The 56,267-nt window shown below is 73.8% G+C and carries 47 protein-coding genes and 2 pseudogenes (1 of these 49 running past the window's edge); 27 read left to right on the top strand and 22 right to left on the bottom strand.

All coding sequences use genetic code 11. From position 1 onward, the window contains the following. The 3 genes and pseudogenes from ACFPCY_RS32120 to ACFPCY_RS32130 all read left to right on the top strand — a co-directional run. Positions 1–197 (top strand): annotated as a pseudogene (locus tag ACFPCY_RS32120) (MerR family transcriptional regulator); the annotation flags it as partial. A 151-nt stretch (positions 198–348) separates the two neighbouring features. Continuing rightward, positions 349–957, top strand: coding sequence for an acyl-CoA-like ligand-binding transcription factor (locus tag ACFPCY_RS32125; protein WP_378261477.1), 609 nt, complete (start codon positions 349–351; stop codon positions 955–957). A gap of 103 nt (positions 958–1,060) precedes the next feature. Next, on the top strand, positions 1,061–2,470 hold the full coding sequence (locus tag ACFPCY_RS32130) for an alpha/beta hydrolase domain-containing protein (protein ID WP_378261479.1): 1,410 nt from the start codon (positions 1,061–1,063) through the stop codon (positions 2,468–2,470). 50 nt (positions 2,471–2,520) lie between these two features. Here ACFPCY_RS32130 and bioB read toward each other — a convergent pair whose 3' ends face one another. Together bioB and ACFPCY_RS32140 are read right to left on the bottom strand one after the other, a co-directional pair. Beyond that, a complete protein-coding gene (bioB, locus tag ACFPCY_RS32135; RefSeq protein WP_378261481.1) occupies positions 2,521–3,687 on the bottom strand; it encodes a biotin synthase BioB in 1,167 nt (388 codons plus the stop codon). 206 nt (positions 3,688–3,893) lie between these two features. After that, a complete protein-coding gene (locus tag ACFPCY_RS32140) occupies positions 3,894–4,436 on the bottom strand; it encodes a hypothetical protein (protein ID WP_378261483.1) in 543 nt (180 codons plus the stop codon). 212 nt (positions 4,437–4,648) lie between these two features. Here ACFPCY_RS32140 and ACFPCY_RS32145 point away from each other — a divergent pair, with 212 nt between their 5' ends. Continuing rightward, positions 4,649–5,233, top strand: coding sequence for a TetR/AcrR family transcriptional regulator (locus tag ACFPCY_RS32145; RefSeq protein WP_378261485.1), 585 nt, complete (start codon positions 4,649–4,651; stop codon positions 5,231–5,233). 62 nt (positions 5,234–5,295) lie between these two features. On the opposite strand, the gene ACFPCY_RS32150 is transcribed toward ACFPCY_RS32145, so the two are convergent. After that, positions 5,296–6,738 carry an MFS transporter gene (locus ACFPCY_RS32150; RefSeq protein ID WP_378261487.1) on the bottom strand — a complete coding sequence of 481 codons (1,443 nt, stop codon included), beginning with the start codon at positions 6,736–6,738 and terminating at the stop codon, positions 5,296–5,298. Positions 6,739–6,826: 88 nt separating this feature from the next. Between ACFPCY_RS32150 and ACFPCY_RS32155 the strand changes: the two genes are divergently transcribed. Beyond that, the gene (locus ACFPCY_RS32155; RefSeq protein ID WP_378261489.1) at positions 6,827–7,402 is read left to right on the top strand and encodes a TetR/AcrR family transcriptional regulator; all 576 of its coding nucleotides are present in this window, start codon (positions 6,827–6,829) and stop codon (positions 7,400–7,402) included. A 129-nt stretch (positions 7,403–7,531) separates the two neighbouring features. Here the strand turns inward: ACFPCY_RS32155 and ACFPCY_RS32160 are convergent, their stop codons facing one another. Further along, entirely contained in the window at positions 7,532–8,200 is a 669-nt protein-coding gene (locus ACFPCY_RS32160) for a winged helix-turn-helix transcriptional regulator (protein ID WP_378261491.1), read from the bottom strand. A 120-nt stretch (positions 8,201–8,320) separates the two neighbouring features. On the opposite strand from ACFPCY_RS32160, the gene ACFPCY_RS32165 reads away from it, so the two are divergent. Next, complete coding sequence (locus ACFPCY_RS32165) at positions 8,321–9,112, top strand: SAM-dependent methyltransferase (protein WP_378261493.1); 792 nt, start codon at positions 8,321–8,323, stop codon at positions 9,110–9,112. Between the two features lie 82 nt (positions 9,113–9,194). Beyond that, on the top strand, positions 9,195–10,559 hold the full coding sequence (locus tag ACFPCY_RS32170; RefSeq protein WP_378261495.1) for a leucine-rich repeat domain-containing protein: 1,365 nt from the start codon (positions 9,195–9,197) through the stop codon (positions 10,557–10,559). 100 nt (positions 10,560–10,659) lie between these two features. Here ACFPCY_RS32170 and ACFPCY_RS32175 read toward each other — a convergent pair whose 3' ends face one another. From ACFPCY_RS32175 to ACFPCY_RS32185, 3 genes are read right to left on the bottom strand one after another with little or no spacing between them, the layout of a single operon-like run. Next, positions 10,660–11,970 (bottom strand): FAD-binding oxidoreductase, encoded by a 1,311-nt coding sequence (locus ACFPCY_RS32175; protein WP_378261497.1) that lies wholly within the window; start codon positions 11,968–11,970, stop codon positions 10,660–10,662. 28 nt (positions 11,971–11,998) lie between these two features. After that, positions 11,999–12,427, bottom strand: coding sequence for a DUF4267 domain-containing protein (locus tag ACFPCY_RS32180; RefSeq protein ID WP_378261499.1), 429 nt, complete (start codon positions 12,425–12,427; stop codon positions 11,999–12,001). Positions 12,428–12,465: 38 nt separating this feature from the next. Then, on the bottom strand, positions 12,466–13,140 hold the full coding sequence (locus tag ACFPCY_RS32185; RefSeq protein ID WP_378261501.1) for a hemerythrin domain-containing protein: 675 nt from the start codon (positions 13,138–13,140) through the stop codon (positions 12,466–12,468). 73 nt (positions 13,141–13,213) lie between these two features. Here ACFPCY_RS32185 and ACFPCY_RS32190 point away from each other — a divergent pair, with 73 nt between their 5' ends. The 3 genes from ACFPCY_RS32190 (at position 13,214) to ACFPCY_RS32200 (ending at position 18,195) form a co-directional block, all read left to right on the top strand. Beyond that, positions 13,214–16,573 carry a BTAD domain-containing putative transcriptional regulator gene (locus ACFPCY_RS32190; protein WP_378261503.1) on the top strand — a complete coding sequence of 1,120 codons (3,360 nt, stop codon included), beginning with the start codon at positions 13,214–13,216 and terminating at the stop codon, positions 16,571–16,573. Positions 16,574–16,729: 156 nt separating this feature from the next. Then, a complete protein-coding gene (locus ACFPCY_RS32195; protein ID WP_378261505.1) occupies positions 16,730–17,506 on the top strand; it encodes a 2OG-Fe dioxygenase family protein in 777 nt (258 codons plus the stop codon). Positions 17,507–17,589: 83 nt separating this feature from the next. Further along, entirely contained in the window at positions 17,590–18,195 is a 606-nt protein-coding gene (locus ACFPCY_RS32200) for a hypothetical protein (RefSeq protein WP_378261507.1), read from the top strand. A gap of 142 nt (positions 18,196–18,337) precedes the next feature. Here ACFPCY_RS32200 and ACFPCY_RS32205 read toward each other — a convergent pair whose 3' ends face one another. The 4 genes from ACFPCY_RS32205 to ACFPCY_RS32220 all read right to left on the bottom strand — a co-directional run bounded on the left by ACFPCY_RS32205 (position 18,338) and on the right by ACFPCY_RS32220 (position 22,070). Next, positions 18,338–19,138 carry a hypothetical protein gene (locus ACFPCY_RS32205; RefSeq protein ID WP_378261509.1) on the bottom strand — a complete coding sequence of 267 codons (801 nt, stop codon included), beginning with the start codon at positions 19,136–19,138 and terminating at the stop codon, positions 18,338–18,340. 11 nt (positions 19,139–19,149) lie between these two features. Next, positions 19,150–19,821 carry an outer membrane protein assembly factor BamB family protein gene (locus tag ACFPCY_RS32210; RefSeq protein WP_378261511.1) on the bottom strand — a complete coding sequence of 224 codons (672 nt, stop codon included), beginning with the start codon at positions 19,819–19,821 and terminating at the stop codon, positions 19,150–19,152. Between the two features lie 42 nt (positions 19,822–19,863). Next, positions 19,864–20,646 (bottom strand): GntR family transcriptional regulator, encoded by a 783-nt coding sequence (locus tag ACFPCY_RS32215; RefSeq protein ID WP_378261513.1) that lies wholly within the window; start codon positions 20,644–20,646, stop codon positions 19,864–19,866. Between the two features lie 176 nt (positions 20,647–20,822). Then, positions 20,823–22,070 carry a DUF6801 domain-containing protein gene (locus ACFPCY_RS32220; RefSeq protein WP_378261515.1) on the bottom strand — a complete coding sequence of 416 codons (1,248 nt, stop codon included), beginning with the start codon at positions 22,068–22,070 and terminating at the stop codon, positions 20,823–20,825. A 315-nt stretch (positions 22,071–22,385) separates the two neighbouring features. On the opposite strand from ACFPCY_RS32220, the gene ACFPCY_RS32225 reads away from it, so the two are divergent. After that, a complete protein-coding gene (locus ACFPCY_RS32225; RefSeq protein WP_378261517.1) occupies positions 22,386–23,114 on the top strand; it encodes a GAF and ANTAR domain-containing protein in 729 nt (242 codons plus the stop codon). A 110-nt stretch (positions 23,115–23,224) separates the two neighbouring features. On the opposite strand, the gene ACFPCY_RS32230 is transcribed toward ACFPCY_RS32225, so the two are convergent. Together ACFPCY_RS32230 and ACFPCY_RS32235 are read right to left on the bottom strand one after the other, a co-directional pair. Continuing rightward, positions 23,225–24,013 carry a GAF and ANTAR domain-containing protein gene (locus ACFPCY_RS32230; RefSeq protein ID WP_378261519.1) on the bottom strand — a complete coding sequence of 263 codons (789 nt, stop codon included), beginning with the start codon at positions 24,011–24,013 and terminating at the stop codon, positions 23,225–23,227. A gap of 192 nt (positions 24,014–24,205) precedes the next feature. Further along, positions 24,206–24,928, bottom strand: a complete 723-nt coding sequence (locus ACFPCY_RS32235) for a GAF and ANTAR domain-containing protein (protein ID WP_378261521.1) — start codon at positions 24,926–24,928, stop codon at positions 24,206–24,208. 271 nt (positions 24,929–25,199) lie between these two features. On the opposite strand from ACFPCY_RS32235, the gene ACFPCY_RS32240 reads away from it, so the two are divergent. Genes ACFPCY_RS32240 through ACFPCY_RS32250 form a run of 3 tightly spaced genes read left to right on the top strand, consistent with a single transcriptional unit; the run spans position 25,200 to position 27,706 of the window. Further along, a complete protein-coding gene (locus tag ACFPCY_RS32240) occupies positions 25,200–26,030 on the top strand; it encodes an ATP-binding protein (protein ID WP_378261523.1) in 831 nt (276 codons plus the stop codon). Then, positions 26,023–27,405 carry an RAD55 family ATPase gene (locus ACFPCY_RS32245; RefSeq protein ID WP_378261525.1) on the top strand — a complete coding sequence of 461 codons (1,383 nt, stop codon included), beginning with the start codon at positions 26,023–26,025 and terminating at the stop codon, positions 27,403–27,405. The genes ACFPCY_RS32240 and ACFPCY_RS32245 overlap by 8 nt, the downstream gene beginning before the upstream one ends. A gap of 31 nt (positions 27,406–27,436) precedes the next feature. Continuing rightward, the gene (locus ACFPCY_RS32250; protein WP_378261527.1) at positions 27,437–27,706 is read left to right on the top strand and encodes an STAS domain-containing protein; all 270 of its coding nucleotides are present in this window, start codon (positions 27,437–27,439) and stop codon (positions 27,704–27,706) included. A gap of 14 nt (positions 27,707–27,720) precedes the next feature. On the opposite strand, the gene ACFPCY_RS32255 is transcribed toward ACFPCY_RS32250, so the two are convergent. Both ACFPCY_RS32255 and ACFPCY_RS32260 read right to left on the bottom strand, forming a co-directional pair. Further along, positions 27,721–28,224 carry a hypothetical protein gene (locus tag ACFPCY_RS32255; protein ID WP_378261529.1) on the bottom strand — a complete coding sequence of 168 codons (504 nt, stop codon included), beginning with the start codon at positions 28,222–28,224 and terminating at the stop codon, positions 27,721–27,723. Between the two features lie 256 nt (positions 28,225–28,480). Further along, positions 28,481–29,101, bottom strand: coding sequence for a hypothetical protein (locus ACFPCY_RS32260; RefSeq protein WP_378261531.1), 621 nt, complete (start codon positions 29,099–29,101; stop codon positions 28,481–28,483). A 98-nt stretch (positions 29,102–29,199) separates the two neighbouring features. On the opposite strand from ACFPCY_RS32260, the gene ACFPCY_RS32265 reads away from it, so the two are divergent. Continuing rightward, positions 29,200–31,389: an MMPL family transporter gene (locus tag ACFPCY_RS32265; RefSeq protein WP_378261533.1), complete on the top strand. Its 2,190-nt coding sequence runs from the start codon at positions 29,200–29,202 to the stop codon at positions 31,387–31,389. On the opposite strand, the gene ACFPCY_RS32270 is transcribed toward ACFPCY_RS32265, so the two are convergent. From ACFPCY_RS32270 to ACFPCY_RS32280, 3 genes are all read right to left on the bottom strand, one after another. Then, a complete protein-coding gene (locus ACFPCY_RS32270; RefSeq protein WP_378261535.1) occupies positions 31,313–39,133 on the bottom strand; it encodes an SDR family NAD(P)-dependent oxidoreductase in 7,821 nt (2,606 codons plus the stop codon). The two genes, ACFPCY_RS32265 and ACFPCY_RS32270, sit on opposite strands and share 77 nt — an antisense overlap. Before the next feature lie 484 nt (positions 39,134–39,617). Continuing rightward, complete coding sequence (locus ACFPCY_RS32275; RefSeq protein WP_378261537.1) at positions 39,618–40,640, bottom strand: AraC-like ligand-binding domain-containing protein; 1,023 nt, start codon at positions 40,638–40,640, stop codon at positions 39,618–39,620. A gap of 26 nt (positions 40,641–40,666) precedes the next feature. Next, positions 40,667–40,795, bottom strand: a complete 129-nt coding sequence (locus ACFPCY_RS32280) for a hypothetical protein (RefSeq protein ID WP_378261539.1) — start codon at positions 40,793–40,795, stop codon at positions 40,667–40,669. 259 nt (positions 40,796–41,054) lie between these two features. On the opposite strand from ACFPCY_RS32280, the gene ACFPCY_RS32285 reads away from it, so the two are divergent. The 4 genes from ACFPCY_RS32285 (at position 41,055) to ACFPCY_RS32300 (ending at position 45,448) form a co-directional block, all read left to right on the top strand. Continuing rightward, positions 41,055–41,858, top strand: coding sequence for a hypothetical protein (locus ACFPCY_RS32285; protein ID WP_378261541.1), 804 nt, complete (start codon positions 41,055–41,057; stop codon positions 41,856–41,858). 387 nt (positions 41,859–42,245) lie between these two features. Continuing rightward, positions 42,246–43,637, top strand: a complete 1,392-nt coding sequence (locus tag ACFPCY_RS32290) for an NAD(P)/FAD-dependent oxidoreductase (protein ID WP_378261543.1) — start codon at positions 42,246–42,248, stop codon at positions 43,635–43,637. Between the two features lie 333 nt (positions 43,638–43,970). Beyond that, positions 43,971–44,567: a papain-like cysteine protease family protein gene (locus tag ACFPCY_RS32295; RefSeq protein WP_378261545.1), complete on the top strand. Its 597-nt coding sequence runs from the start codon at positions 43,971–43,973 to the stop codon at positions 44,565–44,567. After that, a complete protein-coding gene (locus ACFPCY_RS32300) occupies positions 44,564–45,448 on the top strand; it encodes a hypothetical protein (protein WP_378261547.1) in 885 nt (294 codons plus the stop codon). The genes ACFPCY_RS32295 and ACFPCY_RS32300 overlap by 4 nt, the downstream gene beginning before the upstream one ends. On the opposite strand, the gene ACFPCY_RS32305 is transcribed toward ACFPCY_RS32300, so the two are convergent. After that, positions 45,387–46,532 carry a LysR family transcriptional regulator gene (locus tag ACFPCY_RS32305; RefSeq protein WP_378261550.1) on the bottom strand — a complete coding sequence of 382 codons (1,146 nt, stop codon included), beginning with the start codon at positions 46,530–46,532 and terminating at the stop codon, positions 45,387–45,389. The two genes, ACFPCY_RS32300 and ACFPCY_RS32305, sit on opposite strands and share 62 nt — an antisense overlap. A gap of 329 nt (positions 46,533–46,861) precedes the next feature. Next, positions 46,862–47,302: a VOC family protein gene (locus ACFPCY_RS32310; protein ID WP_378261552.1), complete on the bottom strand. Its 441-nt coding sequence runs from the start codon at positions 47,300–47,302 to the stop codon at positions 46,862–46,864. A gap of 160 nt (positions 47,303–47,462) precedes the next feature. Here ACFPCY_RS32310 and ACFPCY_RS32315 point away from each other — a divergent pair, with 160 nt between their 5' ends. The 5 genes and pseudogenes from ACFPCY_RS32315 to ACFPCY_RS32335 all read left to right on the top strand — a co-directional run bounded on the left by ACFPCY_RS32315 (position 47,463) and on the right by ACFPCY_RS32335 (position 52,322). Continuing rightward, entirely contained in the window at positions 47,463–48,050 is a 588-nt protein-coding gene (locus ACFPCY_RS32315) for a M15 family metallopeptidase (protein ID WP_378261554.1), read from the top strand. Between the two features lie 38 nt (positions 48,051–48,088). After that, on the top strand, positions 48,089–49,219 hold the full coding sequence (alr, locus tag ACFPCY_RS32320; RefSeq protein WP_378261556.1) for an alanine racemase: 1,131 nt from the start codon (positions 48,089–48,091) through the stop codon (positions 49,217–49,219). Then, entirely contained in the window at positions 49,216–50,199 is a 984-nt protein-coding gene (locus tag ACFPCY_RS32325) for a D-alanine--D-alanine ligase family protein (protein ID WP_378261558.1), read from the top strand. The genes alr and ACFPCY_RS32325 overlap by 4 nt, the downstream gene beginning before the upstream one ends. A gap of 241 nt (positions 50,200–50,440) precedes the next feature. Further along, positions 50,441–51,100: pseudogene (locus ACFPCY_RS32330) on the top strand (response regulator transcription factor); the annotation flags it as partial. A 100-nt stretch (positions 51,101–51,200) separates the two neighbouring features. Beyond that, positions 51,201–52,322 (top strand): sensor histidine kinase, encoded by a 1,122-nt coding sequence (locus ACFPCY_RS32335; RefSeq protein ID WP_378261561.1) that lies wholly within the window; start codon positions 51,201–51,203, stop codon positions 52,320–52,322. Here the strand turns inward: ACFPCY_RS32335 and ACFPCY_RS32340 are convergent. Beyond that, positions 52,306–52,641, bottom strand: a complete 336-nt coding sequence (locus ACFPCY_RS32340; RefSeq protein ID WP_378261563.1) for an STAS domain-containing protein — start codon at positions 52,639–52,641, stop codon at positions 52,306–52,308. The genes ACFPCY_RS32335 and ACFPCY_RS32340 overlap by 17 nt on opposite strands. 357 nt (positions 52,642–52,998) lie before the next feature. After that, positions 52,999–54,252 (bottom strand): serine hydrolase domain-containing protein, encoded by a 1,254-nt coding sequence (locus ACFPCY_RS32345; protein WP_378261565.1) that lies wholly within the window; start codon positions 54,250–54,252, stop codon positions 52,999–53,001. A gap of 113 nt (positions 54,253–54,365) precedes the next feature. On the opposite strand from ACFPCY_RS32345, the gene ACFPCY_RS32350 reads away from it, so the two are divergent. The 3 genes from ACFPCY_RS32350 to ACFPCY_RS32360 all read left to right on the top strand — a co-directional run. Beyond that, entirely contained in the window at positions 54,366–55,520 is a 1,155-nt protein-coding gene (locus ACFPCY_RS32350; protein WP_378261567.1) for a sensor histidine kinase, read from the top strand. Further along, positions 55,508–56,149 carry a LuxR C-terminal-related transcriptional regulator gene (locus tag ACFPCY_RS32355; protein ID WP_378261569.1) on the top strand — a complete coding sequence of 214 codons (642 nt, stop codon included), beginning with the start codon at positions 55,508–55,510 and terminating at the stop codon, positions 56,147–56,149. The genes ACFPCY_RS32350 and ACFPCY_RS32355 overlap by 13 nt, the downstream gene beginning before the upstream one ends. 72 nt (positions 56,150–56,221) lie before the next feature. Next, positions 56,222–56,267: the beginning of a sensor histidine kinase gene (locus tag ACFPCY_RS32360; RefSeq protein ID WP_378261571.1), read on the top strand. The gene runs 1,379 nt beyond the window's last position; the window shows 46 of its 1,425 coding nt (coding positions 1–46); the start codon lies at positions 56,222–56,224; the stop codon falls past the right edge of the window.

Here is a 56,267-nt window from a genome sequence, read left to right on the forward strand (position 1 = left end):
AGCGCTCGGCCGGCGGCCACCGCCGCTACTCCCGCTACCAGCTGCGCCTGGCCCAACGCGTCCGCGACCTGGTCGACCAGGGCACCGCCCTGGACGCCGCCTGCCGCATCATCATCCTGGAAGACCAACTCGCCGAAGCCCACAAGATCAACCTCCAACTCCAGCGACGCCTCGACCAGAACGACTCGCGCGCCTGAACGGGTCACTCTCCACCGGCCAAGGCCGCCGGGACCCTCCCCCGCGGCCCAGCCACCCGGTGGCGGCGCGGGCGCCTTACGGTCCGGCGCAGCCAAAATTGCGTGGCACGAAATAATGCGTGGCACGCACCTTCTCTGTACAGTGGCGCGCATGGAGACCTCGGCGGCCGGGCCCGGCCTGCGGGAGCGCAAGAAGCTGGAGACCCGGCTGGCCCTGGCCCGAGCCGCGATGCGGCTGGCCGTCGAGCAGGGCATCGAGAACGTGCGGGTGGAGGACATCGCGTCCGCGGTGAACGTCTCGCCCCGGACGTTCAACAACTACTTCTCCAGCAAGGAGGAGGCGATCGTCTCGCTCGGCGTGGAACGCGACCAGCGCATCGCCGACGCGCTGCGCGACCGTCCGCCCGCCGAGCCGCTCGGACGCGCCCTGGTCGAGGTGTTCGCCGAGCAGTACGGCAAGGGCGGCTTCGACGGCGATCCCGAGATGCGGGACCGGATCCGGCTGATGCTGTCCTCCCCGGCGCTGCGCGGCGTCTACCTCCAGCGGCTGGCCGCCGGTGAGCAGCAGCTCGCCGAGGCGATCGCGGCGCGGTTGGGCACCGACGTCACGACGGACGCCTATCCGCGCGTCCTGGCCGCCGCGGTGAGCGGGGCCGTCCGCGCCGCCGTCACGCACTGGGTCGTGTCGGGTTCGGTCGGCAGCATTCCCGAGCTGATCAGGCGCTCGGTCGCCCAGATCGTCGAGGGGGTCGCACAGTGATCGGGTCCGGTCTCCCCGCGGCGGCCTCCTCCCCGCCGCGGACGTTCCCGCGCGCAGCCTGCCCGCTCCCGATCGCCGGCCGCCGACCCGTCAGGAGGACGGCATGACCAAGCGAACGGTGACCGCGCTCCTCGCCGCCGTGCTGGGCCTCGCCGCTGCGCCGGCCGCCGGATGTCAGGCCGCGAAGCCGGCGTCGGCGGCGAGCCGTCCCTCGGTGAGCGGGCCCCTGACCGGCGGCCGGATGACGACCGCGGCTCCGATCCCCCTGCCCGGATACACCGAGCGCGAGTACGTCATGCGCGGGACCGCCGCGTCCTACGTCTACACCGGGACGCCGCAGCCGGACGGACGCTGGAACGTCGGCGTCGCCGGGCACGCCTCCTACGCCACGCGGCTGGTGGTCCGCCGTCCCGCCGATCCCCGCCGGTTCAACGGGACGGTCGTGGTCGAGTGGCTGGACCTGCCGCCCGGCCAGGGCGGGATCGACCTTGATCCGGACTTCCTGACCGAGCGGGCCGAGCTGCTGCGGTCGGGATACGCGTGGGTGGGGGTCTCCGCGCAGCAGCAGGGCGTCCAGACCCTCAAGTCCCGGGACCCGGGCCGCTACGGCGCGCTGAGCCACCCCGGCGACGACTACTCCTACGACATCTACGCCCAGGTCGCGGCCGTCCTGCGCCATCCGGGCGGTACTGACCCGCTCCGCGGCCTGCGTCCCCGAAGGCTGATCGCCGACGGCTACTCGGGATCGTCCCGCCGCCTCACCACCTTCTACGACGCGATCCAGCCGCTCGCACGGCCCTACGACGCGTTCCTCATCCACGGCCGGGGCGCCACGTCCGCACCGCTGGCCCAGGGCCGGCCCTCTCCGGCCACGGTCGCCGTCCGGATCGACGCGTCCGCTCCCGTCCTGACGGTGCAGACCGAGACCGAGCTCGTCCCCGCGCCGCCCGACTTCCCCAAGCTGGACTACCTCCCCGCCGCCCAGCCCGACAGCCGGAACTTCCGGCTTTGGGAAGTCCCGGGAACCTCGCACGTCGACAAGGACCTCGCCACCCAGCTCGCCCGGGAAACGACAGGCCGCGAACCCACCGCCTGCGCGAAACCGCCCAACGACGGCCAAGGCCGCTACGTCATGGACGCGGCCCTGGCCCACCTCGACCTGTGGGTCCGCACCGGCACCCCGGCGCCGACCGCTCCGCGCATCGAGCAGAAGGACGCCCAGCCCGTCCGCGACTCCGACGGCAACGTCCGAGGCGGCCTCCGCACACCGGCGCTCCAGGCCCCGACCGCAACCCTCACCGGGGACGGGAACAGCGGCGCCAACCCCCAATGCGAGCTGGAAGGCGTCACCACCCCGTGGCCCGGATCCCGCCTGAAGGCCCGCTATCCCGACCATGACGCGTACGTCGCCGCCGTCCGCAGAGCGGTGCGCGACGCCCAAGCCGCCGGCCACCTCCTCCCCGCCGACGCCGCCGAGATCCTGGCCTCCGCTAAAGCAGCCGACCTCCCCTGAGGCCATCCGACGCAGGTGAAGTGGACCGGCGCCTGCGACCGTCCTTCGGATCAGGCATTGGGTGGCAGGTCGGTGCCGGCGCCGCGGCGGCGCACCGCCACCAGGTCGGGACGAGCGGGACGCGCGAGCCGGGTGCCGTCCTCGTCCCGCAGGCCGGATTCCGGTCCGCGCGCGTCATCAGGGGCGGCATCGAGGGCGGCGGCCTGATCGGCTCTTCGGTGGTCGGGCAGGGTGTCCGTGCCCGGCGCCTCCACCTCGAAGCCGGCGTCCGCGATCATCTCCAGGTCGGCCTTGCCCGCCTGGCCCTCGCTGGTCAGGTAGTCGCCGAGGAAGATCGAGTTGACGATGTGCAGCGCGAGCGGTTGCAGCGTCCGCAGATGGATCTCCCTGCCGCCGGCGAGGCGGACCTCCACGTCCGGGCAGACGAACCGCACCATGGCGAGGATCCGCAGGCAGCGCTGCGGGGTCAGCGCCCACCGCCCGGCCATGGGAGTGCCCTCGAACGGGATCAGGAAGTTCACGGGCACCGAGTCCACGTCCAGCTCGCGCAGCGCGAACACCACGTCCACCAGGTCGGTGTCGGTCTCCCCCATCCCGGCGATCAGCCCGGAGCAGGACGACAGGCCCGCCGTCCTGGCGCGGCGGACGGTCTCGACCCGGTCGGTGAACTCGTGCGTGGTGCAGATGTCGGCGTACACGGCCTCGGCGGTGTTGAGGTTGTGGCTGTAGGCGTAGGCTCCGGCCTCCCGCAGCCGCGCCGCCTGCCCGTCTGACAGCAGACCGAGGCAGGCGCAGATCTCCACGTCCTCGTTCGCTTCCTTGATCGCGGCGATGGTGCCGGCGACCCGCTCCACGTCCCGGTCGGTCGGGCCGCGCCCGCTGGCCACCAGGCACACCCGCTTGGCGCCGCCGGCCACACCCGCCTCGGCGGCCGCGGCGGCCTCATCGGGCTTGAGCCAGGTGTAGGTCAGGATCTCCGCCTTGGACCCCAACCGCTGCGAGCAGTACGAACAGTCCTCGGGACAGAGCCCCGACTTCAGATTGACCAGGTAGTTCAGCTTCACCCGGCGCCCGAACCAGTGGCGGCGCACCTTGCCGGCGGCGGCCACCACGTCGAGCAGATCGTCGTCGCTGGTGCTCAGTACCGCGAGCGCCTCGTCCCGGGTCGGCAGCTCACGCCGCAGTCCTTTGCCGACCAGAGTGTTCAGCAAATCCATGCCGCCGATCTTCGCCTGAGGCGCGCATCCCGGCCAAGATCCGATCCCTACAAAGCGCGCGGATCAAAAAATGTGTTCGTCATGGACAGCGCGGCGGGTGCGGGACGGGCGAGATCGGCGAGGGCGGCCGAATCTCCGCCTCGCCGATCTCGCCCGTCCCGCTCCTTCTGCACCAGAAGCACCGGCGTTCTGTCACCGCCCGGCTTCTATCCGCAGTTCACGCCCCACTTCTCGACCAGGGCGCGCGGCACCGGGCCGCAGACCTTGCCGCCGGTGTCGCCGACGTATTCCCAGTCCTGGCCGTTCGGGCTCCGCCACACGTGCGGGCCGTCCTGGCGGGAGAGCGCGTTGTCGGTGAAACCGATCTCGCCGATCGCGTAGTAGCGGCCGTTCACCTTTCCGTAGTGGGCGCTGCTCGGACCGGTCAGGTTGGCCTGCTTCTCTTTCGGATACTCCTGCATCGCGTGCATGAGATAGGCGTCGCGGAGCGCGCTGCGCACCGTGGCCGTCAGCGGGAGATTGACGGCTCCGGACGAGGAGCCCGGCTTGGCGCCGCCGGAACCGGTCGTTTCCTGCGTCGGCGACGACGTCGGGTTGGAACCGGCGGACGAGCTCTGGCTCGCGCTCGGTGCCGCGTTCGATGATTCGCCGGACGACGACTTGCCGGACGACGAGCCGCACGCGGTGAGCACCAGCGCCGACATGCCGACGGCGGCACCGAGCCGCGCGATCCTGTTCAGAGCGTTCATGTGAGTTCGGGAATCCAGTCTTGGGGGGTCTGTTGCCGCAGTACACGGCGACGGACGCGGTGGCGCCGCCGGTCGGCGGCAGGCCTCGACTCGGATCACGCGCCGTCTCCGAGTTACGTACCGTCCGGTATGAAACTAGGGCAGCGCCGGGTTCGGACGCAAGAGGTAACGTACCGAGAGGTAAAGAAAATGGGAATGATCATGGAGGCGGCATGCCCGGCGGACGTCCCCGCTCGTTCGACGCAGACGCCGCGCTCGACCGGGCGCTGGAGGTGTTCTGGCGGCACGGCTACGAGGGCACCACGCTGACCGACCTGACCACCGCGATGGGCATCAACAAGCCCAGCGTGTACGCCGCGTTCGGCAACAAGGAGGAACTGTTCGCCAAGGTCATGGCCCGCTACCTCGACGGACCCGGCGCCTACGTCGCCCAGGCCCTCGACGCGCCGACCGGCCGCGAGGTCATCGAGCGGCTGATCCGCGGAGCGGTGGACATGACGGCGGGCGACGGCACGCCCCACGGCTGCCTGTGCGTCAACAGCGTCCACGCCGGCGGACCCGACGCGGACGCCGTGCGCAAGGACGCCATCGCGGTGCGCGAGAACAGTGAGGCGGCGCTGCGCCGGCGCCTGGAGGAGGCCACCGACCTGCCGTCCGACTACGATCCGGCGGCCCTGGCCGCGCTCGTCCACACGATCGCCGACGGCATCGCCGTGCAGGCGGCGGCCGGCCGCAGCCACGCCGAGCTGCGGCAGATCGGCGACCTGGCCCTGCGCCTCCTACTGGACTGCCCTTGATCCGCAGTTAAGGGTCCGGTGTCCCGGCGACGTTTCCCCGCGAGCCGGGATCTCTGGCCGCGTCAGGGCGTCGGGGTGTTCTCGGGGAGGCGCGGGGCCGGGCTCGGGCTCGCCGGGCGTGCCGGTTCGGTGCTCCTGCTCAGCCACAGGCCGGTGAAGACGGCCGTGGCCAAGGTGACGATGCCGGCCACGACGAAGGCGCTGGTGAGGCCGTCCTCGAACGAGGCGCCGCCGGACTGCCGGGTGCGGACGACGGCTCCGAGCACCGCAACGCCGAGGACGGCGCCGATCTGCCGGGTGGTGCTGCTGACGCCCGACGCCAGTCCGCCCTCCTGCGGGCTGACCGACTGGATGGCGGCGCCGGTCAGCGGGGACATCGTCAGGGCGAAACCGACGCCGACGACGGCCAGCCGCCACCACACGTCGGCGTAGCCCGTGCCGGCGTGGACGAAGCCGAGCGCCAGCAGTCCCAGGCCGGCCAGGGCCAGGCCGAGGGTGACCATGATCCGGAAGCCGTACCGGGCGGCGAGGCGGCCCGCGAACGGGCTGACGACGACCATCGCGAGCGTGGCCGGGAGGGTCTGCACCCCGGCCCGCAGGATCGAGCTGCCCTGGACGTAGACGAAGAACTGGGAGAAGAAGAACGACGAGCCCATGAGCGCGAAACCGACCACGACCATCGCCGTGTTGGAGACCGTGAACAGCCGCTGCCGGAACAGGCGCAGCGGCAGCATCGGCGCGGGGACCCGTCCCTCGACGACCACGAAGGCGGCGAGGATCACGGCCGCGGCGGCGAAGCTGCCCAGGATCACCGGCGAGGTCCAGCCGCGGGAGCCGCCCTCGATCAGCCCGTAGGTGAGCGCCCCGACGCCCAGGACGGACAGGACCGTCCCCGGGACGTCGATCGCGGGCGCGTTCGGGTTGCGGGACTCGCTCAGCGTGCGCAGGCCCGCCACCAGCAGGACCGCGCCGACGGGCAGGTTGACGAGGAAGATGGCGGGCCAGCCGAAGGCCTCCGTCAGCACCCCGCCGGCGAGGGGGCCGGCGGCCAGGCCGATTCCGCTGAGTCCGGCCCAGAGCCCGATCGCCCTGACCCGCTCCTGCGGGACCGGGTACGCGGCGGTGAGCAGGGTCAGCGAGGCGGGGCTCAGCGCGGCGGCGCCGATGCCCTGGAGCACCCGTCCGGTGATCAGCCAGCCGATCGAGGGCGCGGCCGAGCACAGGGCGGACGCGGCGGTGAACACCACGACGCCGGCCAGGAAGATCTTCTTGCGGCCGAAGCGGTCGGCGAACACGCCGCCGGACAGCAGCAGCATCGCGACCAGCAGCACGTAGGCGTCCACGATCCACTGCAGCCCGGTGAGCCGGGTGTGCAGCCGCTCCTGCATGTCGGGCAGCGCCGCCCCGACGATCGTGTTGTCGAGCAGCACCATGAACTGCCCCAGGCAGGTCACCGTGAGCAACGCCGCCCGGTTCGGCCGGGCCACCGGCGGTGCAGACCCCATCGTTCCTCCTAAAGCAGTCAGCTACTGCGTTAGGAGGCTAGACGGCGGATGTCCTAAACGCAACTGCGAGCTGCGCTAAGGTGGCGGCATGGAGGAGCGAGAGCCGGTCCGGCGGCCCGGCGGGCGCAGCGCCCGGGTCCGGGCGGCGGTGCATCAGGCCGTCACGGACCTGGTCGCGGAGCGGGGCTACGGCGAGTTCACGGTGGCGGACGTCGCGTCCCGCGCGGGCGTGGCCGACACCAGCGTCTACCGCCGGTGGGGCACCCTGGAGGCGCTGCTCACCGACGTGGCGCTCACCCGCCTGAAGGCCCAGTCGCCGATGCCCGACACCGGGAGCCTGGCCGGTGACCTGCACACTTACGCGACCCAGGTGGCACGCGAGATCACCGGACCGGACGGCCTGGCGGTGCTGCGCCTGACCGTCGCCCTGTCCAACCGGGGCGAACGGGGCCTGCGGGCGCGCGACGACTTCCTCGCCGAACGCGCCCGGCTCGTCCAGGAGATGCTCGACCGCGCCGCCGAACGCGGCGAGAACCCACCCGACGCGCTGGGCGTGCTCGACCACATCATGGCCCCGATGTACATCCGCGTCCTGTTCGGCGTGGGGCCGCTCACGCCGGACTACATCGCCGGGCTGGTCGACCGGCTGCTGGAACGCCCCTGATCTCCGCCTCCGGCAGAGACGGCGCGACGCCGGCGGCTTCTCGCGGGTCGCTCAGAAGCCGGCGATTTCCCGGCCGGTCAGAAGCCGACGGCTTTCCGGGTCGGTCAGAAGCCGGCGGTTCCGGGTCGGTCAGAAGCCGGTCGCGGAGGGAGCGCCCGGCACGTCGCCCTCGACCGGCCGCAGGCGGCGCAGAACGTCCATGTCCCCTTGGCCGCTCAGCCCGAGCTCGGTCGCGCGGGCGAGGTCGATCACGCCGGTGAGCAGGCCGAGCACCGCGCGCGGCGGGCCGTCCAGGACGAGGTCGGGGCTCGCGGCGCGGCCGACCCGCGTGCGGACCTCCCCGCCGTCGATCTCGATGACGGCCTCCTCGCCGGACGCCACGAGCTGGATCACCGCCGCCGGGGCTTCCGGGTCGGCGGCCGTGGTGAACCAGGCGGGGGCGTAGGCGAGCCAGTGCGCCCGGAACGCGTCGTCCGGACGCTCCTCGCCCATGCGGCGCAAGCCCCACCGGCCGAGCGCGCGCACCGCCGGTTCCAGCGCCCGGCCGTCCTCGGTCAGGGCGTAGAGGACGGTCGCGACGGGCGGCGGCGCGTCCTCGCGGGTGATCAGCCCCGCCTCGTCGAGCTCCTTCAGCCGCGCCGACAGCAGGTTGGTCGCGATGCCGGGCAGGCCCGCCTTCAGGTCGGTGAACCGGCACGCGCCCCGCAGCAGGAGCTCGCGGACGATCAGCAGCGTCCAGCGGTCGCCCACGACGTCGAGGGCGCGGGCGATCGAGCAGTACTGGCCGTAGCTACGCACCGGCCCATTCTAACGCGCGCCGGTTTACTTCCAGGACTAGCTGGTTGAAAAAGTAAACCAGACGTGCCTACGCTGCCGGTATCCGGCTCGTCACCTCCCGCTCCGGAAGGATCTCGCGCGATGACGTACTCCGAGACCGGCGTCGGTCGGACGATCAACCGCCTGCTGGACGAGCATCCCGACCTCGACGCGTCCGCCGACGGCGCGCTGGACGGCCTCGACCAGTTCCACATCGGCGGCGGCGAGGCGGTCGACCGCCTCATCGCCGGCCTCGCCCTCAGCACCGCCGGGACCGTCCTGGACGTCGGCTCGGGCTTCGGCGGACCGGCCCGCCAGATCGCCCGCCGCACCGGCGGCCGCGTCACCGGCCTCGACATCACGCCGTCCTACGTCGAAGCCGCCCGCGACCTGACCGCCAGGGCCGGGCTGGACGGCCTCGTCCGTTTCCACCACGGCGACATCGCCGAGTTCAGCCCGGAACGGCCGTTCGACGCCGCGATCACGATGCACGTCCAGATGAACGTCCGGACCAAGACCGCGTGGTTCGCGCACATCGCCCGCTGCCTGGCTCCCGGCGCGCGCCTCGCCGTCTGGGAGGTCTGCCGGCCGCGTCCCACTGACCTGCCGTGGCCGATGCCCTGGTCGCTGGACGGCACCGACAGCTTCGTCGTGTCCGCCGAGGCGCTGCGTGACTCGATCGAGGAAGCGGGCTTCACCAGCACCGAATGGACCGACGAGACGTCCTGGGTCCGCTCCTGGATCGACCGCGCCTTCGGCGGCGGCGCCCCGTCCCGGCCCGCCCTGCCGATGCTCCTGGACGACGGCTACACCCGCGTCATCAACTACGCCGCCGCACTGACCGACGGCTCCCTCCAGGTCTGGCGCGGCATCTTCACCAAGACCTCCGCCTAGCGGCTGGGCGGGGTGGAGGTCCCTTCGGGCGGTGGTCGGGGAACGGCGTCCGTGTCGGTCATGATCAGTATCGTTCCGCCGCATGAGATCCTCACCCCCCGCCCTCGACCTGACCGCGCTGCGCGGCAAGCTCACGACCGCCTCGCCCGCGCGGGCGGCGCGGGCCGTCCGGGAGCTCGTCCGGCACGGCGGCCGCGACGCCCTCGACCTGGCCGACCAGTTCGCGCTGGTCGCGGGCCTGACCAGCGACGACCTGCTGAAGATCTGGGCGCGGGCCGCCGATCCCGACGGGGTCGCCGAGTTCCTCCTCGCCCCGGCCTTCGCCAGGGAGGGACGGACCGAACTGTTGCTGTGGCGGCGCGCGTCGGTGACCGGCGTCCGGCACCTGACGGGCCTGCGCTCGCTGCGGCTGGCCGAGTGCAAGAAGCTGACCGACCTGTCCGACCTGGCGGCGCTGGACCGGCTGGAGGAACTGGAACTGGAGGACGCGGCGGCCCTCACCGACCTCTCGCCGCTGGCCTCCATGAAGGCGCTGACCAGCCTGACCATCAAGAACTGCCGCCGGGTGACGGACCTGTCCGCGCTGTTCGGGCACCTGCCGAACCTCCGGCGGCTCGACCTCACCGGGTCCGGGGTGCGCAGCGTCGCCGGGCTCGGTCAGGGGCTGCGGTCGCTGCGGCACCTCGACCTGAGCGCCTGCCGGTCCCTCCGCGACATCAGCGGGCTGTCCGGGTTCCCCGAGCTGGTGGAGCTCGACCTGTCCGACGTCCCGGTCGAGTCGCTGGACGGGCTGCGCGACCTGGGCTCGGTCGCCGAGCTCACGGTGTACGGCTCGGACCTGAAGCGCCTGGACGGCATCGAGGCGATGCCCAACCTGCGCGAGCTGCGGCTGTACGAGGCCACGGGCCTGACCAGCCTGGACGGTCTCGGGCACCATCCGGAACTCACCGGCCTCGGGCTGCCGAACGCCGCGCTCCCCGACCTCCGGCCCCTCTCCCGGCTCCCGGCCCTGCCCCACCTCACGATCTCGCAGAGGCACGACCTCACCTCCCTGGGCGGACTCGAAGGCCACCCGTCGATCTCCGGCGTCCACCTCGTCGGCACGACCCGCCTGACCGACTTCTCGGCGCTGGGCGCCATGCCCGCGCTGCGCAAGCTGGAGTTCAACGGCCTCGACCAGCTCGTGGACCTCGGCCCGCTGCCCGCCATGGACGTCCTGGAGGACCTCAGCCTCGCCTACTGCGAGCGGCTGCGATCGCTCGGCGACCTATCGAAACTGCCGTCCCTGCGCTCGCTGTGGCTCCAGCGCTGCGGGGCGCTGGGCGGCCTGGAGACGCTTCGGGACCTCCCGGCGCTCGAAAAGGTCACGGTGTCCGACTGCCGCGCGATTCCGAAGGAGACCCTCGCCCACCTCGAAGAGCGAGGCGTCCTCAAGCTCCTCGCCTGAACGACGCGAGGCGGCTGGCGGTCGTCGGTCGGCGGCGTCCCCGCATAGGTGCGGCCCCGCCGCCTCGGGGGCTTAGGGGCCGTGACCTGTGGGGGACGCTCTAGCCGAGCACTGGGTAGTTCGCGCGGAACACGTTGTGCGGGTCGCGGGACCGCTTGATGTCCCGCAGCCGCGCGAGCGTGTCGCCGGAGAAGGACTGCGCCGCCGTTTCGCCGGGGCTGAGGACGGTGTACGGCTTGCGTCCGCTGATGTAGGCCTTCAGGTCGTCCACGACCTCGGCCTGCTTGGCGCGGGTGGCGTCGGCCGTGTGCGGCAGGCCGAGGCCCAGCATGGCGAGCAGGTAGGGCTCGGTGACCACGCCACTCGCCCCGGCCTTTCCGTCCGGGTCGGCGAGCGCGCCGCCCAGGTGCCTGATCTGGATGTTGATGAGCGGTTCGACCGGCTTGGCCAGCAGGAGCTCCACCGCGTCCGCGTCCAGGCCGGTGAGCAGTTCCGCGTGAGCGAGGGACGGGACGGGATCGACGGGCTCGGCCGTGATGGTCCCCAGGTCGGCGATCGGGACGACGCCGCGGCTGTCGGAGACCGCGCCGTCGATCTTGCCGATGCGCGCCAGCAGGTCCGCGGCTCGTGCCGCCTCGCCCAGGTAGGCCAGGTCCAGGGTCACCATCGGCGGCGCGCCGGGAGGCTGGTACCGGTTGATCCAGACGCTGAGTTCGCGCGGCGCCTCGGCGGTGATCTCCAGGTAGGCGTCGTACACCTCCCTGGTCCGGTGCTCCGGCCAGACCACGCGTCCGCCGTACAGGGTGGGCACGGGGAACAGTTCGAGTTCGAGGGCGGTCACCACCGCGAAGTCCCCGCCGCCGCCGCGCAGCGCCCAGAACAGGTCGGGATCGGATTCGGCGGTCACCCGTCCGTGCTCGCCGTCGGCGTCCACGATCTCGATGGCCCGGACGCTGTCGGACGCGAAGCCGTACGTGCGGCTGAACCAGCCGATCCCGCCGCCCAGGGTGTAGCCGGTCACGCCGACCCCCGGCGCGCTGCCGCACAGTCCGGTCAGCCCGAGCGGACCGGACGCGGCCAGCACCTGTTGCCACTTCGCGCCCGCGCCGACCCGGACGACGCGCTCCTCGGCGCGTACCTCCACCTCGTTCAGCAGGCCGGTGCGGAGCAGGATCAGGCCTTCCACGTCTCCCGAGGCGCCGTGCCCGGTCGGCTGCGCGGCCACCGTCATGCCCGTCCGCCGCGCGTACCGGACGAGCGCCGCCACGTCATCGGCGTCCGCGGCCTCCGCGACGGCCGCCACCGGTTGCCGGACGGTCAGGTTCCACGCCGTGGACGCCTGCTCGAAGCCGTCGTCGCCGGGGGGGAGCACGCGTCCCCTGAGGGCGCCGCGCAGATCGTTGATGGTCATCGTCGTCTCCTTCGTGAACAGGTGGGGGTCAGGCGTGCTGCGGGACGGCGCGCGTCGGGGACGTGGCCGCGGACTTGCGGGTCTCGCGCATGATCAGCAGGCCGTTGGCCGCCATCAGCGTCGCGGTCAGGCAGTGGATGCCGAGCGCGGCGGCCACCGAGCCGTGGTGGCCGAGGACGTTGGCCATGTCGCCGTACGCGGCGAGGGCCTCGACCAGCAGCGCCCAGCCCAGCGCGCGGCGGTGGCCGGTCACCAGCAGGGCGCCCAGGACCAGGGCCAGGACGACGTCGCGGACTCCCTTGACGACCAGGAACCCGCCCCCGTCGCCGGACGGCGGGTGCGGCAGGCCGAAGCCCTGCACCGCCGCCTGGGGACTCACGATGTACTCCGTCCCGAACCAGAGGATGAAGGCGATGAAGGCGACGGCCAGGACGGTGTTGAGGTTCTTCAGCGACACGGTTCTTCTCCTTGAGCGATCGAAAGCGGTGCAGAGGGTCAGCCGCGGACGCGACGGACGCGACGGACGCGGCCGACGCGACGGACGCGGCGGACGTGCCGGGCATAGCGGGGCCGGCCGATGACGTGCCAGACGACGCGGACCGGGGCGGGCAGGGCGCCGAGGACCAGGGCGCGTTCGGCCGGGTTCGCGTCCTCCAGGACGGCGCCGAAGAGCGTGAGCAGGGCGGGCTTGGGCGTGTTGCTCACCAGGTGGTCGCCCAGGGAGGCCCACTCCTGTTCGGTGAGGTGCTCGGCGGCGAGCGGGAGGAGGGTGGCCTCCTCGTCGTCGAGGTGCTCCAGCAGGACGGCGCGGTGCTCGGTCAGGGCGGCCACGAGCGTGTCGCGCTCGTCGGCGCCCGCGGTGGCCTCCCAGGCGGGGACGGCGGCGTCCAGCCTGGTCAGGGTGGCCGCGACGCGTTCGTGCTGGGCCTCCATGCGCAGCACGGTGTCGGCGCCGAGGTCCACGCGGGCCAGCAGCGGCGGCCACAGCAGCTCGTCCTCGCCCTCGTGGTGGTTGCGCAGGCCCAGCCGGTAGATGCGGAAGTGGTCGGCGATCACCCTGGCGCGCGCCGTGTCACCCGGGGCGACGGCCGCGACCAGCTCCACGAGCAGCCGCGACTCGCGGCGGAGCACGCGGTGGATGATCTCCATGTCCTGGGTGTCGACGCTCATCTGTCCCTCGCCCTTCGTCGGTTGCGACGTGTTCAGGCTGCTCCCGGGCGTTTGGAAGGGATTTGGAGCTGACTTGGCGCGGTCCACGTACGATGTGCGGATCATGGTGTTCGTCCGGGTGCTGGGCGCGTTCGCGGCCGAGGTGGGGGGTGAGGACGTCCACCTCGGCGGGCCGCGGCAGCGAGGTGTGCTGGCGTTGCTGCTGGCGGCGCGCGGGCAGGTCGTGCCGGTCGATCGGATGATCGAGGACCTGTGGCGCGGCGAGCCGCCCGCGCGGGCGCTGATGTCCCTCCAGGCGTACGTGTCCAACCTGCGGCGGCTGCTGGAGCCCGGACGTCCGCCGCGCACGCCGGCCCGGCTGCTGGTGAGCGCGTCGCCCGGCTACGCGCTGCGGCTGCCGCCGGAGTCGGTGGACGCGTGGCGGTTCGAGGACCTGCTCGACCGGGCCCGCGCCGACCCCGACCCGCGCACCGCCCGGGCCCGGCTCACCGAGGCGCTGGCCCTGTGGCGCGGACCGGCCTTCGCCGAGGTCGCCGACGAGCCGTGGGCCGCCGCCGAGACGGCCCGGCTGAACGAGCTGCGCCTGGTCGCGACCGAGTTGCACGTCGCGGCGGGCCTGCGCCTCGGTGACCCGGCCGCGGTGGTCCCCGAGGCCGAGCGGCTCACCCGCGACGAACCGCTGCGCGAGGAGGGCTGGCGGCTGCACGCCCTGGCGCTGTGGAGCAGCGGCCGCCAGGCCGACGCGCTGGCGACGCTCCGCCGGGCCCGCGGCGTCCTCGCCGAGGAGCTCGGGCTCGACCCCGGCCCGGACCTGACGGCGCTGGAGGAGGCGATCCTCACCCAGCGCACGGACGTCATGCGCGAGTCCGTCCCCCTACCGCCGCCTCCACCGCCGCCTCCACCGCCTGCCGCGGCGCCAGTGCCGTTGCCGCCGCAGTCGGCACCGTTCGTCGAGGCGCCGTTGCCTCCAAGGTCGGCGTCGAGCGCCGACGCGCCGTTCGCCGAGGCGCCGGTCGTCGAGGCGCCGGTCGTCGAGGCGCCGTTCGTCGGACGCGAGGCGCAGCTTTCGGCGCTGGTCACGGCCGCCGCCGAGGCCGCCGCGGACGGGACCCGCATCGCGCTCGTCACCGGCGAGGCCGGGCTCGGCAAGTCGACGCTCCTGGAGCACCTCGGCAGGCGGCTCGAACGGGACGGATGGCTCGTCGCCGTCGGGCACTGCCCCGAGATCGACAGCGCGCCGCCCGCGTGGGCCTGGACGGAGGCGCTGGGAGCCGTCGCCGCGACCGCGCCCCCGGGCGAGTTCGCCGGTGACCTCGCGCCGCTGCTCACCGACACCGGGCCGGTGAGCGCCGACGCCACCGCCGGACGCTTCCGCCTGCGCCAGGCCGTGTGGAAGTGGCTCGCGGCGGTCGCCGCGGAACGCCCGGTCGCCGTCGTCCTGGACGACCTGCACTGGGCCGACGCCGCCACGCTGGAGCTGCTCGGCGGCGGCCTCGGCACGCGGGCCCCGATCCTGGTCGTCGCCGCCTACCGCGCGGACGAGAGCGGGCACCTCACCGAGACGCTGGCGTCCCTCGCGCGCGCCACGCCCCTCCGCCTGGCGCTGCCGGGGCTGGACGACGAGGCCGTCGCGGAGCTCGTCCGCACCGAGTGCGAGGCCGACGACGAGACCGTCGCCGGGATCGCCGAGCGCACCGGCGGCAACCCGTTCTACGTGCGCGAGAGCGCGCGGCTGCTGAACGGCGAGGGCGCGCTGGTCGCGCTGTCCGAAGTGCCGGAGGGCGTCCGGGACGTGCTGCGCCGCCGGCTCGCCCGCCTGCCCGAGGGAGGCGTGTCGGTGCTCCGGCTCGCCGCGGTCGCGGGCCGGGAGAGCTCGGTGGACGTCCTGGTCAAGGCCGCCGACGCCGACGAGGACGGCGTGATGGACGCGCTCGACGCGGGGGTCATCGCCGGGCTCCTGGACGAGCCCGCGCCGGGCCGGGTCCGGTTCGTCCACGCGCTCGTCCGGGACACGCTGGTCGCCGACGTCAGCCGGCTGCGCGCCGCGCGGATGCACGCCCGGATCGCCGACGCGCTGGAGGGCAGCGGCGACATCGCGGCGCTGGCCCACCACTACGCGCGCGCCGGGTCACCGAAGGCCGTCGGCTACTGCGTCCGGGCCGCCAAGCTCGCCGAGGCCCGCTACGCCCACGACGTGGCGGTCTGCCTCCTGCGCGACGCCGTCGCCAACTCGACCGGGCCGGACGAACGCGTCGAACTGCTCGGCAGGCTGCTGCGCGCGCAGATCCGGGCGGGAGCCGTCGCGGCCGCCCGCGAGACGCGCCGCGAAGCCGTGGAGTACGCCGAGTCCCTGGGCCGCGACGACCTGATGATCGCCGCGTTCACCGCGTGGACGGAGCCGACCGCCTGGCAGGCCCGCACCTACGGCACCGTGGACCGTCCCGTCATCGACCGCCTGAGCCGCCTGCTGAAGCGCGACCTGCCCCCTTCGGTGCGGTCCCGGCTGCTGACGGCGTACGCGAACGAACTGGTCGGCGAGGACGACCCGACCGTCCTGGAGGCGGCGCAGGAGGCCCTCGACCTCGCCACCGAACCCGGGGCGCGGGCCGCCGCGCTCTCGATCCTGGCCGAAGTCCACGGCGACGCGGAGTACTGCCGCCAGCTCGTGCAGATCGGCGTCGAACACGACCTGCCGGTGTACCGCGTCACCGGGCTGCTCGACCTCGCCGGCGTCGCCGCCGCCGCCAACGACCCGGTGACCATGCGCCGGGCGACCGCCGAGGCCCTGGAACTCGCGCGCGCCTACCGCATGCCCGAGGCGATCGCCGTCGCCGAGATCACGATGGCGTCCCTGGCGCTCATCGAGGGCCGCCACACCGACGCCGAACGCCTCTACCTCAAGGCCGACGAGGGTATGCAGCGCATCGGATCGGTCCACGCCGCGGGCTTCCTCCAGCTCGCCCTGGCCACGATCTGGCTGAACGACGGCACGCTCGGCGCGCACCTGGACGACGTGCGCGCCCTCCACGCCGTCCTCGCCCCCATGACGTCCGACCTGCTCGCGCTCGCCCTCCACGCCAACGGCCTGGACGCCGAGGCCCGCGAGGTCCGCGCGTCCTCCGGCCCGATCCGTCCCGACTTCTTCTTCACCTTCCTCACGACGCTGCGCGCGATGGCCGTCATCGCCCTGGACGACCGCGACTCCGCCGAGGAGGTCCACGCGACGCTGCTCCCGCACCGCGACGGCCCCCCGGCGGGCGCCGAGAGCATGTCGCTGGCGCTGCGTCCGGTCGCCCACACCCTCGGCGAGCTGGCCGCCTTCCTGGGCCGCGACGAGGAGGCCGCCGCCCACTTCGCCCACGCCGCCGCCATCGCCGACCGCTGGAACGCCCCCCACTGGTCCGCCGAAGCCCGCTCCCGAGCACGCCCCTGACCCCCTTGCGGATGGCGGCGAGCACCGTGACCGCGGAACCGTCGACGCTCAAAACCTGGTAGATCGTGCGCCGTCGTCCGATACTCGCGCCTCGCTGCGGGCACGGAAAGTAGCAAATCAACCACTTAACGTCCTAGAAACGCGGTGAGGGCGCCGGTGAGCGAGAGCGGTGATCTCAGAACCGACGGGTTCGCGCGCTACCGCGGCGCGGACCCCGAGTGGGCTTCGGCGCGGGAACTCGGCCTGAAGCAGCTCACCGAGGCCTTCGCCAACCTGCCCCACGACCCCTACGCCCCGGGCGCCGGGCGGTTCCGCCGTTACTCCCACGCGGTGTACCTGCCCTGGACCGGCGAGTTGTCGTGGATTCCCGGACGCCCCGACCCCGAGCACGGCTCGCTCACCGAGTACTTCCAGGACGACTACAACCCCGAATACCCGCAGACGCTGCGCTACTTCCCCGCCCTCCCCGCCGACCTGCGCGGCAACGCCCTGCTGAACCGGATGATCCGTTTCGACCTGGAGCGGGTCGGGTGGCTGGAGGAGTTGCGGCGAACCCCGGTGTGCTGCGGCGTGCACTTGGTGAAGTTGTCGGTGCGGGACCACCGGCAGGCCGCGGTGTCCTCCCCGAACTGCCTCCACCAGGACGGCGGCTCCCCGGCCGCCTTCACCTTCGCCCACCTGATCGGCTGCGACAACGTGCTGGGCGGGGAGAACGTCATCGCCTCCCCCGACAGCGCGGGACGGCAGCCCGACGACCTACCGTCCACCGCCGTCCTCGCCCGCTTCACCCTGACCGAGCCGCTGGACGCTTACGCCGTGCACGATCACCGCGTCAGCCACTACGTCAGCCCAGTCCGCCTGGGCGAGAAGCCGTCCGCCGGCGAACGCTGCGTGATCCTCATCGGCATCGCCCCCTTCGTCCCGCGCCCTTGAGGACATTGCCGATCATCGCGCGGCGATGTGGACGTTGTGTGATCATGACTGTTTCCCGCTGAGGCTGCGAGCGAGGAGCGAGCATGGGTCTGCACCGGTCCCGCCGGCTGGTTCTGAAGGAGTACGACTGCGCGGAAGCGTTCGCCGCGGTGGCGGCCGAAGGCGGGTGGCCGCCCGCCGGTGAGCTGGCCGCCGACCCCTCGGCGGGCATCCCGCGGCGTTCGTCGTGGCAGCTCGGCCCGGGGGTGTTCGTCACCCTGTTCCAGGCCCCCGAGCGGCGGATCGCGCACGTGGCGGTGATGAGCATGCTCGGCCGGGAGTCCGCCGCCCACCTGCTGCACCTGCCGATGGCGGGCCTGGAACTGGCCGGGCTGGAGGTGTGGAGCGACGAGGAGCTGATCGGCGCCGTGTCCGCCGCACCGGACGCGGGAGAGCACGCCACCGCCCTGGTCCGCGCCGGTCTCGGCGCCCCCGCGGAGATCGCCGAGCCCTGGGTGCGGACCTTCTTCGCCGCCGTGCGGCATCCCGCGGAGGAGGTGCGCACCGCCGGAATCGAGGCCATCATGCTCGCGGACTGGCCGCGCTTCGCCGAACTGCTCTGGGCCATGGCCGAGCAGGATCCCAGCAGAAGGATCAGGAAGCTGGCGAAGCGGAACGCCGCCGTCCTGGAGGCCCGCGCCGTTCAGTAGCCCGCCCCGGACGCGGCACCACGCGCGCCGCCGAGGTTGACGCACCGCCGGGACGGCGCGCTGGCGGATCATCGGACCGCGTCGAGCTGCGTGATCATCCTTCCCGGACGCGGTTGTGTTCGGACTGGCTCGTCCTTCGGATTCATGCGCCTGTCTCGCTGTAGCCGTGGTCGTAGTCGAGGTCCTCTAGGCGGCCGGGGTGGCCGGGCGGCAGGGGCGGAGCGGATAGCGGCGGGACCGACAGCGCGTCCCAGTCGATGCGCCGGTCGACCATGTGCGCCTCCAGGTCGAGGGTGTCCAGCGCCCGCCCGCCGACGACGGTGGTGAGGGTGAAGCCATCGGCGCCCAGACCGGCGGCGTCCCCGTCGTCCAGCTCCGGGTCCTCGCCCATCTCCTCACCGAGCAGGCGGAGCCACAGGTCCAGCGCCCAGCGCAGCTCGTCGGCGTCCGCGTGGACGAAGGTGACGACCGTGCCGCCGGATCCGGAGACGAGCGCGCATTCGGCCAGGTAATAGCCGTACTCGCCGGGCGGGGCGGTCGGCAGTTCGTTGCTGAACAGGTTGCCGAGCCGGGCCAGCCCGGCGCGGGCGGTGGGATCGTCCGGATGGGCCGCCAGCACATGGACGTACAGCCGCTCGGCTTCGAGTCGTCGGGAGGTGAGCGCGTCCCGGTCGCCCGGACGGGTGTCGCGAAGGTGGTGGATCTGCCGGGTCAGGCAGCCGGCCAGCAGATTGGCCGCGAGTCGATCCCCGGGACGAGCGCCGGCGACGGTCCGCAGCCGACGCTCTTCCGACCAGCTCTGCTGGAGGCCGCCGGCCCGGTCGAGGTCGGCCGGATCCACCGGCAGCAGGCACAGCAGCCGTCCCAGTTCGAGCGCGGCGTCCAGGTCCCCGGCCTCGGCGCCGGCCCGCAGCGTGTCCAGCCTCGCGTCAAAGATCGACATGCCCCCGCACCCTAACGCCCCGTCCCGGCTTTGGTGATCAGCTTCGGCGGGATGGCCGATCGATCGTCGGCGGCTCGGGTGCCTCGTCCATGGGCTAGCCGTTGACCTGCGGCGTTGTCGTGGCCCAGCACGGCCCCGTCTCGGGTGAAGGTGTGGACCAGACCGTCCGCCACCACCGGCGCGCCCACCGGCAGATCCGGCAGCGGACGGCTCCAGGCGACGGCCGATCGCCCGATGTCCACCGCGGTCAAGTCGTCGGGCTCCACCAACCACGGCGACCGTCCGGTCGCGGCGTCGAAGGCGCGCAGCCCTCCGGCCGACACGTTCCCCTCGTACCGGTCCGCGGCGACCATCACTCCGTCGGCGACCGCCACCGGCGCGTCGAGCACGTAGTCGTCGGTGGTGAAGATCTCCGCCATGGACGCCAGGTCCGCCGCGCCCAGCCTCCCGCTCTGCTGGAACACCAGGATGTCGCCGCACACCTGTACCGGCCGACCCTCCAGCTCGGGGAACGCGCCGTCCACGATCTCTCCGGTCCGCCGGTCGTGCGTCCAGAGATCGCCGTCGCTCTCGACGAACACCCAGCGGCCGCCGGCGGCGACTCCGGCCGCCGCCGCGGAATGCCGGTGCCGCCAGCGCTCGCGGCCGGACGCCGCGTCCAGCGCGTGCAGCACGCCGATCACGCAAAGGGCTCAGAACGCCCAGGCCCCCGCGGGACGGGTGAATCAGGGCCCGACGGACGGGGTGGTGAGGCGGGTGCGGAGGCGGTCGAGGACCTGGGCGTGCCAGTCCTCCAGAAGGGCCAGGGTCTGCCGGCCCAGCTCGACGTCGCCGGTCTCCATCGCGGTGACGACCTGGTCCCAGAACAGGAGGTGTTCGGCGGGGTCGCTGTAGAGGGGCTCCAGCACGTCCGGGACGTCGGCGAGGGTGCCGCCCATGGTGTTGAGGAGGCCGAGGATGATGCCGCCTCCGAGGGAGGCGTGGATCGTGCGGAGGATGTGCAGGACGCTGTGGTGGACGTCGGCCGCGCGGGCGGGACCGGTGCCGGCGAGCAGTTGCAGCTGGTTGACGGCGCGGCGCGCCGGGGCGGGGTCGAACGCGGACGGATCCTCCGCCAGCTTCATCAGGGCCGCCTGGTAGAAGAGCTGGAGCGTCTCCAGGATCTCCTTGACGTTCCTGACGGTCAGCTCGGGGAGGTTGCTGGAGAGGCGGAAGAGGTAGCGCCAGGTCTCGACGCCGCCGTACAGCCGGATGTCGCGGACGATGACGCCGGCTCCGTGGCGCGCCTCCACGAAGCCCGCGTACTGGAGGCGTCCGATGACCTGCTGGATCCGGGAGGGGCTCACGCCGTGCTCCTCGGCGAGCTTGCGGATGGACGGCAGGGTGTCGCCGGGCTTCAGCCGGCCGGACGCGATTTGAAGGGCGATCCGGTCGGTGATCTCCTCGACCGCGCTGCCTGCCACCACGCCGCTCCACCTGCCGTCCCGCGCCCGCAGCCGGGCGTCCACCAGCGTCGAGACAGTGTACGCACGGTGTTGGGCCGCGCCGGGCCGGGCCGCTGCCGACGCGTGGCCGGTGCAGCGGCCGGGTCGATGCCGGGGCGCGGCCGGGTCTCGGGGCCGAAGGCGGGCGGCGGGCCCCGGGAGCGGTGTGCGCTCCCGGGGCCCTTGCGGGCCGGTCCTGATCAGGTCACGGGGTTCTCGACCAGGTAGACCTTGGGGGACGGCGCGCCGCAGCTGCCCGTGGCCCTGGTGTCCCCGTTGAAGGTGAAGTCGGCCTGCGCCTCACCGAGCAGGACGGCGACGGACTTGGCCCCCTCGGCGGGCTGGAACGGCCCGGCGGTCAGGGTGCCGTTCACGGGCAGGGGCAGCACGACCTTCCTGTCGCGCACGAGCGGGATCTCGGGGATGTCGATGCCGGCCGCGGCGACGTTCTGGGTCGCCGGAACGCCTCCTTCGGTGACGAGGTCCAGCTTGGTGACCCTGCCCGAGGCTCTCGTGTAGCCCTTGTCGATGAGCTTGTTCACGGTCGCCGCGGGCAGTGTCAGCGCGCCGGAGGCGTCGGTGAAGGAGAACGAGCCTCCGCGCTTGACGGTGAGCGGGATGGTGGCGCCGACGCCGATGCCGATGTCCATGGGCTCGCCGTTCAGCGTGCACCGGTAGGGCGCGTTGATGATGCCGATCAGCTCGTTGGACGCCGGTTCGGGGTAGTTCAGCGGCGCCCCGGTGATCTTGCCGGGCAGGTGCCCGGCCCCGTCGCCGATCCCGAGCGTCAGCAGCGCGTTGCCCTGGGACGGCTTGCAGTCGGCCTTGATCGGCAGGCTGAAGCCCAGCTGCGACCTGAGCTGGACCTCGGCGACCGCGCTCTCGAACCGCAGGGTGGTGGCGCCGCTCTGGGCGGCCTTGAACGGCCCGACCTCGAAGGTGCCCTGCACCGGCAGGCCGACCTTGAGCGGCTTGCCCGGGTCGATCGGGATGTCCTTGATCTCCAGCGGCTTGTCCCTGGCGATGTTGATGGACGCCGGCGTCGAGGTGGTCGCGCCGATGCTCAGATCGGTGATCTTGGCGTCGGCCTTGTCCAGGCCCAGGATCGGCGCCAGGGACGTCAGCCAGGACGGGAAGGTGATGCTGCCCGATCCCTGGGTCAGCCAGAACTCCTGGCCCGGCCCGAGCTGGACGGGGGCGACGCCCTGCACGTCCACGTCCAGGGGCAGGTAGAGGACGGGCAGCGTGTCGGCGAGGGTGATCGTGCACGCGATCGGGAGCTTGAACCGGCCCGTGTCCACGCCGACGTCGGGCACGTTGCCGACCGGGAGCGCCCCGGCCGGGGGCATGGCGGTCAGCAGGGCCGCGCACAGTGCCGCGGCGGCGGTGACCGCGAGCGCGCGCGGACGCCGTGCCGCGCCACCGGGACGTTGCCGTTTCCATCTCATGGGGCGTGTCACCTCACAGGTGCACCGGGGTGCTTCGGGGGCTGGACCACCCACGGTGAAGCATGGGGCGCGGCCGTTCCACGCAGCGGACGACGAGTTGCCGACGACTGTTTAGCAACTGTATGCACAGTGAATGGTCAGTCCTCGGCCTACCGCGGACCCGCCCTGCGCCCACGCCCGGTCGAGGAGACGGAGAGGCGGCTGCCGCTGCGGGCGGCACCTCGATCGTCGGGTTGGAAGGTTTGGGCGAAAGGTTAGGGACGCCCGGAGCGCGTCACGGCGTGTAGCGCGCGCCGTGGCGGTTACGGTGCGGGTATGGACCGGCAGGAGTGGGCGTGGCGCCGTGTGGCCGAGTATGCCGCGGCGGGTGGGGGGCCGGTGTCGTTGGAGACGGTGGGCGCCGCGACCGCGGCGGCGGTGGACGCCGACGGGTACGGCGTCACGCTGGTGACGGCGCCGGGGATGCGGTCGCTGGCGTCCGCTTCGGACCCGGACGGCGCGTGGGTGGAGGAGGCTCAGCTCGCCTGCGGGCAGGGACCGTGCACCGACGCCTACGCGCGGCTGGCTCCGGTGCTGGTGCCCGACCTGGACGCGGCGGCGGACCGCTGGCCGGGGTACATCTCGCTGGTGGCGGGCCGGGGGGTGCGGGCGATGTTCGCCTTCCCGCTGGAGATGGGCGGGCTGCGCATCGGGGCGATGGACGTGTTCCGCCGCCGGACCGGCGGGCTGACGGAGGACCAGCGGGCCGATGCGCAGGCGTTCGCGGGCGTGGCCGCCGGGGTGGCGTTCCGCCTGCATCCGGCGCCGGCGACGCTGGCCGACGCGCTCGGGGACGCGCCGCCGCACGGTTTCCCGGCGGTCGTGCACCAGGCCGCGGGGATGGTGGCGGCCCGGCTGGACATGAACGTGACCGACGCGCTGGCCCGGTTGCGCGCCTACGCCTTCCTGCACGACACCGCGCTGACCCGGGTCGCCCGGCAGGTGCTGGGCCGCCGCCTCGACCTCGACCGCGACCCGGGCCCCGGCTCAGGCCCGCACCGATGACGCAGCAGGGACGACCAGGGCTCGGCTCAGGCTCACACCCGTAACCCGGCCAGGGGCAAGGCTCGGCTCGAGTCCGCAGCGATGACGCGGCCGGGACCGGGGACCAGGGGTCAGCTCGACTGCTCGGGGGCGGCGGACGGGGTCGCGCGGCGGGCCAGTTCGGCGCGGTCGGCGGGGTCCAGGGTGCGGGACGCGACGTCGCGGGCCAGGTCGGTCAGCCGCAGGTTGTGGGAGCGGGCGTGCGCGCGGAGGGCGGCGAAGGCCTGCTCCAAGGAGCAGTTGTGCCGTTCGGCCAGCACCCCCTTGGCCTGCTCGATCACCAGCCGGCTGTTGAGCGCGGTCTGCAGCTGCTCCGACAGGACCTGGCTCTCGCGGATCGCGCGTTCCTGCAGCAGGCCGATGGTGGCGATGTCGGCCATCGCCTGACCCACGTCGGTCTGCTGGCCGGTCAGCGCCCCGGGCCGGAAGCGGAACAGGTTCATCGCGCCGATCACTTCGTCGCGCAGCCGCATCGGCAGCGCCGACACCGCCCCGAACCCGGTGGCGAGGGCCTGCGGCGCGAACCGCGGCCAGCGGCGCACCGCCTCGGGCGCGGACAGGTCCGCGCAGTGCAGGGCGGTGCCGGTACGGAAGCAGTCCAGGCACGGGCCCTGCTCGTTCTGCAACTGGAACAGCTCCAGCAGCCGGGACTGCTCGCTGGAGGCCGCCATCATCCGCAGATGGCCGCGCTGGTCGGTCACCAGGATCCCGGCCGCGTCCACCCCCAGCAGCTCCACGCACTTCTCCGCCAGCTGCTGCAGGAAATCGACGACGTCGAACCCCGACACCAGCGTGTCGGCCAGCCCGACGAACGCCTGGGCCGCCCGCTGCCCCTGATCGAAGGACGGATCTGTGCTCACCGTCTCAGCCTACGCCCGCCACCGCCGCCTCGGCCGGGACACACCGCACCCGTCCTCGGCGTCCCGCCTCTGACGGCACACGACGAGCGACGCCGACCGCACCGCAAGCCGGCCGGGCGGCTCGGCGGCCAGGCGGCTCGGCGGCTCGGCGGCCAGGCGGCTCGGTGGCGGGGTGGCTCGGTGGCGGGGTGGTCAGCCTTGCGAGGACACGTCGGGAGTGAAGCGCAGCCGGCGCTCGATCACCTCTTGGGCCACCTGGGTGACGGGCACGCCGTGGGCGAAGGCGTGGGCGCGCAGCCGCACCATCGCGTCCTCGATCGGGCAGTCGAGCTGCTCGGACACCATTCCGGCGGCCTGGTGGAGTTCCGGGCCGAGCGCGAGCGACTCGGCGGGCAGCGCCTGCTCGCCGAGTCCCGCCTGCTCGTTGAGGAGCAGCGCCATGATCGCGTCGGCGAAGACCAGCGCGTCGGTGTGCTGGCCGGGGGTCAGCGGCGCGGGACGGTTGCGGCACAGCACCAGGACGGCGATCCGGGCGGCGCCGAGCAGCAGCGGGAACGCGAACACCGCGCGGACCGCGGTGTCCTGCGCCGTCGCGGCGAACACCGGCCACCGCCGCCGGTACTCGTCGCGGCGCAGGTCGGGCACCAGCACGGGCCCGCCGGTGATGACCGCCTCAGCGCTGGGCCCGTCACCGGTCATCAGCTCGGCTTCGAGCAGGTCGCGGCTCAGGTCGCCCGTCACGCACACCGGCTCCAGCCGGCCGCCCGCGATCAGCGACATGCCGACGCCGTCCACCGACAGCGCCCGCGCGCACGCATCGCACCCGTCCTGCGCCGAGATCGGTGCGCCCCGCCGCCGCGCTGACGCGGCGATCAGGCCCCACACCCTCGCCTCGCCCTCGCCGACCCCTGCCATGACCGCCCATCCGACTCCAGGAAACAACATCTAACCTACGCCCGCCGCCCTCTCCCACACTGCGCGACAAGCAAGGACCGCCGATCCGGGACGGCCGGTCGCGCCAGGGCGCGCGATCGCGCCCGGACGGCGGCGTCGGCGCTGGTCAACGCCGCGCTGCGCGGGAGGTGACGGGACGCTCTCCTTGCGGCCGTGCCGGCCGGCGGTGGCACCCCTGGTATGGGGATGGCGTCCGGGTTATCGTCGGGCGGGAGGGCCGAAGGGAGGCCCAATGATCGCTTCGTCGCCCGGCTCCGGGTCCCGCGAGCCGGTTGAGCATCTGTTCCGGGTGGGCGCCGGGGTGTTGGGCGACATCCGGGCCTTCGTCACCCGCCTGGCCGACGAGGCCGGGCTCGCGGAACGGGAACGGGAGCGGCTCGTCCTGGTCGCGCACGAGGTGTCGGCCAACGCCGTCGAGCACAGCGCCACCGAGAGCGTCCGCGTGCGGTGGGAGAACAGCGGCCGGGACGTGTGGATCACCGTCTCCGACGAGGGCGTCTTCGAGGTCGGCGGGGAGGTCGGTGACCGCGGCCGTGGCCTGCGGATCGTCCTCGGACTCGCCGACGAGGTCACGATCCGTCCGGGGCGGCGCGGCGAGCACGGCACCGTGGTGCGGCTGCGGGTGCCCGTCCACGCCGGGCGCGCGAGCGGGACGGCGGACGGGGCGACGGACGGTTCGGCGAACGGTTCGGGCCCGTCTCGGGTGCTCCTGGTCGACGGCGACCGCTTCTCCGTGCGATCCCTGTCCTCGTTCCTGGACGCCGAGGGCTACCCGACGGTGGTGGCGGCGTCGGCCCGGGCCGGGCGGGACGCGGCGGCGACGCGACCGCGGTTGGCGATCGTCGATCTGACGACGTCCAACGGGCTGACCGTCCCGCTCTGCGAGGACCTCACGCTGGCGGGGGTCCCGGTCCTGGCCCTGTCGATCCTCGCGCCGCCGGCGAACCTTCGGACGAGCCGTTTCCTGCGCAAGCCGGTGCATCCGCTGGAGGTGCTGGCCGTGGTGCGGATGCTGACCGAGCCGTCCCCGACGGGCGTCGCCCCGGATGTGCCGCATGCCTGACGGACGGCTGACCAGCGGGCAGTCCAGGCTCGACTCGATCCTCGGCGGCGGTCTGGTCAACCCGTCCATCGCCCTCATCGCGGGGCTCCCGGGCAGCGGCAAGACCGTGCTGGCCCAGCAGTACGCGTTCGCGAACGGCACCGAGCGGTTTCCCGCGATCTACCTCAGCACCGTCGCGGAGCCGCTGAGCAAGATCCTGTACTTCGGCGAGGCGCTCTCGTTCTTCGACCCGGCCCGGGTCGGCCGGTCGGTGCTGTTCGAGGACCTCAGCGGCGAGCTGGACGACAAGGGCCTGACCGGCGTGCTCGACCGCATCGGCGACCTGGTCGAGCGGCAGCCGTGCTCGCTGCTGGTCATCGACAGCTTCCGGGCGCTGCGCTACCGGGTGGTCGCCGAGCGGGAGTTCGAGGGCTTCGTCCACCAGCTGGCCGGCCGGCTGGCCGCCACCGGCACGATGGCGCTGTGGCTCGGCGAGTACCGGCGGGACGAGCTGGAGGGCTGCCCGGAGTTCGCCGTCGCCGACGCCGCCGTCCTGCTCGCCACCGAGGACTCCGGGCAGCGCGACAGCCGCGTCCTGCGGGTGCTGAAGCTGCGCGGCAGCGACTTCCGCTCCGGCGCGCACGCCTACCGCATCGAGGACGTCGGCCTCCGGGTGTTCCCCCGGCTCAGCGACATCGACGTGGGGCTGTACGAGCTGGGCGAACGGCGGGCGACGTCCGGCATCCCCGCGCTGGACGAGCTGGTCGGCGACGGTTACTGGCCCGGCTCGGCCACCCTGGTGATCGGCCCTTCGGGCGCCGGGAAGACGGTGATGGGGCTCCAGTTCATCTACGGCGGGGCGGCCATGGGCGAGCCCGGGGTCTTCGCCTCAATGCAGGAGAACCGCGTCCAGCTCGAACGCATGATCAACGGCTTCGGCTGGGACGCCGAGGGGCGGGACGCCGTGCTGCGCTGCGACTCGCCGAACGACATCTACATCGACCAGTGGTTCTACGAACTGATCGAGACGATCCGCGCGGTCGGCGCCCACCGGCTGGTGATCGACAGCCTCGGCGACCTCGCGGCGGCCTGCCCGGACGAGAAGCGGTTCCGGGAGTTCGTCTACACGCTGCTCAACCATTGCTCCCGGGCGGGCATCAGCGTCCTGCTCACCTACGAGTCGGCCGAGCTGTACGGCCACACCACGCTGTCCGAAGGCGGAGTGTCCCACCTGTCCGACAACGTGATCCTGCTCCAGTACCTGCGCGGCGACACCCGCGTCGGACGGGCGCTGACCGTCCTGAAGACCCGGGCGAGCCGTCACATCCCGCAGCCTCACGAATTCGACATCACCGGCGATGGCATCGACATCAAGGCACCCGTCAACGCGGTTTGAGGCCCGCCGGGACGACGCCCACCCGCAGACGGTGCACCTCATCGGCGAGCTGGACCTGGCCACCTGCGGCCTCCTCGCCGCCGCCCTCGACGAGGCGGCGCGCCCGGGCCGCGACCTCGTCGTGGACTGCGCCCGGCTCGACTTCCTCGATGCCGCCGGAATCGCCGTCCTGGTGCATGCGGCCGGGCTGATCGGCGAGGGACTGCTCTGGCTCGTGAACGCGCGGGCGGGCCCGGCCGAGCTCCTCGACCTCCTCGACCTGCCCGCCACGGTGCCCAACCTCCGCCGCGGCATCGCCTAGCTCCACCGCCGCCGTCACTGGGTCTCCTGGATCTTGGTGGCGATGCCGCCGTAGCGGAAGTAGACGGTGACGTTGTGCGGGGACGCCTGGACCCAGTCGTCCATGCCGTCGACGGTGCAGCGCATGTCGGGACCGGAGGGCGTCCCGTTGGGGCAGGTGCTGCCGGCGACGACCAGGAGCGTGTCGTCGGCGGTGAAGAAGGCGGTGTCGCCGACGGTGTACTTGCCGGAGGCCAGGTAGCGCAGCGGCCCCCACTTGGACTTCAGCTGCCGGGCGCCCTGGCGGATCGGCGAGTCGTCCTCGTTGCCGGGGCTGGACGAGGGGGCCCGGCCGGAGCCGGTGCCGGGGCCGGTCGGCTGGTGGGACCGGGTGGGCGCGCCGCTGGAGGGGGCGCCGTTGCCCGGAGCGGACGCGGTGGAGCCGGGCGCCGCGTCGGCCTTGCCGTTGACGTTGAAGTCGCAGGCCGACAGGCCGAGCGTCAGCGCCGCGGCCACACCGGTGAGCAGGATCTTGCGCATGCGGGGTGCTCCCAACCTCGGTGCACGGTCTCCGTAACCGTGCTGTACCGGGTGTGATGCGACCACCGTCCCGGGGGTTGGCGTGACCCGGCGTGATCAATCCGACCCGTCCGCGGCCGAACCCGCGCCCCGTTCCCGGCGTCTGGATGTCACGAGACCACCCGGAAGTTCGCGAAAGAGCGATCATTTTCGGGACGCGGGACGGAGCGGTGCCCGCATGGCCGCCTGACCGGTGCGCCGGGTGCTCCCGCTGCCTTCAGGTGATGGTGAGGCGGCCGGTGCCTTGGATGGTGGCGGTGCCGGTGAGGGCGCAGTTGGTGAGGCGGCCGGCGGGCGTGAGGGAGCCGGAGGCCCGGTGGCCGGCCAGGTGGCCGGAGGTGACGCGTCCGTTGAGCATGATCTCGGCGAGGGACGCGCGGCCCTGGCCGGTGGCGCTCAGGTGCGAGGTGGCGAGGCGGTGGCCGCGGGCGTCGTACCAGGTGATGTCCGCGCCGCCGCGGGGGCCGGCCGCGGTCGTGCAGCCGGTGCGGGCTCGGCCGCGGAAGGTCATGGTGCCGGTGGCGATGCGGGAACGGACCCGGCCGGACGAGGCGCAGTCGCGCAGGTTCAGGGTGCCGCTGGTGGTGACGGTGCGCGGCTGGAGCCGGACGGGCGGGCTGAAGGTGATCGGCCTGCCGGGCGCGGTGGACAGCGTGCAGGTCAGCACGGCGCTCTGATCCCGGTCGCGGGCGGCGGCCGGGTCCTGGGCGCGCGCGGCGGCCGGGTCCTGGGCGCGCGCGGCGGCGTGCGCGGGCGCTGCCGTGACGAGCGACGCGGCGAGCACGAACGCGGCGGACAAGACCGTACGGCGAGCATCGGGCCGGGGTGCGGCGGGCATGTTTCCTCCAACGTTCCACTACTGCCTGTGATTGAGCTTGTGCATGTTGTAACACGGGGTTGATTCCCGCGGGACGACGGGGAGCGCGAGGGGGACGCATGGCAGTGCGGGACGAGCGGGGCGCAATTCGCGGCCGGACGCGGCGGCGGGTTCTGTGGCGGGTCGGGGAGGTCTCGGCGCGGCGGCGCTGGACGGTCGTGGTGGTGTGGTCGCTGGTCGTGGCCGCGGCGCTCGCGGCCGTTCCGGGTCTGCTGGCCGGGTTGGGGACGCCGTCCTTGCGGGTGGCGGGCTCGCCGGCGGACCGGGCGATGGCGTCGTTGCAGCGGGGATTTCCGGAGCTGGGCGGCGAGCAGATGGTGCTGGCGTTCGCCTCCGACCGGTGGACGGCGGACGATCCGGCCTACCTGAACGCGGTGGGCGAGGGCCTGAAGGCGCTGGCGCGGCGTCCGGGCGTCGGGACGATGCAGTTCCTCCCGCGCGCGGCGGGACAGGACCGGCGGCACCTGTACGCGGTGGTCGGCCTGTCGGGAACCGAGCTGCAGAAGCAGCGCCGGCTCGGCGGCTGGCGCAGCGCGATCCAGGACGCGGCGCGCGTCGCGTCCGGCGGGCGGGTGGCGGTGTCGCTGGTCGGCGAGACGTCGGTGTTCGACCACGTCAAGCGGGCCGACCTGGCCGATCTGCGGCGGGCGGAGACCTGGGCGCTGCCGGTGGCCCTGCTGGTGCTGGCGGCCGGGCTCGGCGCGGTCGGCGCGGGCCTGCTGCCGCTGGTCGCGGCCGGGGTGACGATCGCGGTGACGTGCGGGGTGCTGGACGTCCTGAAAGCGGTCGGCGGCCTGCGGCCGGACACGATGTCGCTCACGGTGGCGGCCACGATCGGGCTCGGCCTGGGCCTGGACTACGCCTTGCTGCTGCTGTTGCGGCATCGCCGGACCCCGCGGCCGGGGGACGTCGCGGACACCGCGGGCCGGACGGTCGTGTGGTGCGCGGTGGCCGTCGCGGCCTGCGCGGCGACGCTGCTGCTGGTGGACGCCCAGGTCGTCCGGACGCTGGCGGTTCCCGCGGTGGTGAGCGCGTGCGTCGCGCCGCTGGTCGTCCTGACCCTGCTGCCCGCTCTGCTCGCCATCGCCCCGGGGCTGGCCGCGCCGCGGCGTAGGCGGTCCGCCGGGGATCCGGGTGAGTTCTGGGCGCGATGGGCTCGGCATCTGATGCGCCGTCCCGTCCGGTACGCGGTGGTCTCGGCGACCGTGCTGGTGCTGGCCGCGGCGCCCGTGGCGGGCATCGCGCCGGGGCTGGACTTCGATCGGGACGCGTTGCGCGGCACCGATCCCGGCGCGGGCATCGCCCGGATGGAGGGTGACGGCCTGGCCGGGGTCACCGTCCTGGCGCTGCCTCACCGGCCGGGCGAACCGGTGGAGGTGTCCGGGCTCGTGCAGGCGCTGCGAAGCGATGAGCGCGTGTCGGTGGCCGTGCCTCTGGACAACGGACGGGACGTGACGGCCGTTCTGATCGGCACCCGCGACGCCGCCGACCGGGCGCGCACGGCCGCGCTCGTCCGCGACCTGCGCGATCGCGCCTGGCTGGACGCCCGCACCGGTCTGCCGTCCGCGCAGCGGGTTCAGGTGGCGGGCGCGGCGGCGACCCTGGCCGATCTGCGTGCGGAGACCGCGTCCCGGCTGTGGCGGGTCGCGGCGGTCGTGCTGGGATTCTCGCTGGTGTTCCTGGTCGCGGCGATGCGCAGCGTGCTGCTGCCGCTGAAGGCCGTCCTGATGAACGTCCTGACGACCGGCGCGTCGTTCGGCCTGCTCACGCTGGTGGCGGACGCGGAGGGGCAGCGCGTGAACGTGCTGCTGCCGCTCCTCGTGTCCACCATCGTGTTCGGCCTGTCCCTCGACTACGAGGTGTTCCTCGTCCACCGGATCGCCGAGCACTACCGCGCGACCGGCGACAACACCGAGGCCGTCGCGCGCGGGCTGCGCGACACCGCCCGTCCGATCACGCTGGCCGCGGCGGTGCTGGCCGCGACGTTCGCGTCCCTGCTGACGGCCGACCGGGTCGAGATCCGCCAGCTCGGCTTCGCCGTCGCGACCGCGATCGCGCTGGACGCCACGCTCGTCCGCCTGGTGCTGGTCCCGGCGCTGATGCGGCTGCTGGGCCGCTACAACTGGTGGCTGCCCGCGGTCGCGGCGGGCTCGGCGACGCCGATCGCGGTCGTCAAGCGGTGGCGACCGGGGTCTCCTCCGGGTCGGGCGCGGCGGATGCTCCGGCGGTGGGCGCCGTCCCGCCGGTGAGGCCGAGCCGGGTCCGGACGATCCGCGCGACGTCGTCGATGGTGCCGTCGCCCGCCAGCAGCTCCATCGGCGGGATCTCCATCTCCGTGCGCTCGCGCAGCGCGATCAGCAGTTCGGCGGCCATCAGCGAGTCCAGGCCGTAGTCGGTCAGCGGACGCGCCGGGTCCAGGCGGGCCGGCTCGGTGTGCAGGATCTTGGCCATGACGTCACGCACGACCGCGACGATCTGCTCGTGCGCCTCCAGCCCCGGCAGGCCGGCCAGGGCCCGCAGCAGTTCGGCGCGCGTGGACCGGGTGCCCTCGGCGGCGGACTCGCACCGCACCGGGTCGAAGCGCGCGGCGGAGAACGCCGGTCCGAGCGAGGTCATGCGCGACCAGTCGTAGCGTCCGATTCCGGTGACGGCGGACGAGCCGCCGAGCACGTTCCCCAGGGCCGTGAGCGCGGTGGTGGCGGGAAGCGTCGCGGCTCCCAGCCGGGCCAGATGGTCGCTGAGGCCCTGGCGCTCGACGTAGCCGCAGTCCGCGATGGGCCCCCACTGCACCGCCAGGGCCGCCTTCCCCTGCCGGCGGCGGTGGCGCGCCACCGCCTCCAGGAAGAGGTTTCCGGCGTTGTAGGGCGCCTGGGCGGTGTTGCCGATGAGCGCGGCGCCCGAGGAGTACAGGACGAACAGGTCGAGGTCGAGGTCGGCGGTGAGGGCGTCCAGGACGGTGACGCCGAGCTTCGGCGCGAGGACGGCCGCCATCCGGTCGTCGTCCAGGCGGCACAGGAGGTCGTCGTCCAGGACCATCGCGGCGTGCACGACCCCCTTGAGCGGGTGGCCGCCGGCGTCGATGTCGCGCAGCACCCGTTCCATGGCCGCCGGGTCGGCCACGTCGGCCGCGTGGCAGGACGCGGTGACGCCCGCGGCGGCCAGGTCGGCGATCAGCTCCGGCGCTTCGGGGGCGGCGGCTCCGCGGCGTCCGACCAGGGCCAGGTGCCGGGCGCCCCAGTCGGCGAGCCGCCGGGCGGTGGCCGCGCCGAACCCGCCCAGCCCGCCGGTGACCAGGTAGGTCGCTTCCGCGTCCAGTCGCGGGACGGCCGGACGCGGGCGCACCGGCGGCGGGTCGGCCGGGTCCATCGCGACCACGACCTTGCCGACGTGCCGGGAGTGCTGCATCAGCGTGAACGCCTCCCGCACGCGCGCCGCCGGGAACACCGTGTGCGGCAGCGGCCGGTACCGGCCCTGCTCGATCCCCGCCCGGACGGCGGTGAGGAGCGCGGCGCGGTGGTGCGCGTCCTGGATCAGCGCGGTCAGGTCGACGGCGAAGAAGGCCAGGCTGTTGCGGAACGGCCGCAGCGGCAGCGGGCGGTCGGCGAAGAAGTCGCGCTTGCCCAGCTCGATGAACCGGCCGCCGGGCGCGAGCGCCTCCAGGCCGCGGTCGACCGCCTCTCCGGCCAGGGAGTTGACGACGACGTCCACGCCCCGTCCGCCGGTCACCCGCCGGGCCTGGTCCGCGAAGACCGGCGTCCGCGAGTCGCACACGTGCTCGACGCCGAGGCCGCGCAGCAGGTCGCGCTTGGCGTCGCTCCCGGCGGTGGCGATCACCTTCGCACCGCGCATCCGGGCGAACTGCAGCGCGGCCAGCCCCACCCCGCCCGCGGCCCCGTGGACCAGCACCCACTCCCCCGGCCGCAGCCGCGCCAGGTCCTCCAGCGCGTGGTGGACGGTCATGAACGCCGTCGGCAGCGTGGCGGCCTCCGCGAACGACATCCCCGGCGGGATCGGAGCCGCCGCCTCGGCCACGAGCGTGGCATGCGACGCCAGCGCGCCCGAGGTCACGCCGCAGACCCGGTCGCCGGGGCGCATGCCGTCCACGTCCGCGCCCACGGCCATGACGGTTCCGGCGCATTCCAGGCCCGGGCCCCGGACGCTTTCGAGCTCCTCCAGCGCCTCGCCCGGCAGCAGGCCGGTGACGCGCATGATGTCGCGGTAGTTCAGGGCGGCGGCATGGACCTGGATCTCCACTTCGCCCGGTCCGGGCGTCCTCCGGTCGCAGGCCTCCCATGCCAACCGGTAGGAGAGCCCTGTCGCGTCGATCCGCAGTTCGAAGGGCTCCCGGCCGTCCGTCCCCGGATCGGCGAACGACTCGTGCTCGGTTTCGCGCACCACGAAGCGTCCGCCGGAGGTCAGGACGACCTCGTCCTCCACCGCCCGCCGGACGCCGGACGCCGCGGCGGACGTTCCATCGGCAGAGCGCGGCTGCCCGTCCCTGGGCGCGGGCACGAGGTCGCCGGCACGCGCCGCCTGCTGGACGAGGAGTTCCCCGGCCAACCGGGCGGCATCGGCGGCGGGGTCGCCGAGGCGTTCCAGCGACAGCCGCCCGACCATCAGGTCAGGGTGTTCACCGCCGACGGTCCGCGCCACGCCCCAGGCGGCGGCGTCCTGCGGGTACATCGGCCGCTCGGGCTCCGGCAGCGCCCCGGAGGGACGCGTCACCAGCCACAGCGCGGACGAGTCGCCACGTCCGCCGTACGCGGTCGCCGCGGCGCGCAGCATCCCGGCCCGGTGCACCGCCCGCCGCAGCACGTCCGCTTCGCCATCGGCGACGCCGGAACCGGGCGGAGCCTCGCTCAGCAGCACCACAACGGTGTCCACGGAGCGATCTGCCGTCCTGCCGGACGCCGACCGCTTCGGCGCGGCGTGCCGCGGCCAGCCACGGGAGTCGGTGGTGGCGGTGAAGACGCGCACCTGCTCCGCGCCGGCCCGGAGCAGGGACGTCGCGGTGTGCTCGGCCAGGGGGCGCTCGGATGCGTCCTCCAGAGCGATCAGCCACCGTCCGCCCGTGGCGCGCACATCGTCCGCCGGCCGCGGTTCGGTCGCCGGTGGTAGTTCGGTCGTCGGCTGCGGTTCGGTCGCCGGCTGCGGTTCGGTCGTCGGCTGCGGTTCGGTCGTGGGCCCGGACGCGGCGGCGAGAGTGACGGACAACTGCCGGTAGGTCGGGGCTTCGGGCGGGTCGAGGCGGACGGCCTCGCCGAAGCCGCAGGACCGCAGCAGGCCGGGCCAGCGCCGCTGTTCCAGCAGCACCGACTCCGGACGCAGGTCACGGTCGCGGCGCTGCCAGAAGCCGTCGAGCATCCCGAAGATCGCGCTCATCAGGGCGGTGTCGTGCGCCTCGATCATCAGCAGCCGCCCGCCGGGCGCCAGCAGGGACCGCACCCCCCGCAGCGCCGCCGCCAGGTCGCCGGCGGTGTGCAGCGCGTTGGCCGCCACCACCAGGTCGTATCCGCCCGCGGTCAGGTCCTGGCCCGCGGGGTGGGCGTCGAGGTCGAACGTCCGGTAGTCGACGAAGTCGAAGGCGGCGAACCGGTGTTTCGCGCGGGCGAAGAACGCCGCCGACAGGTCGGTGAAGGTGTAGCGGGCGCGTTCGGGCGGCAGCAGGGGCAGCAGCGCGGCGGTGGTTCCGCCGGTCCCCGCGCCGACCTCCAGGACCCGCAGCGGCCGGTCGGACGGCCACGCCGCCGCGATCTGCTCCACCGCGGCGGCGGCGATCTGGTTGACCAGGCGGCAGAACGGCGCCGTGTCGTAGTACTGCTCGAACGTCTCCAGCGCCCCGCCGTCCACCAGGACCGACAGCGGCTCCAGCTCACCGCGCAGGAGCCGGGGCAGGTGCGCGGCCAAGCGGGACATCAGCAACAGGTGGGACACCTGGCCCGGGAAGTCCAGAGCCGCCCCGAAGAGGTCCGGGCGCGGGGTTCCGGTCAGCCGCCAGCGCCCGTCGCCGCCGTCCGGTTCGGCCAGGCCGTACCGCCGCATCCACGGCAGGTACAGCCGGGCGAACTCGCCCATTTCGGCGCGCATGCCGCGAGCGATCAGGTCGTCGACGCCGAACGCGGCGCCGGGTTCGGGCAGCAGTTCGGCGAACGCCGACGCGCTCGCGTGCGCGACGATGCCGATCGCCCGCTCGACCATCTCGTCCGCTCGGCCGTCCGATCGGCCGTCCGACGTGCCTTCCGACGTGCCGTCCGAGCGGCCGTCCGACCTGCCGTCCGAGCGGCCGTCCGAGCGGCTGTCCGACCTGCCGTCCGAGCGGCCGTCCGACCAGGCCGCGCAGTGCCGGGCGATCCGCGGCGCGGCGGCGTCCGCCAGGGCCGCGCAGCCGGGCAGCGGCGACGGCGCGGCGGCCCGGCCCGGGTAGGGCGCGGCCCGGAGGACGGTGCGCAGCCGGGCCGGACGGTCCGCGCCCCCGGAGAACACCCGCCGCAGACGGACGCCCTCCAGCACAGCGGCCACCGTGCCGTCCGCGTCGGTGACGGTGATGTCCCAGCACACCTCGGCGCGGGTCCGCGACCGCTCACGCACGTGCACGCCGCCTTCGGCAGCGGGCGCGCGCCAGATCCGGACGGCCGCGATGGCCGCCGGCAGGAGCCGGTCGCCGGCTGCGATCGACTCCGACAGCAACGGCGCACCGGCCTGCAGCACACCGTCCAGCAGCGCGGGGTGCACGGTGAAGGGACCGGCGTCGCCGGTGTGCCGGTAGGCCGCCAGGACCTCGCCGTCGCCCACGCACAGCCCGGTCAGCGTCCGGAAGGCCGGGCCGTACTGCAATCCGATGGCGTCCAGCCGCGCGTACTGGTCGGCGGCCGCGACATGGTCCGGACACCGGGCGGCGATCGCCCCGAGATCCACCGGATCGGGCCGGCCGCTGACGAGGCTGCGCGTCCGCCCGCGGGCGTGGACGCGCGGCTGCGAACCGGCCTCGTCGGTGCTGGTGATGGTGACCAGGCCGTCGTCCGCGGAGAAGCCGGTCTGGAGCCCGACCCGTCCGGCGGCGTCCCAAGGGATCATCAGGGGCCGCGCCACGTCCAGCCACAGCAGCTCGACCGGGCCGCCGAGCACGCGGTTCCCGGCGGCGAGCGCCATCTCGACGTACCCGGTGGCCGGGAAGATCACCGAGCCGTGGATCCTGTGGTCGGCCAGCCACGGCGCGAGCGCCGGTTCGACGGCTCCCTGCCAGGACGGCTCGGCGGACGGCAGGCGCTCGCCGAGCAGCACGTGGTCCAGCCGTCCGCTGCCGCTGGAGCGCACCCAGTCGGTCGGCGTGCCGCTCCAGTGCCGCTCGCGCCGCCACGGGTAGGCGGGCAGGTCCGCGACCCGGCCGGCAACGGGGAAGAAGCCCGCGGTGTCCACCGCGCCGGCGGCGATGAGGCGGGCGAGGGTGCCGCGCAGCGCGGCGGGGCCCGGCTTGTCGCGATGCAGCGTCGCGACCAGGGACGGCTTCCGGCTGCGGGTGGAGCGCCGGAGGTAGGTGCGCAGCACCGGCTGCGGGCTGACCTCCACCAGGACGTCCACGCCGAGCCGCATGGCGTGCTCGACGGCGTCGGTGAACAGGACCGGCCGCCGCATGTTGGACCACCAGTGCGCCGCGTCCAGGGCGGCGGCGGAGTCGATGGGCGCGCCGGTGACGGTCGAGATCAGCGTCGCGGACGGTCCGTCCGCCGCGCCGGACGGTGCCCAGCCCGCCAACCCTGCTTCCAGCACCGGACGGGCGGCGTCCATCGCCGGCGAGTGGAACGCGTAGCCGAGGTCCAGGAACCGGTGGAACACCCCGCGCTCCGCCAGGTCGCCTGCGAGGCGTTCGAGTTCGTCCCCGGGACCCGACACGGTGACGTCGGAGGGACCGTTGACCGCCGCGACCGCCACGCCCGGATGGCCTTCCGCCGCTTCCTCGGCCTCCTCGCGGCCCAGGGCGACGGCCATCATCCGGCCCGATCCGGCGGTGGTGGCCTGCGCGGCGCTGCGCGCGGCGACCAGCCATGCCGCCTCGTCCGGCGACAGCATTCCGGCGGCGTAGGCGGCGGCGACCTCGCCGATGCTGTGGCCGAGCACCACCTGCGGCGCGACGCCCTGCGCGCGCAGCACCGCCGTGATCCCGGCCTGCACCGCGAACAGCAGGGGCTGGGCGACTTCCGTCAGCTCCAGCCGCCACCCTTCCGCCGGACGGCGCAGCTCTTCGAGCACCGACCAGCCGATCCGAGGCGCCAGCGCCGCGTCCACCGCCGTCACCTCGTCCAGGAACACCGGATCGGCGTCCAGCAGATCCGCGCCCATGCCGGCCCACTGCGCCCCGTTCCCGGCGAAGACCAGCCCGACCCGTCCCGTTTCGGCGACCTCCGCCGGAGCGGGCGGATCGGCGAGGAGTCTCACGGCTTCGCCTCTGCCGGACGCCAGCACCACGACCCGATGCCTGTGCAGACCGCGTCGCCGCGCGGCGGTGTAGGCGAGGTCGTAGAAGTCATCGTCGGACGCTTCCCGGAGCGCGGCGCACATGCGTCCGGCCGCCTCGCGCGCGGCCTCGACCGTCCGTCCCGACGCGATCAGCGGCACCCGGCCCCGGCTCGCGCGCGTCGGTAGCGAGGGAGTCGGAGCTGCCGAAGAGGTCGGGGATGCCGAAGGAGTCGGGGGTGCCGAAGGGGCCGGGGGCGTGGTGAGCAGGACGTGCGCGTTGGCGCCTCCGAAGCCGAAGGAGTTCACCCCGACCACCGGACGCTCGCCGACGAGTTCGCGCTCCCGCAGCGGCGGTTCGAGCCCGAGTTCCTCCCAGCCGATCTCGGGATTGGCCGGCGAGGCGTTGGGCGAGGCCGGGACGCGCCGGTGCCGCAGCACCACCAGCGCTTTCAGCAGTCCCGCGATGCCCGAGGCCGGTTCCAGGTGCCCCAGGTTGGCCTTCACCGACCCGATCGGCAGCGGACCGCCCCTGCGCGCCGTGCCGATCGCCTCGCCGATCGCGCGGCACTCGACCGGGTCCCCGGTCTTCGTTCCGGTGCCGTGCGCCTCGAAGTACGCCACGTCGTCGGGCGCGATCCCGGCCCGGGCCAGGACCTGGCGGAGCAGTGCGGCCTGGGCCTCGGCGGACGGCAGCGCGACACCGGTCGTGCGGCCGTCGCTGTTGGTGCCGCTGGCCAGGACCACGCCGTGGATCCGGTCGCAGTCGGCCAGCGCGTCCGGCAGCCGCTTGAGCACCACCACCCCGCAGCCCTCGGCCCGGACGAAGCCGTCCGCCCTCGCGGAGAAGGGCGCCGAGCAGCCCGACCGGGACAGCATCGTCGCCTGCGAGAACCCGACGTAGTGGCCGGGCGAGAGCAGCGCGTTCACGCCGCCCACCAGCGCCACCCGTCCGGAGCCCGCCGCGAGCGCCGCGCACGCCCGGTCCAGAGCCACCAGCGAGGACGAGCACGCGGTGTCCACCGCCATGCTCGGCCCGCGCAGATCGAAGAAGTGCGACAGGCGGTTCGCCGCGATCGACGACGCCGCGCCCAGCATCGTGTAGGGGTTCACCGCCAAGGGCCGGTGCAGTTGAAGAGCGCCGTAGGACGTGTCGCTGACCCCGACCAGCACCGAGGCGTCCGAACCGGCCAGGACGGACGGGGCGATCCCGGCGTCGTCCAGTGCCTCGACCGCCGTCTCCAGCAGCAGCCTGTGCTGCGGGTCCATCTGCGCCGCCTCCTTCGGCGAGATCCCGAAGTAGCCGGCGTCGAAGAAGGCGATGTCGTCCAGGAACGCGCCCGCGGCGGTGTAGGACTTGCCCGCGCGCGGCATCGCGGCGTCGGTGAACCGCTCGGCCTCGAACCGGTCCGCGGGCACCCGGCCCACCATCACGCGCTGCCGCTCCAGCGCGTCCCACAGGCCGTCCAGGGTGGTGATGCCGCCCGGCAGCCGGCACCCCACGCCCACGATCGCGATCCGTTCCGCCGCGTCCCCGCCCATGACATCCCCCGAACCCCGGCCGGCGCCTGCTGATCAGGCTCCACGGGACCCGCCGGAAAGGGTGGCCGTCAAAGCACCACGCCGCGCTCCTCACGTCGCGGGCGCAAGCCCTGACCAGCCCTATGCCCGCCCGACTCCCTGCACGTCCACCAGGCCGCGGCGACGGCGTGCGCGACGCGGGCACGGCCGGTGACACGGGACGACCGTTCGAATCGGACGCCACCTTCGTCATTTTCCGGTTACCGCATCATCACTCACCGCCTGGCAGTCGCGCACCGGGCTTGCACGCTCGACTCTTCCCCGACCTGTGCAGGCGGCTTTCCCCGACCTGTGCAGGCGGTAGTGGATGCCGGCCGGGCCGTCCAGTGCGCCGACTTCGACGTCGTCAACGGCACGCTGGACCTCACCAGCCACCACAAACCGCCGGACCCGAAACAGCCCGCAGCCACCGATCCCGCCTGACGCACCGGGTCCGCTCGGCCGGCTATCGGGGTGGGGACGCCTCGCCGCCGTCCGCTGCTCCGCGGTCACGGTCGCCGTCGCCGTCGTCGCCGCTGGCGCGGACGGCGAGCGCGCGGTGCCGGTAGTCGCCGGGGGCGATGCCGTAGGCGGCGCGGAAGGTGCGGCTGAAGGCCGTGGCGTTCGTGAACCCCCAGCGCGCGGCGATGGCCTGGACCGGCTGGTCGCGCAGGCGCGGGGAGGCGAGGTCGGCGCGGCAGCGTTCGAGCCTGCGCCGCCGGACGGACGCCGCGACCCCTTCGGGCCGGTCCTGGAAGAGCGTGTAGAGCGTCCGCAGCGAGATGTGGTGCCGGTCGGCGATCATCCGGGGGGTGAGGCCGGGGTCGGCCAGGTTCCGGTCGATGAACCCGTCGATCCGGCGGAGCAGGGCGTGCGCGCGGACCTCGGCGGGCGGCTCGGGCCGGCGTCCGAGTTGCTGGACGATGCTCGCGGCGGTCAGCTCCACCGCCATGTCGCCCAGGGCGGCCAGGCTGCCGGCGGGGGCGCCGGGGCCGTTGGCGGTGAGCGAGAGCAGGAAGTCCGACAGGACGGCCGCCAGCCCCTCACCGGCCGGGACGCGCCGCGCGAGCAGGCGGTCGACCTGCTGGGACGGCAGCGGCATCGCGGCCTTGGGGATCTGCAGGACGACGACCTCGACGTCCCGGCCGTCCAGCCCGGAGCCGGATTCGTACGGGCGGGAGGTGTCCCACAGCGCCATCTCCCGGGACCGCAGCACCGCCTCGGCCCCGCTCTGCGCGAACCACGCGGTTCCGCCGAGCACCAGGCCGAGCTGGTACTGCTCCGGATCCCCGGCGCGGATCAGTCGCGGCGTCCGGCGGGACCGGAGCGGGGAGTAGGCGAACCTGGACACCTGCATCGGCCCGAGGTCCAGCAGCGTCCCTTCGGCGTGGAAGCTGGCCGAGTCGAGTGGGCTGAACTCCGACGGCATCAGCACGCGGGACACCGTCTCGGTGAACCAGCCGACCCTGTCGGCCCCCGACCCGGGCATCGGGGCGCCGGCCGAACCCGCGGCTGTCAGCCCGCCAGGCCCCGCGCCTGGCCCGCCGCCTTGCCGCCCGCCAGGCCCCGCGCCTGGCCCGCCGCCTTGCTGCCCGCCAGGCCCCCCGCCTTGCCGCTCGCCTTGCCGCCCCTGCGGCGCTTCATCTGCCGCCATGCGCACGGGGTGCACGGTACAAGACGCCACCGACGTGCGACGATCCGCGCCCGGCGCATCGGCGCACGCCTTGCACAGCCATGTCGCACGTAGCGCACACATCGGCATGATCCGCGTGCTCTAGGGTCTCCCAGTGACCTGACGGCCCGGCGCGAGGCGACTCCGCCGCAACCCGAACAGACCGCACGGGGGTTCGGCCTGTTCCCAAGCCGTCACTTCTCACCACTCACCTGTTTCGAGGAACACCACATGAAGATGAAGCTGACCGTGCTCGCCGCGGGCACGCTGGCCGCCGCCGTGACCGGAGGCGTCACCGCCGCCTTCGCCACCACGTCCGGCACCGCGGCTCCCGTGTCCGCCGCGCGGCCCGCGCCGGACGGCGTGGACGCCGCCGCCGTCCGCTCGGCGCTCAAGCCCGGCCGGACGCTGAAGGCCGGTCAGTACCTGCGCTCGTCCAACGGCCGCTACAAGCTGGTCATGCAGGCGGACGGGAACCTGGTGGTCTACCGCGGTTCCAGCTCCATCTGGAGCTCGCACACCTGGGTCAAGGGTTCGTCGGCGACGATGCGCACCGACGGCGACCTGGTGGTGGCCAAGGGCTCGCACCGGTACTGGAACAGCCACACGGCCGGGCACAAGGGCGCCTACCTCTCCCTCCAGAACGACGGGAACGCCGTCGTCTACCAGGGCCGGACGGCGCTGTGGTCCAGCTACCAGTGGATCAGCACCCTCCCGAGCGGCGTGACGCTCTACCCGTACCAGAAGGTCATCTCGCAGAACCGCGCCTGGCAGCTGCGCCAGGAGCCGGACGGCGACCTGGCCCTGTACCGCTACGGCAAGCGCGCCTGGCACACCGGCACCTCCGGCCACAAGGGCGCCTACACGGTCATGCAGGCGGACGGGAACCTGGTCGTCTACAGCAAGGGCAAGGCGATCTGGTCCACCCACACCTGGCGTAAGCCCACCTGGCTCGCCGTCCAGAACGACGGCAACGTGGTCGTCTACACGACCGGCATGAAGGCCCTCTGGGACCGCTACCACGGCAAGCACTGACCTCCGCCCCGGCCCCGCATCGCCTCCGCCCCGGCTCCGCCCCGGCCCCGCATCGCCTCCGTTCCGGCTCCGCCCCGGCCCCGCATCGCCTCCGTTCCGGCTCCGCCCCGGCCCCGCATCGCCTCCGCCCCGGCTCCGCCCCGGCCCCGCATCGCCTCCGCCCCGGCTCCGCCCCGGCCCCGCATCGCCTCCGTTCCGGCTCCGCCCCGGCCCTGCATCGCCTCCGTTCCGGCTCCGCCGCGCCTCCGCCCCCGCCGGTGATCAGGTGACAGGAGGGTCACCCGAGCTCCGTTGACCCCGCCCGCGGGCGGCGCTCATCCTGGCTGAGGGAACTACTCACCGTGACCGGTGGGGTCGCCAGCGTCGCCGCCGGAAGGGGAGCCGCTCATGGGAGACGTGGACGACCACGCGATCGTCATCGGCGCGGGCGTCGCCGGGGTGCTCACCGCTCGGGCGCTGGCTCGCCGCTTCGCGCGCGTCACCGTCATCGACCGCGACGCGTTGCCGGAGCGCGAGCCCGCGTTCCGGCCCGGTCTCCCGCAGTCCCCCCAGATCCACGCGTTCTGGAAGCAGGGGGTCGACTGCGCCGAGCAGCTCCTTCCGGGGCTGACGCGGGAGCTCGCCGTCCATGGCGCGCACCAGCTCGTCGTCCCGCGGGACTTCCTGTGGCTGAGTCCGGCGGGCTGGTTCCCGCGGGTTTCGGGCGCGGCCGACCTGACGTGCAGCCGCGTCCTGCTCGACTGGATCCTGCGGCGCATGGCGAACCTGGACGAGCGCATCGAGTTCCTGCCCGAGAGCGAGGTCACGGGACTGGTGGCCACTCCCCGCGGGGACGGCGTCCGGGGCGTGCGCGTGCGCATCGCGGGTTCCACCGAGGCCCAGATCCTCACCGCGGGCCTGGTCGCCGACGCGAGCGGACGCCGGTCCAACGCGGCCAGGTGGCTGGCCGAGCTCGGGTATCCCGCGCCCTCGGTGGAACGCTACGACGCCGGTTTCGGCTACTCCAGCCGCTACTACGAGATGCCCGACTCCCCGGCACGGGACTGGAAGGCCATCTACATCCAGACGAGCCCGGGCACGCCCCGCGGCGGCGTGGTGGTCCCCGTCGAAGGCGACCGGTGGATGGTGACCCTGCTGGGCTGCGGCGACCACGTCCCGCCGACCAAGGACGACCAGTTCCTCGACTACGCGCGCAGCCTGCGCAGTCCCGTCCTGTACGAGGCGATCCGCAGGGCCGCGCCCCTGTCGGACGCGCAGGCGTTCCGCAACACCGCCAACGAGTGGCGGCACTACGAGTCGCTGGACCGCCGTCCGCGCGGGTTCCTGGTCCTGGGCGACGCCCTGTGCCGGTTCAATCCCGTCTACGGCCAGGGCATGACGGTCGCGGCCATGTCCGCCAAGGCCGTCGCCGACATGATCGAGGGCATGAGCCCGGCCCGCATCCACCGCGAGTCCGGGCGGCTGCAACGGGTGGCCGCCGCGCAGTCGGCCAACGCGTGGGGCCTCGCCACCGGCGAGGACCTGCGCTTCCCCTGGACCGAGGGACGTCCGCCGGGGACGATGGTCAAGCTCCTGCACCGGTACATGGACCACGTCGTGGCGGCGGGCGGCGTCGATCCCGCCACCTGCCGGACGATCTTCCAGGTGTTCGGCATGACCGCCCCGCCCGCCGCCCTGTTCGCCCCGGCGGCCGTCGCCCGCGTCGCGGCCCGCTGGAACGCGGCGGCGGCCTCCTCACCGCTGGCCGCGTCCCCACCCCCCGCCCCGTCCATCGCCTGACCAGCGAGGTACACCGCCGGACGGCCCGCGACGCCGATCCGGGGTTTTGTTCCGCCGTTCCGAGGGGTTAGGGCGCAGCCGGATCTCCGGTCGCGGGGATGGCGCGCCGGTCCGGCCGCGCCTTCGGGGTGGGCTGGGAATTACGCGGGGCGGGGTATCGCGCCGTCTTATGGCCTGTTGGCATTACCGCCGAAATGTCTGGCCTGTGACTGTTGGAGTGAACCACCGCCCGCGTGCGTGAGTTCCCGCCCGGTTTCCCCCGGCGCCGGCGGGGACGCGGACTCCCCCCGCGCGGGCGGCACCCCGAACGCCGGGAGAACAGGCAGGAACCGGATGAGAACACGTACCCGGTCCGGCAGGGCGTCCGCCTGGCGGCGGCTCGCCTGCGGGCTGCTGGGCGTGGCCGCCACCGTCGCGGTGATGCCAGGAGCCGCCTCGGCGGGCGACCTCAACATCAACCAGCAGGTGCAGCAGCAGGACGAGTGGTGCTGGGTCGCCAGCGGCCTCACCATCGCCAAGTTCTTCGGCAAGGGCAACATCAGCCAGAACGACTTCTGCGCCCTGGCGCACGGCTACCCGCGGGGCTCGTACTGCCCGAACCAGCCCGGCGAGCTGCAGGACGACCAGGTGGCGTTCCAGCAGCTCGGCATGTCGCCCGGACAGGTCACCGGCGCGCTGAGCTTCCAGGAGGTCGCCGGCGAGATCGACGCGCAGCGGCCGATCCAGACCGGCATCTACTGGAGCAGCGGCGGCGGCCACTCGCAGGTCATCTACGGATACGACGCGTCCAGCGGGACGATCGCGTACGGCGACCCGTGGCCGTCGAGCCCGCGCTACAGCGAGATGGCCTACCAGGACTACGTCCAGAACTACGAGTTCAGCTGGGCCGAGGCACTGTCCGGCGAGTCCGGAGGAGGTTCGCCGCGATGACCAGGCGACTCAGCTCGACGGCCGGCCGCGCCGGATCCGTCACCACGGCGACGGCCGCGCGGACCGGACTCGTGGCCGCCGCGGCGGCCATCGGCGCCGGCGCGTCCCTCGTGCTCGGGGCGGGCCCGGCGCTCGCCGCGCAGGGCGGGCAGGGCGGTGCTCCGACGCCCGCCGACCTCGCCGCCGCGCAGAAGGTGGCGGACGGGCAGGCGACGCACGACCGGCTCGCGTCGTTCTTCGTCCACCTCGACCAGCGCAACGCGGGCAAGCTCATCACCAAGTCCGCCGACGCGGCGGCTGCCAAGGCCAAGGCCCCGCAGATCACCGGGGGCGCGCAGGCGGTGTACACGCTGAACCCCGCGTTCGTGCGCGGCACGGCGGGCGCGCCGGTCGCCACCTTCGCCTACCTGGCCGTCCCGGCGCGGTCGGCGACGGGTCAGCAGGCGAGCGTGTGGCTGACGAAGGGGACGCACGGCTGGCGCGTCCTCAGCATCACCTCCGGGACCGAGGAGACCGCCTACCCGGCCCGGGGCGCCGCGGGGACGGTCTTCACCGAGCCGCAGATCCACGCGTGGTACCGGCTCGACAGGGGCACCGTGACCGGGCTCGACAAGGAGGCCGTGACGTCGGTCGGCAAGGGCGTGTCGCTCGGGGCGTACCAGCGGCTGGTGCACGCGCGGTACGGCGACAAGCTGCCCGGCTCGGCCTACGCGCGCGAGGGCAAGCTCGGCGGCTTCCAGCCGTCGACCGGAGTGCCCGCGGCGCGGCACGGCCACGGCTCCGCGCTCGCGGTCACGGTCCTGGGCGGCGGCGGGCTGGTCATGGCGGCCGGATCCGCCCTGGCTCTGCGGCGGCGGTCGCGGCGTTCCACGACCGCCTGAGCGGGATCTGACCCGCCGCTCCGCCCGGGTCGGCGGGCGGTTCCCCGGACGGCGCGCCACGTCCGGGGAACCGCTCGCCCTCCGGCCGCGCCTCCCCGGCGACCGCCGATGCCCGCCCCTCGGACGCCGCGAAGGGCAGGGCGGGGTGCGCTTCGGGGTGCGCGTCCCACCACTCGGCGTACAGGGAGTGCGCGCGGACGAGGCGCAGGTACGCCTCGCCGAGCGTGTCCAGCAGCCGCCGCGCCGCCGCGCCCGCCTCCGGACGCCACATCAGGACGAGCCGCTGCCCCAGCGGGTCGCCGGTCAGCCGGCGGAACACGATGCCCTCGCGCGGCCCGGCCGTCGGCTGGTACACCCCGATCGCGCGTCCGGACCGGATCAGCGACGCCGCGATCTGCCAGTCGGTGGACCAGTAGCGCACCCGCGGCTGGAACCCCGCCGCCGCGCAGGCGGCCCGGAAGTAGGCGGGCCACGGCCCGTCGTCGAGCGGGTCGTCGATCCAGTCGAGGTCGTCCAGCTCGGCGAGGTCGAGGGTGTCGCGGCTCGCGAGCGGGCTGGCCGAGGACAGCCCGACGAACAGGGGCTCCTTCTCCACCAGGACGAACCGCTCCACGTCGGGCGGCGGCGGGTCCGTCCGGCCGAGGGGCTCCTGGAACAGGCCGAGGTCGAGCCCGCCGGACGCGAGCAGCGGCGGAATCCGGCCCGCGCCCGGATCGACGCGCAGGTGCAGCGACGGCGCCAGCGTCTCCAGGTCGTCGCCGAGCAGCGTCAGCGCCGGGCACGCCTGGATCCCGACGCGCAGCACCTCCGGGTCGGCGCCCGGCCGCGCGCCGAGCGAGGCGTTCAGGTCGTCGATGCACGACAGCGCGGCGCGCGCCCGCGCCACGACCTCCGCCCCGACCGGGGTCGGCCGCACGCCCTCCGGCGACCGCTCGAACAGCCGGACGCCGAGGTGGGTCTCCATCCGGCGCAGCATGGTGCTCACCGCGGGCTGGGTGAGGCCGAGGCGTGCCGCCGCCTTGTTGATGCTTCCCGCCGAGGCGATCGCTTCGATCACCCGGAGGTGGTGCGGGCCCAGTTCCACGCGTCGCTCCTCATCGCGTCGCACGGCCCCGACAGTGACCAGATGCTAACTCCGATGCCCGCGATGCGAAATCCCCGCACGGCGGCGGCACGAGCACCCGACCGTAAGCGCTGCCGGACGGCCACGCGCGTCCGGCCGCGGGCTCCCGGACGGCCATCCGCGCGTTCGGCCGCGGGCTCCCGGACGGCCACGCGCGTCCGGCCGTGCGGGCTCCCGGACGGCCACGCGCGTCCGGCCGCGGGCTCCCGGACGGCCATCCGCGCGTCCGGCCGCGGGCTCCCGGACGGCGCGGGCGGGCGTAGGGCCGCCCGCGCCGTCCGGGACGGTGCTCAGGAGAGCTGCTCGGCCAGCCCGACCAGCACGCCCTCCGGCCCGCGGACGTAGCAGAGCAGGTAGCTGTCCTCGAACCGGCCGATCTCGCCGACGAGCTCGCCGCCGTGGGCGCGCAGGCGCTCGACGACGTCCTCGATGTCCTCGACGGCGAACATGACGCGGTGCAGGCCCAGCGTGTTGGGCGGCAGGACCTTCGGCTCGGGGGCGGTCGCGGCCGGGGTGTGGTACCTGGTCAGCTCCAGCCGGCCGGGCCCGTCCGGGACGCGCATCATGACGATCTCGCTCCGGAGGCCCTCGAACCCGATGAGGCGGCCCGCCCAGTCGCCCTCGATCTGCGCCCTGCCCTCCTGCTCCATGCCGAGTTCGGCGAAGAACGCGACGGCCGCGTCCAGGTCCTCGACGACGATGGCCACGTTGTCCATGCGCTGGATCGCCATTGGTGCTCCCTGATCTCGTGGGCCGCGGCCTTCCGCGCCCCTTCGTCCCATGGACGGAGCCGATCCGCGCTTCTCGACACATCCTGGGGAAGCGCGTGTATCGCTGGTGTATCAGAAAACGCGTACGCCTCCGCAACGGTCTCGCGTCTTCAGTGGAGGCATGAACCACCGTGAATCGTCCCGTCCCTCCCTGGCGATCAGCGCGGAGGTCCTCGCGGCCGCGACCCGGCTCATCGCCCTGCTGCTCGTGCCGGTCGCCTTCTGCCGCGCGCCGCGGCGGGCCGCCTTCCTGGCCTGCCAGTGGGCGCTCGGCCTGCGCTTTCCCGCCGAGGACCTGCGCGGGCTGACGCCGGAGACGCTGGCGGCGTTCACCCACGCGCGCGCCGAGGCGTTCTGGCGCGACGGGCAGCTGATCGGCCTCACCTCGGGGTACCGCGACGCGGCGGAGCAGCAGCGGATCTTCGCCGAGGAGGTGCGGCGCACCGGCTCGGTGGCCGCGGCGCTGCACCGGGTGCTGCCGCCGGAGAGATCCGGTCATGTGCGGGGGATCGCCCTGGACGTCCGGCCGACCGAGGGCGCCCGGTGGCTGGAGCGCAACGGCGGCCGGTACGGGCTGTACCGCGTCTACGACAACGAGTGGTGGCACTTCGAATACCGGGCCGTCGAGCCGGTCCGGTTGCCCCATCCGGGCGCGCCGAGTTGGCATGACGCGCCCGCACGCTGTCAGATCTATGCCGATGAGTCCTGAAATGACGAATTGCGTACCGAGGGCCCCAGGAGGCAGCCATGAACCGGGTCGCGGTCGAGGCGGAGCGCCGGTCGGACACCTTCCGGCCGCCGACCCTGCAGACGCTGCCGGCGGCGGTGGCCGCGAACGTGGCGCGGGTCCGGGCGCGGACGCGGAGCACGATCATGGCCGTGGTCAAGGCGGACGGTTACGGCCACGGGGCCGTCCCGGTCGCCCGGGCCGCCGTCGCCGCCGGCGCCGAGTGGCTCGGGACGACGAGCATCGCCGAGGCCCTGGCGCTGCGCGCGGCGGGCCTGACCGTGCCGATCCTCACCTGGCTGCACCCCGCCGGGATCGACGCCGATGAGGCGTCCGCGGCCGGGATCGACGTCGCGGTCAGCTCGGTGGACGAGCTCGCCGCGCTCGTCGCGCGGGCGGGGACGGCCGTGCGGATCCATCTGAACATGGACACCGGCATGGCCCGCGGCGGCTGCCCCCGCGGGCAGTGGGACGAGCTGGTGGACCTCGCGCTGCTCGGCCGGCGGGACGGCAAGGTCCACGTCGCGGGCGTCATGGGCCACCTGCCGCTGGCCGACCAGGCCGACCCGGAGGCGAACGCGTCCGCGGTCGCCGCGATGCGCGACGCCGTCCGGACGGTCCGGGCGGCGGGTCTCGGCACGCCGCCCGCCCACCTGGGCGCCACCGCGGGGGCGCTGACCGACCCGGCGACCCACTTCGACATGGTTCGCGTCGGGGCCGGGCTGGTCGGGATCGACCCGTCCGGAACCGTGGAGATGCACGGCGCGTCCCGCCTGACCGCGCCGGTCGTCCACACGGCCGCCGCCCCGGCCGGGACGCCGGTCGGTTACGGCGGCACCTACGTCACCGACCGCGCCACCCACCTGAGCGTCCTGCCCGTCGGGTACGCCGACGGGATCCCGCGGGAGTGCTCGCCCCAGGCGGGCGTCGAGATCGGCGGACGCCGCTTCCCGGTCGCCGGGCGGATCTCGATGGACCAGATCGTGATCGACACCGGCTCGGCGTCCTTCCCGGCGGGCACGGTCGCGACCGTGTTCGGGCCGGAGGGCGGCGCCACGCCGTCCATCCACGACTGGGCGCGCTGGGCCGGGACCATCCCCCACACCATCGTCAGCGGCATCGGGCCGCGCGTGAGAAGGAGCATCGCATGACACGGCGGATCGTGGTGATCGGCGGCGGAGAGAGCGCCGAGCACGAAGTCTCCCTGGCCACGGCCACAGCGGTCGCGAAGGCGCTGCTCTCCACCGGCTTCGACGTGGACGAGCTGACGATCGGCCGCGACGGGACCTGGCGGCACGGCGTGGAGGCGCTCGGCTCGTCGGCGGCCTCGTCCCTGGCGGGGGCGCTGGCCGTCATCGAACGCGCCGACGCCGTCTTCCCGGCCGTGCACGGGCCGTCCGGCGAGGACGGGCGGCTCGCGGCGCTGTGCGCGCTCGCGCACACCCCGGTCGTCGGCTCGGGCCTGCGCGCCGGGGCCGTCGGCATGGACAAGTGGGCGACCAAGCTCGTGGCGGAGGCCGTCGGCATCCGCACCGCGCGCGGCCGGCTGGTCGCGGCGGACGAGATCGACACCGTCGAGTTCGAGACCGAGGCGGTGGTGAAGCCCGTCTCCGAGGGGTCGAGCTTCGGCGTCGCCCTGGCGCGGGACGCGGCCGAGCTGCGCGAGGCGCTGCGCGTCGCGGCGGGCTTCGACGACCGGATCCTGATCGAGGAGGTCGTCCGGGGCCGGGAGGTCGACGTGGCCGTCCTGCTGGAGGCGGACGGCCGCCGGTGGGCGGCGCCGCCGCTGGAGATCCACTCCGACGGCCTGTTCGACACCCGGACCAAGTACGACGGGTCGGCCCGGTTCAGCGTGCCCGCCGATCTCGGCGACGCCGACCTGGCGGCCGTCACCGAGGCGGCGCTGCGGATGTTCGACGCGCTCGGCTGCGCCGGGGTGGCCCGCGTCGACTTCTTCCTCACCGCCGAGGGGCCCGTCCTCAACGAGGTCAACACGATGCCGGGGATGACGGCCGAGTCGCAGGTGCCGCGCATGTTCGCCGCGGCCGGCGTCTCCTACGAGCAGCTCGTCGAGCGCCTGGTGGACGCCGCCGCCGTCCCCGCCCTCGGCGGCCCGAATCCGGCCGGGTAGCGCCCCTCGGCGGACGGGGAGCGTCGCCACTCGGCGGCCGGGGAGCGTCGCCCCTCGGCGGACGGGGAGCGCCCCCGGCGGTTCCGCCGCCGCCGGTTCACGGAGCCGGTCGCGCCATCGGCGTGGCCGGCCCGCAACGGCGCACGCGCCGTTCCCCGGCTATTCGAAATGGCTTCGGCAAGCTCGTATTCCGCGGGATTCACATATGCCGGCGATATGCCGCGTTGCTTAGCCTGGGGGCATGCGCGTACTGATCGTGGAGGACGAGCCCTACCTGGCCGAAGCCGTCCGGGACGGCCTGCGGCTGGAGGCGATCGCCGCCGACATCGCCGGTGACGGCGACGCCGCCCTGGAGCTGCTCAGCGTCAACTCCTACGATCTCGCGGTGCTCGACCGCGACATCCCCGGACCGTCCGGCGACGAGATCGCCCGGCGGATCGTCGCGTCCGGCAGCGGCCTGCCGATCCTCATGCTCACCGCCGCCGACCGGATCGACGACAAGGCGTCCGGGTTCGAGCTCGGCGCGGACGACTACCTCACCAAGCCGTTCGAGCTGCGCGAACTCGTGCTGCGGCTCCGCGCGCTGGACCGCAGGCGCGGGCACGCCCGCCCGCCGGTCCGGGAGATCGCGGGGCTGCGCGTGGACCCCTTCCGCCGGGAGGTCTTCCGCGACGGACGCTACGTCGCGCTCACCCGCAAGCAGTTCGCCGTCCTCGAAGTCCTCGTCGCCGCCGAGGGCGGAGTCGTGAGCGCCGAAGAGCTCCTGGAACGGGCCTGGGACGAGAACGCCGATCCCTTCACCAACGCCGTCCGCATCACCGTCTCCGCCCTGCGCAAGCGGCTCGGCGAGCCATGGATCATCGCGACCGTGGTAGGCGTGGGCTACCGCATCGACACCGCCGCAGGAACGGGAACGGAAACCGGCACGGAAGCCAGTGCGGGAAACGCGGCGGAAAGCGGCGTGAATAACGGCGCGGATATCGGCAGGGCCGGGGACGCGCGTGGATAGGCGTCCGGGGCTGAGCGTCCGGCTGAAACTCACCATCAGCTACGCGGGCTTTCTCCTCCTCGCCGGTGTGCTCCTGCTCGCCGTCGTGTGGGTGTTCCTGCTGCGGTACGTCCCGTACCACGTGCCATACACGCCGGGCGGTTTCATTCCGAACCGCACCGTGCTCCAGCGCGCCTTCGTCCCGCGCGCGGCGATGGCGCTGCTCTTCCTGCTCGTGTTCGGCGTCCTCGGCGGGTGGATCCTCGCCGGGCGGATGCTCGCGCCCCTCACGCGGATCACGGACGCGGCGCGGATGGCGGCGAACGGGTCGCTGTCCCACCGGATCCGCATGGAGGGCCCCGGCGACGAGTTCCGCGAGCTCGCCGACGTGTTCGACGCCATGCTCCACCAGCTCGAAGCGCACGTCACCGAGCAGCAGAGATTCGCGGCGAACGCCTCCCACGAGCTGCGCACGCCGCTGGCGATCTCGCAGGCCCTGCTCGACGTGGCGCGCAGCGATCCCACGCGGGACCAGGGCGAGCTGCTCGAACGCCTCCACACCGTCAACACGCGGGCGATCGACCTCACCGAAGCGCTCCTGCTGCTCAGCCGCAGCGAGCGCCGGAGCTTCACCCGCGAACCCGTCGATCTCTCCCTCATCGCCGAGGAGGCGACCGAGACCCTGCTCCCGCTGGCCGAACGGCGCGGGATCACGCTCGACGTCACCGGCGAGCCGACCCGGACGCCCGGCTCGGCGCCGCTGCTGCTGCGGATGGTGACGAACCTCGTCCAGAACGCCATCGTGCACAACCTGCCGGCGGACGGCACGGTGACGGTCCACACCGAGGCGCATCCGGACGGGAGCCTGCTGCGCGTGGAGAACACGGGCCCCTACGTCCCGCCCGATCTGCTGCCGACCCTCACCGAGCCCTTCCAGCGCGGGACGGAGCGGATCCGCACCGACGAGCACGCGGGGGTCGGGCTCGGGCTGGCCATCGTGCACAGCATCGTCCGGGCCCATGACGGGACGCTCGAACTGGCCGCGCGTCCCGCCGGGGGCCTCCTCGTCACGGTGCGGCTGCCCAGCGCGTCCCAGTCCCGGCCGTCCGGGCGCCGCTTCACGAATCCGTCGTGAGGACGGGCGGGTAGACGGCGAAGCGCGCCTCGGTCCGGGTGATCTGCAGCAGCCGCCGGACCCGGGGAGCGGGGGTGGCCAGGAGGAGGAGCCGCTTCTGCGCGCGGGCCTGCCGCTGGGCGAACAGCAGCACGGTCAGGCCGCGGCCGTCGATGAACCGCACCGCGGACAGGTCCACGGTGATCTGGCCGCCCGGGCCGTCCAGGAGCGCCTGGAGGCAGCGTTCGAGGGCGGGGGCGGTGGCCAGGTCGAGGACCCCGGCCACGCTGACCAGCCGTCCGGTGGGCTGGCGGCTCACTCTGAGATGCACCTGCTGCATGGCGGCCCCTTCCGGCGCAAACACCGACGAGCCCGCCGCCGCGAGGGCGCGGGCCGTACTGGATGTGCCGGAACACGTGCTGCCAGGGGCCGGGGCGGTCGTGCCACGGCGGTCCCGGACGGTGCGCCGGTTCGCCGTGGCCTGAGCGTTGTGTCCCGTGTGATGCGGTTGGCAGTCTAGTGAGCCCCATGGGCCCGCGTGGGCGCATCCGCCGAACGTCGCCACGAGCCTTCGCCGGGGTCGCCGGCCCGCGGCCCGTGGCTCCCACCATCCTCCCGGCGGCGGATCCCGCCGGGCAGGGACGTTGGCCCTGGACTCGGGGGCCGATCGCCGGACCCGGCGGACGCCGCCGTCCCGTCAGTTCCGCGCGGGCGCACCGTTCGGAGGGGCGCACAGGGCGTCCTCGACCAGCCTGCTTTCGGCGGCCGAAACCTTCAGGACGTGCTCGTCCGATTCGGCGATCGTGCCGGTGAGCGACACCGCGACGCTCCGGCGTCCGTCGGCGCTGACACCGACCGCGGTGATCCACCCGGAGTCGCCGCCCTCGTGCCCCCAGTACCTGCCGCCGCACGACAGCGGGCGCGAGAACAGGCCCAGCCCGTCGCGGGCGCCCGGCATCAGCGGCTGGAACCGCTCGCCGACGCGGACGGTCCGCTTCATCTGCGCGAGCTGCGCCGGACGCAGGAGCCGTCCGCCGAGCAGCGCGCGGAAGAACGCGTTGAGGTCGGCGGTGGTGGAGACGAGCCCGGCCTCTCCGTTGAGGCCCATGCTGACCTGCTCGGTGACGTCCGTGAGCGGCTCGCCGGGCCGGAACCGCTGGTAGCTCCTGGCGAACGGCCGCGGCAGCTCCGGCGACGTGCCGGGCCAGAAGGTGTGGGCGAGGCCGAGCGGCCGGACGATCCGGTCCCGCACCTCCGCGTGCCAGGGGTGCCCGGTGACGCGCTGGATGATCATGCCGAGCAGCACGTACCCGGTGTTGGAGTAGACCCAGCCCTTGCCCGGCCGCGCGAAGTCCGGGCTGTGGCCCATCGCCCCGGCGACGATCTGCTCGGGCTCGACCAGGTCGTACCGGCGCTTGGCGAAGTCCGCCGCCGAGGCGTAGTCGGGCGGGTAGACGTCGTGGACGCCGCTGGTGTGCTGGAGCAGGTGCCGGATGGTGATCTTGCCGCCGTCGTTGCCGTTGCCGGATACCACACCGGGCAGGCGGCGGTCGACCGGGTCGTCCAGCGACAGCCTGCCCTCGCCGGCGAGTTGCAGGACGACCGTGGCGACGAACGCCTTGGTGACGCTGGCGATCCGGAAGTAGCCGTCCGCGGGGACCGGAGTGCGGGTCTTCAGGTCGGCGACGCCGCTGGTGGCGGTCACGTTCCGGCCGCCGGCGTCCACTACGCGGGCCTGCACTCCGGAGACGCCGAGCGCGGTGATCGCGTCGGCGTCGCGCTTGAGCTGCCGCTCCTGCTGGAGCGGGGTCCGGTCGCCCGCCTGCTGCGCGGCGCTCGTCCCGGACGCGCAGCCGGTCGCGAGCGTTCCGGCCATGAGGGCGGCGACGGCCAGGTTCAGCCGGACGGTCACGGCGCGCCGCCGCGACGGGTGGAGAAGCGATCTCGTCATGGGCGCCGACGCTAGGTCGGGCGGGGCGAACCGAACGATACGGTCCGCTACCAGGAAAAAGGGGTAGTGGGCTGTAGTGCCGGACGCGGACGCCATCGCCCACACTTGGGCGGATGAAGCACCGACTCGCCGGACGGCTCACCGCGACAGGGCGCGGCCTGGCCTACCTGCTGACCAGCCTGTTCACCGGGACGATCGCCCTGGTCGGGCTGCCCGTCGTCGTCCCTCCGGCGACGGCTCGCGCGCTGGCGTCCGGGCGTCGCCGCAGCGCGAACCGGCTGCTGCGCGCGCCGCGTTCCGGTCCTGTCGGCGTCGGCGCGCGGCGCGTCCTCGGGTGGCTCGTCACCTACATCGTGACGAGCCTGGCGTTCGGGATCGTCACGGTCATGGTCGCGGGAAACGCGCTGGCCACGGCCGTCACGCTGCCTCTGTGGCGGGCGCTGCCGCCGGGCACCCGCGCGGGCGGCTTCGCCCTCGGCGTCCCGCTGTCGGGGTGGGGCACGGTGCTGACGCTCGGAGTCGCGCAGTTCGTCGTTCTCGCGGGCTTGACCTGCTGGATCGTCCCGCCGCTGGCGCGGCTGCACGCGCGGATCTGCGTCGCGCTGCTGTCGCCCTCGACCGCCGAGCGGCTCGCGCGGCGGGTGGAGACGCTCACCGAGACGCGCGCCGGGGCCATGAACGCGCACGGCGCGGAACTGCGCCGGATCGAACGCGACCTGCACGACGGCACCCAGGCCCGGCTCGTCGCGATCGCGATGCGGCTGGGCGCGGCCCGCGAGTCGCTGAGCGAGGACCCGGGGACGGTCGCCAGACTGCTGCGCGAGGCCCACGAGACGACGGAGGAGGCCATGACCGAACTCCGGGAGGTGATCCGGACGATCTACCCGCCGATCCTCGCCGACCGCGGCCTGGCCGGAGCGCTGACCGCGCTCGGCGCGCAGTCGCCGATCGACACGGCCCTCGACGTGGACGACCTCGGCGCGGTCCCCGCCGCGGTCGAGGCCGTGGCGTACTTCACCGTGGCCGAGGCGCTCACCAACGCCGCCAAGCACAGCGGCGCGACCCGGATCACCGTCCGGGTCGGTCGCTCGGGCGACCGGCTGACGGCCGAGGTCACCGACGACGGCGTCGGCGGCGCGGACGAGACGCTCGGCACCGGCATCGCCGGCATCCGGCACCGCGTGCTCGCGCTCGACGGCGCCGTCCGCCTGCACAGCCCGGCCGGCGGCCCGACCACGATCACCGTGAGCCTGCCGTGCGGGTCGTGATCGCCGAGGACAACGTGCTGCTGTCCAGCGGGCTGGAGCTGCTGCTGTCCGCCCGGGGGTTCGAGGTCGCCGCCATCGCCGCGGACGCGCCGGGCTTCGTCGCCGCGGTCGAGGAGCACCGTCCGGACCTCACGATCGTGGACGTCCGGCTGCCGCCGACCTTCCGCGACGAGGGCATCCACGCCGCGCTCCAGGTCCGCCGCCGGCGGCCGGGCCTGCCGGTGCTCGTGCTCTCCCAGTACGTCGAGCGGCAGTACGCGGGCGAGCTGATCTCCGACCGGCGCGGCGGCGTCGGCTACCTCCTCAAGGACCGGGTGAGCCGGGTGAGCGAGTTCGTCGACGCGCTGCGCCGGGTGGCCGAGGGCGGCACCGTGATGGACCCGGACGTGATCGCGCAGCTCCTCACCGGCCGCGCGCGCGACCCGATCGCCGCCCTCACGCCGCGCGAACGCCAGGTGCTGGCCCTGATGGCCGAGGGCAAGGACAACGCCGAGATCGCCCAGCGGCTCGTCATCACCGAGAACGCCGTCCACAAGCACATCGGCAACATCTTCGCCAAGCTCGGCCTGTCGCCGGACGACAGCGGCCACCGGCGCGTCCTCGCGGTCCTGACCTACCTCAGCCGCTAGCGCTCCGGCCGGCGGGCGGTCGCTTACTTTCGGCAGTGATGGGGCGGCGGGGACGGCTTGTAGCGTGGCCGCGTGTTGCGGACTGTCAGAGATGTACTGATCTGGGTGGTTCTGGCCG

This window comes from Actinomadura gamaensis (assembly GCF_042652125.1).
Lineage (GTDB): Bacteria > Actinomycetota > Actinomycetes > Streptosporangiales > Streptosporangiaceae > Spirillospora > Spirillospora gamaensis.

Bases quoted from the DNA above. Each gene is read 5' to 3' on its own strand.
- alr (WP_378261556.1), top strand. From the start codon at position 48,089: ATGAACCGGGTCGCGGTCGAGGCGGAGCGCCGGTCGGACACCTTCCGG.
- ACFPCY_RS32345 (WP_378261565.1), bottom strand. From the start codon at position 54,252: ATGACGAGATCGCTTCTCCACCCGTCGCGGCGGCGCGCCGTGACCGTC.
- ACFPCY_RS32140 (WP_378261483.1), bottom strand. From the start codon at position 4,436: ATGAACGCTCTGAACAGGATCGCGCGGCTCGGTGCCGCCGTCGGCATG.
- ACFPCY_RS32235 (WP_378261521.1), bottom strand. From the start codon at position 24,928: ATGGCAGGGGTCGGCGAGGGCGAGGCGAGGGTGTGGGGCCTGATCGCC.
- ACFPCY_RS32275 (WP_378261537.1), bottom strand. From the start codon at position 40,640: ATGCCCGGGTCGGGGGCCGACAGGGTCGGCTGGTTCACCGAGACGGTG.
- ACFPCY_RS32175 (WP_378261497.1), bottom strand. From the start codon at position 11,970: ATGACCATCAACGATCTGCGCGGCGCCCTCAGGGGACGCGTGCTCCCC.
- ACFPCY_RS32310 (WP_378261552.1), bottom strand. From the start codon at position 47,302: ATGGCGATCCAGCGCATGGACAACGTGGCCATCGTCGTCGAGGACCTG.
- ACFPCY_RS32240 (WP_378261523.1), top strand. From the start codon at position 25,200: ATGATCGCTTCGTCGCCCGGCTCCGGGTCCCGCGAGCCGGTTGAGCAT.
- ACFPCY_RS32130 (WP_378261479.1), top strand. From the start codon at position 1,061: ATGACCAAGCGAACGGTGACCGCGCTCCTCGCCGCCGTGCTGGGCCTC.
- ACFPCY_RS32185 (WP_378261501.1), bottom strand. From the start codon at position 13,140: ATGAGCGTCGACACCCAGGACATGGAGATCATCCACCGCGTGCTCCGC.
- ACFPCY_RS32315 (WP_378261554.1), top strand. From the start codon at position 47,463: ATGAACCACCGTGAATCGTCCCGTCCCTCCCTGGCGATCAGCGCGGAG.
- ACFPCY_RS32150 (WP_378261487.1), bottom strand. From the start codon at position 6,738: ATGGGGTCTGCACCGCCGGTGGCCCGGCCGAACCGGGCGGCGTTGCTC.
- ACFPCY_RS32280 (WP_378261539.1), bottom strand. From the start codon at position 40,795: ATGAAGCGCCGCAGGGGCGGCAAGGCGAGCGGCAAGGCGGGGGGCCTG.
- ACFPCY_RS32170 (WP_378261495.1), top strand. From the start codon at position 9,195: ATGAGATCCTCACCCCCCGCCCTCGACCTGACCGCGCTGCGCGGCAAG.
- ACFPCY_RS32270 (WP_378261535.1), bottom strand. From the start codon at position 39,133: ATGGGCGGGGACGCGGCGGAACGGATCGCGATCGTGGGCGTGGGGTGC.
- ACFPCY_RS32325 (WP_378261558.1), top strand. From the start codon at position 49,216: ATGACACGGCGGATCGTGGTGATCGGCGGCGGAGAGAGCGCCGAGCAC.
- ACFPCY_RS32340 (WP_378261563.1), bottom strand. From the start codon at position 52,641: ATGCAGCAGGTGCATCTCAGAGTGAGCCGCCAGCCCACCGGACGGCTG.
- ACFPCY_RS32260 (WP_378261531.1), bottom strand. From the start codon at position 29,101: ATGCCCGCCGCACCCCGGCCCGATGCTCGCCGTACGGTCTTGTCCGCC.
- ACFPCY_RS32125 (WP_378261477.1), top strand. From the start codon at position 349: ATGGAGACCTCGGCGGCCGGGCCCGGCCTGCGGGAGCGCAAGAAGCTG.
- ACFPCY_RS32145 (WP_378261485.1), top strand. From the start codon at position 4,649: ATGCCCGGCGGACGTCCCCGCTCGTTCGACGCAGACGCCGCGCTCGAC.
- ACFPCY_RS32220 (WP_378261515.1), bottom strand. From the start codon at position 22,070: ATGAGATGGAAACGGCAACGTCCCGGTGGCGCGGCACGGCGTCCGCGC.
- ACFPCY_RS32200 (WP_378261507.1), top strand. From the start codon at position 17,590: ATGGGTCTGCACCGGTCCCGCCGGCTGGTTCTGAAGGAGTACGACTGC.
- ACFPCY_RS32290 (WP_378261543.1), top strand. From the start codon at position 42,246: ATGGGAGACGTGGACGACCACGCGATCGTCATCGGCGCGGGCGTCGCC.
- ACFPCY_RS32265 (WP_378261533.1), top strand. From the start codon at position 29,200: ATGGCAGTGCGGGACGAGCGGGGCGCAATTCGCGGCCGGACGCGGCGG.
- ACFPCY_RS32205 (WP_378261509.1), bottom strand. From the start codon at position 19,138: ATGTCGATCTTTGACGCGAGGCTGGACACGCTGCGGGCCGGCGCCGAG.
- ACFPCY_RS32300 (WP_378261547.1), top strand. From the start codon at position 44,564: ATGACCAGGCGACTCAGCTCGACGGCCGGCCGCGCCGGATCCGTCACC.
- ACFPCY_RS32350 (WP_378261567.1), top strand. From the start codon at position 54,366: ATGAAGCACCGACTCGCCGGACGGCTCACCGCGACAGGGCGCGGCCTG.
- ACFPCY_RS32155 (WP_378261489.1), top strand. From the start codon at position 6,827: ATGGAGGAGCGAGAGCCGGTCCGGCGGCCCGGCGGGCGCAGCGCCCGG.
- ACFPCY_RS32165 (WP_378261493.1), top strand. From the start codon at position 8,321: ATGACGTACTCCGAGACCGGCGTCGGTCGGACGATCAACCGCCTGCTG.
- ACFPCY_RS32225 (WP_378261517.1), top strand. From the start codon at position 22,386: ATGGACCGGCAGGAGTGGGCGTGGCGCCGTGTGGCCGAGTATGCCGCG.
- bioB (WP_378261481.1), bottom strand. From the start codon at position 3,687: ATGGATTTGCTGAACACTCTGGTCGGCAAAGGACTGCGGCGTGAGCTG.
- ACFPCY_RS32285 (WP_378261541.1), top strand. From the start codon at position 41,055: ATGAAGATGAAGCTGACCGTGCTCGCCGCGGGCACGCTGGCCGCCGCC.
- ACFPCY_RS32295 (WP_378261545.1), top strand. From the start codon at position 43,971: ATGAGAACACGTACCCGGTCCGGCAGGGCGTCCGCCTGGCGGCGGCTC.
- ACFPCY_RS32255 (WP_378261529.1), bottom strand. From the start codon at position 28,224: ATGCGCAAGATCCTGCTCACCGGTGTGGCCGCGGCGCTGACGCTCGGC.
- ACFPCY_RS32245 (WP_378261525.1), top strand. From the start codon at position 26,023: ATGCCTGACGGACGGCTGACCAGCGGGCAGTCCAGGCTCGACTCGATC.